Annotated in this window: 52 protein-coding genes and 1 pseudogene (1 of these 53 running past the window's edge); 20 read left to right on the top strand and 33 right to left on the bottom strand. The window is 67.8% G+C overall.

Features of this window, described 5'->3' with window-relative positions:
• Window positions 1-1580: the 3' portion of a molecular chaperone HtpG gene (gene htpG / locus AC1Q5S_RS14340; protein WP_422202729.1), read on the top strand. It extends 394 nt beyond the left edge of the window; the window shows 1580 of its 1974 coding nt (coding positions 395-1974); the start codon falls outside the window, past its left edge; it ends in the stop codon at window positions 1578-1580.
• 65 nt (window positions 1581-1645) lie between these two features.
• Here htpG and AC1Q5S_RS14335 read toward each other — a convergent pair whose 3' ends face one another.
• Both AC1Q5S_RS14335 and AC1Q5S_RS14330 read right to left on the bottom strand, forming a co-directional pair.
• Window positions 1646-1957, bottom strand: a complete 312-nt coding sequence (locus AC1Q5S_RS14335) for a hypothetical protein (RefSeq protein ID WP_303833128.1) — start codon at window positions 1955-1957, stop codon at window positions 1646-1648.
• A gap of 312 nt (window positions 1958-2269) precedes the next feature.
• Entirely contained in the window at window positions 2270-3400 is a 1131-nt protein-coding gene (locus tag AC1Q5S_RS14330) for a PQQ-dependent sugar dehydrogenase (protein WP_422202728.1), read from the bottom strand.
• A 421-nt stretch (window positions 3401-3821) separates the two neighbouring features.
• Between AC1Q5S_RS14330 and AC1Q5S_RS14325 the strand changes: the two genes are divergently transcribed.
• Window positions 3822-4814 carry a Bug family tripartite tricarboxylate transporter substrate binding protein gene (locus AC1Q5S_RS14325; RefSeq protein ID WP_422202727.1) on the top strand — a complete coding sequence of 331 codons (993 nt, stop codon included), beginning with the start codon at window positions 3822-3824 and terminating at the stop codon, window positions 4812-4814.
• A gap of 26 nt (window positions 4815-4840) precedes the next feature.
• On the opposite strand, the gene AC1Q5S_RS14320 is transcribed toward AC1Q5S_RS14325, so the two are convergent.
• From AC1Q5S_RS14320 to AC1Q5S_RS14295, 6 genes are all read right to left on the bottom strand, one after another.
• Complete coding sequence (locus AC1Q5S_RS14320) at window positions 4841-5884, bottom strand: serine/threonine protein kinase (protein ID WP_303833122.1); 1044 nt, start codon at window positions 5882-5884, stop codon at window positions 4841-4843.
• Window positions 5885-6047: 163 nt separating this feature from the next.
• A complete protein-coding gene (locus AC1Q5S_RS14315) occupies window positions 6048-7484 on the bottom strand; it encodes a serine/threonine protein kinase (protein WP_303833120.1) in 1437 nt (478 codons plus the stop codon).
• Window positions 7481-8248, bottom strand: a complete 768-nt coding sequence (locus AC1Q5S_RS14310; RefSeq protein WP_492239015.1) for a metallophosphoesterase family protein — start codon at window positions 8246-8248, stop codon at window positions 7481-7483. Before AC1Q5S_RS14310 ends, AC1Q5S_RS14315 begins: the two co-directional genes overlap by 4 nt.
• Before the next feature lie 108 nt (window positions 8249-8356).
• Complete coding sequence (locus AC1Q5S_RS14305; RefSeq protein WP_303833117.1) at window positions 8357-8773, bottom strand: organic hydroperoxide resistance protein; 417 nt, start codon at window positions 8771-8773, stop codon at window positions 8357-8359.
• 66 nt (window positions 8774-8839) lie between these two features.
• The gene (locus tag AC1Q5S_RS14300) at window positions 8840-9301 is read right to left on the bottom strand and encodes a MarR family winged helix-turn-helix transcriptional regulator (RefSeq protein WP_303833115.1); all 462 of its coding nucleotides are present in this window, start codon (window positions 9299-9301) and stop codon (window positions 8840-8842) included.
• A 143-nt stretch (window positions 9302-9444) separates the two neighbouring features.
• Window positions 9445-10293 (bottom strand): 3-hydroxybutyryl-CoA dehydrogenase, encoded by an 849-nt coding sequence (locus AC1Q5S_RS14295; RefSeq protein ID WP_303833113.1) that lies wholly within the window; start codon window positions 10291-10293, stop codon window positions 9445-9447.
• Between the two features lie 116 nt (window positions 10294-10409).
• Here AC1Q5S_RS14295 and AC1Q5S_RS14290 point away from each other — a divergent pair, with 116 nt between their 5' ends.
• Window positions 10410-12005: a GMC family oxidoreductase gene (locus tag AC1Q5S_RS14290; RefSeq protein WP_303833112.1), complete on the top strand. Its 1596-nt coding sequence runs from the start codon at window positions 10410-10412 to the stop codon at window positions 12003-12005.
• A 67-nt stretch (window positions 12006-12072) separates the two neighbouring features.
• On the opposite strand, the gene AC1Q5S_RS14285 is transcribed toward AC1Q5S_RS14290, so the two are convergent.
• The 4 genes from AC1Q5S_RS14285 to AC1Q5S_RS14270 form a co-directional block, all read right to left on the bottom strand.
• Window positions 12073-12909 (bottom strand): ABC transporter permease, encoded by an 837-nt coding sequence (locus AC1Q5S_RS14285; RefSeq protein ID WP_303833111.1) that lies wholly within the window; start codon window positions 12907-12909, stop codon window positions 12073-12075.
• Window positions 12910-13038: 129 nt separating this feature from the next.
• Complete coding sequence (locus AC1Q5S_RS14280; protein WP_303833110.1) at window positions 13039-13980, bottom strand: ATP-binding cassette domain-containing protein; 942 nt, start codon at window positions 13978-13980, stop codon at window positions 13039-13041.
• 158 nt (window positions 13981-14138) lie between these two features.
• Window positions 14139-15620, bottom strand: a complete 1482-nt coding sequence (locus AC1Q5S_RS14275) for an AMP nucleosidase (protein WP_303833108.1) — start codon at window positions 15618-15620, stop codon at window positions 14139-14141.
• A gap of 4 nt (window positions 15621-15624) precedes the next feature.
• Entirely contained in the window at window positions 15625-17730 is a 2106-nt protein-coding gene (locus AC1Q5S_RS14270; RefSeq protein WP_303833106.1) for a putative bifunctional diguanylate cyclase/phosphodiesterase, read from the bottom strand.
• Between the two features lie 142 nt (window positions 17731-17872).
• Between AC1Q5S_RS14270 and AC1Q5S_RS14265 the strand changes: the two genes are divergently transcribed.
• From AC1Q5S_RS14265 to AC1Q5S_RS14250, 4 genes are all read left to right on the top strand, one after another.
• Window positions 17873-19150: an MgtC/SapB family protein gene (locus AC1Q5S_RS14265; RefSeq protein WP_303833105.1), complete on the top strand. Its 1278-nt coding sequence runs from the start codon at window positions 17873-17875 to the stop codon at window positions 19148-19150.
• Between the two features lie 56 nt (window positions 19151-19206).
• Window positions 19207-20637 (top strand): ATP-dependent RNA helicase DbpA, encoded by a 1431-nt coding sequence (dbpA, locus tag AC1Q5S_RS14260; RefSeq protein ID WP_422202726.1) that lies wholly within the window; start codon window positions 19207-19209, stop codon window positions 20635-20637.
• Entirely contained in the window at window positions 20634-21101 is a 468-nt protein-coding gene (gene dtd, locus AC1Q5S_RS14255) for a D-aminoacyl-tRNA deacylase (RefSeq protein WP_303833102.1), read from the top strand. Before dbpA ends, dtd begins: the two co-directional genes overlap by 4 nt.
• Window positions 21102-21178: 77 nt before the next feature.
• Window positions 21179-21625 (top strand): universal stress protein, encoded by a 447-nt coding sequence (locus tag AC1Q5S_RS14250; protein ID WP_092697517.1) that lies wholly within the window; start codon window positions 21179-21181, stop codon window positions 21623-21625.
• Window positions 21626-21837: 212 nt separating this feature from the next.
• On the opposite strand, the gene AC1Q5S_RS14245 is transcribed toward AC1Q5S_RS14250, so the two are convergent.
• The 3 genes from AC1Q5S_RS14245 to AC1Q5S_RS14235 all read right to left on the bottom strand — a co-directional run bounded on the left by AC1Q5S_RS14245 (window position 21838) and on the right by AC1Q5S_RS14235 (window position 24335).
• Window positions 21838-22578, bottom strand: a complete 741-nt coding sequence (locus tag AC1Q5S_RS14245; RefSeq protein ID WP_303833101.1) for a sulfite exporter TauE/SafE family protein — start codon at window positions 22576-22578, stop codon at window positions 21838-21840.
• Window positions 22579-22862: 284 nt separating this feature from the next.
• The gene (gene ybeY / locus AC1Q5S_RS14240) at window positions 22863-23321 is read right to left on the bottom strand and encodes an rRNA maturation RNase YbeY (RefSeq protein ID WP_303833099.1); all 459 of its coding nucleotides are present in this window, start codon (window positions 23319-23321) and stop codon (window positions 22863-22865) included.
• Window positions 23322-23375: 54 nt separating this feature from the next.
• The gene (locus AC1Q5S_RS14235) at window positions 23376-24335 is read right to left on the bottom strand and encodes a PhoH family protein (RefSeq protein ID WP_303833097.1); all 960 of its coding nucleotides are present in this window, start codon (window positions 24333-24335) and stop codon (window positions 23376-23378) included.
• Between the two features lie 82 nt (window positions 24336-24417).
• Between AC1Q5S_RS14235 and ruvA the strand changes: the two genes are divergently transcribed.
• The 6 genes from ruvA (at window position 24418) to AC1Q5S_RS14205 (ending at window position 30962) form a co-directional block, all read left to right on the top strand.
• Window positions 24418-24993 (top strand): Holliday junction branch migration protein RuvA, encoded by a 576-nt coding sequence (gene ruvA / locus AC1Q5S_RS14230; protein WP_092697522.1) that lies wholly within the window; start codon window positions 24418-24420, stop codon window positions 24991-24993.
• 26 nt (window positions 24994-25019) lie between these two features.
• Entirely contained in the window at window positions 25020-26495 is a 1476-nt protein-coding gene (locus AC1Q5S_RS14225) for a trypsin-like serine peptidase (protein WP_422202725.1), read from the top strand.
• 37 nt (window positions 26496-26532) lie between these two features.
• Window positions 26533-27591, top strand: coding sequence for a Holliday junction branch migration DNA helicase RuvB (ruvB, locus tag AC1Q5S_RS14220; protein ID WP_287878566.1), 1059 nt, complete (start codon window positions 26533-26535; stop codon window positions 27589-27591).
• A gap of 33 nt (window positions 27592-27624) precedes the next feature.
• Window positions 27625-28923: an efflux RND transporter periplasmic adaptor subunit gene (locus AC1Q5S_RS14215; protein ID WP_303833092.1), complete on the top strand. Its 1299-nt coding sequence runs from the start codon at window positions 27625-27627 to the stop codon at window positions 28921-28923.
• A 10-nt stretch (window positions 28924-28933) separates the two neighbouring features.
• The gene (locus AC1Q5S_RS14210) at window positions 28934-30160 is read left to right on the top strand and encodes an ABC transporter permease (RefSeq protein WP_303833090.1); all 1227 of its coding nucleotides are present in this window, start codon (window positions 28934-28936) and stop codon (window positions 30158-30160) included.
• Window positions 30161-30227: 67 nt separating this feature from the next.
• Window positions 30228-30962: an ABC transporter ATP-binding protein gene (locus tag AC1Q5S_RS14205; protein ID WP_303833089.1), complete on the top strand. Its 735-nt coding sequence runs from the start codon at window positions 30228-30230 to the stop codon at window positions 30960-30962.
• 116 nt (window positions 30963-31078) lie between these two features.
• Here AC1Q5S_RS14205 and AC1Q5S_RS14200 read toward each other — a convergent pair whose 3' ends face one another.
• The 7 genes and pseudogenes from AC1Q5S_RS14200 to AC1Q5S_RS14170 all read right to left on the bottom strand — a co-directional run bounded on the left by AC1Q5S_RS14200 (window position 31079) and on the right by AC1Q5S_RS14170 (window position 37567).
• The gene (locus AC1Q5S_RS14200; RefSeq protein ID WP_492239014.1) at window positions 31079-32743 is read right to left on the bottom strand and encodes a cytochrome D1 domain-containing protein; all 1665 of its coding nucleotides are present in this window, start codon (window positions 32741-32743) and stop codon (window positions 31079-31081) included.
• A complete protein-coding gene (gene nirJ, locus AC1Q5S_RS14195; RefSeq protein ID WP_422205528.1) occupies window positions 32736-33995 on the bottom strand; it encodes a heme d1 biosynthesis radical SAM protein NirJ in 1260 nt (419 codons plus the stop codon). The genes AC1Q5S_RS14200 and nirJ overlap by 8 nt, the downstream gene beginning before the upstream one ends.
• 2 nt (window positions 33996-33997) lie before the next feature.
• The gene (gene ahbB, locus AC1Q5S_RS14190; protein ID WP_303833084.1) at window positions 33998-34480 is read right to left on the bottom strand and encodes a siroheme decarboxylase subunit beta; all 483 of its coding nucleotides are present in this window, start codon (window positions 34478-34480) and stop codon (window positions 33998-34000) included.
• Window positions 34467-34940 (bottom strand): Lrp/AsnC family transcriptional regulator, encoded by a 474-nt coding sequence (locus tag AC1Q5S_RS14185; protein WP_422205532.1) that lies wholly within the window; start codon window positions 34938-34940, stop codon window positions 34467-34469. Before AC1Q5S_RS14185 ends, ahbB (AC1Q5S_RS14190) begins: the two co-directional genes overlap by 14 nt.
• Entirely contained in the window at window positions 34924-35940 is a 1017-nt protein-coding gene (ahbB, locus tag AC1Q5S_RS14180; RefSeq protein ID WP_303833080.1) for a siroheme decarboxylase subunit beta, read from the bottom strand. The genes AC1Q5S_RS14185 and ahbB (AC1Q5S_RS14180) overlap by 17 nt, the downstream gene beginning before the upstream one ends.
• Window positions 35941-37148: pseudogene (locus tag AC1Q5S_RS14175) on the bottom strand (cytochrome D1 domain-containing protein).
• The gene (locus AC1Q5S_RS14170; protein WP_303833077.1) at window positions 37145-37567 is read right to left on the bottom strand and encodes a c-type cytochrome; all 423 of its coding nucleotides are present in this window, start codon (window positions 37565-37567) and stop codon (window positions 37145-37147) included. Before AC1Q5S_RS14170 ends, AC1Q5S_RS14175 begins: the two are co-directional and overlap by 4 nt.
• Before the next feature lie 120 nt (window positions 37568-37687).
• Between AC1Q5S_RS14170 and cobA the strand changes: the two genes are divergently transcribed.
• A complete protein-coding gene (gene cobA, locus AC1Q5S_RS14165; protein WP_303833076.1) occupies window positions 37688-38593 on the top strand; it encodes a uroporphyrinogen-III C-methyltransferase in 906 nt (301 codons plus the stop codon).
• Here the strand turns inward: cobA and AC1Q5S_RS14160 are convergent, their stop codons facing one another.
• Genes AC1Q5S_RS14160 through AC1Q5S_RS14130 form a run of 7 tightly spaced genes read right to left on the bottom strand, consistent with a single transcriptional unit; the run spans window position 38594 to window position 45035 of the window.
• Window positions 38594-40438 (bottom strand): lysoplasmalogenase family protein, encoded by a 1845-nt coding sequence (locus AC1Q5S_RS14160; protein ID WP_303833075.1) that lies wholly within the window; start codon window positions 40436-40438, stop codon window positions 38594-38596.
• A gap of 21 nt (window positions 40439-40459) precedes the next feature.
• Window positions 40460-41629 carry a DSD1 family PLP-dependent enzyme gene (locus AC1Q5S_RS14155; protein WP_303833074.1) on the bottom strand — a complete coding sequence of 390 codons (1170 nt, stop codon included), beginning with the start codon at window positions 41627-41629 and terminating at the stop codon, window positions 40460-40462.
• The gene (locus AC1Q5S_RS14150) at window positions 41613-42251 is read right to left on the bottom strand and encodes a histidine phosphatase family protein (RefSeq protein WP_303833073.1); all 639 of its coding nucleotides are present in this window, start codon (window positions 42249-42251) and stop codon (window positions 41613-41615) included. Before AC1Q5S_RS14150 ends, AC1Q5S_RS14155 begins: the two co-directional genes overlap by 17 nt.
• Before the next feature lie 14 nt (window positions 42252-42265).
• A complete protein-coding gene (locus AC1Q5S_RS14145; protein WP_303833071.1) occupies window positions 42266-42844 on the bottom strand; it encodes a DUF4136 domain-containing protein in 579 nt (192 codons plus the stop codon).
• Between the two features lie 43 nt (window positions 42845-42887).
• A complete protein-coding gene (gene ttcA, locus AC1Q5S_RS14140; RefSeq protein WP_303833069.1) occupies window positions 42888-43841 on the bottom strand; it encodes a tRNA 2-thiocytidine(32) synthetase TtcA in 954 nt (317 codons plus the stop codon).
• A 5-nt stretch (window positions 43842-43846) separates the two neighbouring features.
• Entirely contained in the window at window positions 43847-44218 is a 372-nt protein-coding gene (locus AC1Q5S_RS14135; RefSeq protein WP_303833067.1) for a dihydroneopterin aldolase, read from the bottom strand.
• A gap of 22 nt (window positions 44219-44240) precedes the next feature.
• A complete protein-coding gene (locus tag AC1Q5S_RS14130) occupies window positions 44241-45035 on the bottom strand; it encodes an SDR family oxidoreductase (protein WP_422290223.1) in 795 nt (264 codons plus the stop codon).
• Between the two features lie 10 nt (window positions 45036-45045).
• Here AC1Q5S_RS14130 and AC1Q5S_RS14125 point away from each other — a divergent pair, with 10 nt between their 5' ends.
• The 4 genes from AC1Q5S_RS14125 to glk all read left to right on the top strand — a co-directional run bounded on the left by AC1Q5S_RS14125 (window position 45046) and on the right by glk (window position 48061).
• Entirely contained in the window at window positions 45046-46164 is a 1119-nt protein-coding gene (locus AC1Q5S_RS14125; protein ID WP_492239016.1) for a class I SAM-dependent methyltransferase, read from the top strand.
• 13 nt (window positions 46165-46177) lie between these two features.
• A complete protein-coding gene (locus tag AC1Q5S_RS14120; RefSeq protein ID WP_024813073.1) occupies window positions 46178-46372 on the top strand; it encodes a DUF2905 domain-containing protein in 195 nt (64 codons plus the stop codon).
• 102 nt (window positions 46373-46474) lie between these two features.
• Complete coding sequence (gene trxC, locus AC1Q5S_RS14115) at window positions 46475-46912, top strand: thioredoxin TrxC (protein WP_303833060.1); 438 nt, start codon at window positions 46475-46477, stop codon at window positions 46910-46912.
• A 147-nt stretch (window positions 46913-47059) separates the two neighbouring features.
• Window positions 47060-48061: a glucokinase gene (gene glk, locus AC1Q5S_RS14110; protein WP_303833059.1), complete on the top strand. Its 1002-nt coding sequence runs from the start codon at window positions 47060-47062 to the stop codon at window positions 48059-48061.
• A gap of 83 nt (window positions 48062-48144) precedes the next feature.
• Here glk and AC1Q5S_RS14105 read toward each other — a convergent pair whose 3' ends face one another.
• The 4 genes from AC1Q5S_RS14105 to otsB all read right to left on the bottom strand — a co-directional run bounded on the left by AC1Q5S_RS14105 (window position 48145) and on the right by otsB (window position 53047).
• On the bottom strand, window positions 48145-49050 hold the full coding sequence (locus tag AC1Q5S_RS14105; RefSeq protein ID WP_303833058.1) for a mechanosensitive ion channel family protein: 906 nt from the start codon (window positions 49048-49050) through the stop codon (window positions 48145-48147).
• Window positions 49051-49124: 74 nt separating this feature from the next.
• Window positions 49125-50507, bottom strand: coding sequence for an alpha,alpha-trehalose-phosphate synthase (UDP-forming) (gene otsA, locus AC1Q5S_RS14100; protein WP_422290220.1), 1383 nt, complete (start codon window positions 50505-50507; stop codon window positions 49125-49127).
• Window positions 50508-52313 (bottom strand): glycoside hydrolase family 15 protein, encoded by a 1806-nt coding sequence (locus tag AC1Q5S_RS14095; RefSeq protein WP_303833056.1) that lies wholly within the window; start codon window positions 52311-52313, stop codon window positions 50508-50510. It abuts the gene before it with no gap.
• Complete coding sequence (gene otsB, locus AC1Q5S_RS14090) at window positions 52310-53047, bottom strand: trehalose-phosphatase (protein ID WP_303833055.1); 738 nt, start codon at window positions 53045-53047, stop codon at window positions 52310-52312. Before otsB ends, AC1Q5S_RS14095 begins: the two co-directional genes overlap by 4 nt.
• 177 nt (window positions 53048-53224) lie before the next feature.
• Between otsB and trxC (AC1Q5S_RS14085) the strand changes: the two genes are divergently transcribed.
• Together trxC (AC1Q5S_RS14085) and AC1Q5S_RS14080 are read left to right on the top strand one after the other, a co-directional pair.
• Entirely contained in the window at window positions 53225-53662 is a 438-nt protein-coding gene (gene trxC / locus AC1Q5S_RS14085; protein ID WP_303833053.1) for a thioredoxin TrxC, read from the top strand.
• Window positions 53663-53802: 140 nt separating this feature from the next.
• A partial coding sequence (locus AC1Q5S_RS14080; protein WP_492239013.1) for an IS110 family RNA-guided transposase occupies window positions 53803-54500 on the top strand: 698 nt, incomplete at its 3' end.

The raw sequence follows: 54500 nt of genomic DNA, 5'->3' as shown, positions 1-54500 counted from the left end.
TGGCCGACAAGATCACCGTGGAATCGCGCCGCGCGGGCCTGAAGGCCGAAGACGGCGTGCGCTGGACCAGCGGCGGCAGCGGCGACTTCGAGGTGGAAACCATCACCCGCCCGCAACGCGGCACCAGCGTCATCCTGCACCTGCGCGATGACGCCGAGGAATACCTCAACGCCTGGAAGCTCAAGCAGGTCATCGCCAAATACTCCGACCACATCAGCCTGCCCATCCTGATGGAAAAGGAAGAGTGGAAAGACGGCGAGCTCATCAACCCCGGCGACGAGAACGGCGGCCGCCAGCCCGGCGGCATGGTCAAGACCGGCGAGTGGGAAACCATCAACAAGGCCAGCGCCCTGTGGACCCGCCCCAAGAAGGACATCACCGACGAGCAGTACGCCGAGTTCTACAAGGCCATCAGCCACGACCACGAGGCCCCGCTGACCTGGGCGCACAACCGCGTGGAAGGCAACACCGAATACACGCAGCTGCTCTACATCCCCGCCAAGGCGCCGTTCGATCTGTGGAACCGCGACAAGAAGGCCGGCGTGAAGCTGTATGTGAAGCGCGTCTTCATCATGGACGACGCCGAGGCGCTGATGCCCAGCTACCTGCGCTTCGTCAAGGGCGTGATCGACTCGGCCGACCTGCCGCTCAACGTGAGCCGCGAACTGCTGCAGGAAAGCCGCGACGTGCGCGCCATCCGCGAAGGCAGCACCAAGCGCGTGCTGAGCATGCTGGAAGACCTGGCCAAGCACGACAGGCATGACACCACGGTCAACGCCGATGGCGTGACCGATGTGGTCGATGCCGACGACAAGGCCAAGGAAGGCAAGTACACGGCGTTCTACAGCGAGTTCGGCGCCGTGCTCAAGGAAGGCCTGGGCGAAGACTTCGGCAACCGCGAGCGCCTGGCCAAGCTGCTGCGCTTTGCCAGCACCACCAGCGACACCCCCACCGTGGGTTTTGCCGACTACAAGGCGCGCATGAAGGAAGGCCAGGAGGCGATTTACTACATCACCGCCGACACCCTGGCCGCCGCCAAGAACAGCCCGCAGCTCGAAGTCTTCAAGAAGAAGGGCATCGAGGTGCTGCTCATGACCGACCGCGTGGACGAGTGGGCGCTGAATTACCTGCAAGACTTTGACGGCACGCCGCTGCAAAGCGTGGCCAAGGGCGCGGTGGACCTGGGCAAGCTGCAGGACGAAGCCGAGAAGAAAGCTGCAGAAGTTGCCGCAGAAGCCTTCAAGCCCGTGCTGGCCAAGCTGAAAGAAGCCCTGAAAGACAAGGCCGAAGACGTGCGCGTGACTTCGCGCCTGGTGGATTCACCCGCCTGCCTGGTGGTGCAGGACGACGGCATGAGCACCCAGCTCGCCCGCATGCTCAAGCAGGCCGGCCAGCAGGCGCCCGCAACCCTGCCGGTGCTGGAGGTGAACCCCGAGCACGCGCTGGTGAAAAAGCTCGACGGCAGCGTGCATTTCCACGACCTGGCCCACATCCTGTTCGACCAGGCCCTGCTGGCCGAAGGTGGTCTGCCGGAAGACCCGGCGGCTTACGTCAAGCGGGTGAATGCGCTGCTGGCCTGAGCCCGCCATGTGCTGAGCGCCTGGTGCCCTGCGGCCGGGCGCAAGGCGCTATTTTTTGCGCGGCCTCAGGCGCGCGACACACGGGCCCGGGTCAGGATTCGGGCATGCACGGTGTCGCGCTCGGTCGGTGGGGCGCTGATGAGTTCCTGCAGGGCGCCGGCGGGCAGTTCCAGTGTCTTGCGCCGGTCCTTCTTGACCGGAACCGTGCGCCAGTCTGAAAGCACCATCCAGTTCCACAGGTCGTGCGGAATCGGCTGGTTGACCGCCATCCTGATCTCCTTGCGGACGATGAAAGTTCCAAGGGGCGGGATGGGGCCGGCCGCAGGGGTGCGGCGCTGCTGGCGGATGGAAAAAATCGTGCGGATCAGGTCTTTCATGGGGTGATGCGCGCGCGCCGCTGAGGTGTAGATGTGCAGCATATCCGAGGCCGGACAATTGGTGTGGGTGCATTGCGCCCTTTGGCAATGGTTCACCTGAATGTCGAGCATCTGTTTTCCCCAAGCGACCACAGGCTGCGGCAAACCGCAGCCAGCCAGCGCGCGCCGGCCGCAGCCACTCACCCAGGCCCTCTTCTGTGGCGCTGAAGTGCATCGTGGACAGGGTGCGCAGCATGGCAATCCTGGATGTGTGGGTGCAGAGTGTGGGCAGACGGTGTCGCGGCCGCTGCTTCGCTCAACCTCCGGGCTGGATCAGTGCGCGAGGCGCAGCAATTGTCCGTTGGGGCTGTCGGTCAGCAGGTAAATCCAGCCGTCCGGCCCCTGGCGCACGTCGCGAATGCGCGCGCCCAGGCTGTCGAGCAGATATTCATCGCGCACCACCCGGCCGCCTCGCAGCTCCAGCCGGTGCAGGCGCGTGAACTTGAGCGAGCCGACAAACAGGCTGCCGCGCCAATCCGCGCCGTACCGGTCGCTGGTGAGAAAAGCCATGCCCGAAGGCGCGATGGACGGCACCCAGTAGTGCAGCGGCTGCTCCATGCCGGGTTTGGCCGTGCCCACGCCAATCTTGCCGCCGCCGTAGTTCTCGCCGTAGGTGATCACCGGCCAGCCGTAGTTGCGGCCGGGCTCGGGGCGGTTGATCTCATCGCCGCCCTGGGCGCCGTGCTCGTGAATCCACAGTCGGCCGTCCGGCCCCCATGCGGCGCCCTGCGGATTGCGGTGGCCCCAGCTCCAGATTTCGGGCAGCGCGCCGGCGCGGTCGGCCAGCGGGTTGCCGGGTGCAGCGCCCCCGGTGGGCGCCAGGCGCACCACCTTGCCCAGATGGTTGTCCAGACCCTGGGCGTCGTCCTTGCGGCCATAGCGCTCGCCCAGGGTGAGAAACAGGTTGCCGTCCGGAGCCTGCACGATGCGGCAGCCAAAGTGCAGTTGGCTGGCCACCTTGGGCCGCTGGCTGAAGAGCACGGTGACCTCCTGCAGCGCCGTCGCGCCTGGCGCCAGCGTAGCACTGGCCAGGGCGGTGCTGTTGCCGCTGCCGCCGCGTTCGGGCGATGCGGGTTCGGAGTAGCAAAAGAAGATGCGCCGGTTGCGCGCAAAGTCCGCATCGGTGATCACATCCAGCAACCCGCCCTGCCCACCCACGGCGAGCCGCGGTAGCCCGGCCAGGGGCGGGCCCATCCGCCCGTCCGGCGCCACCACGCGCAGACGGCCAGGCCGCTCGGTGATCAAAAAGTGCCCGCCGGGCAAAAAAGCAAGACCCCACGGATGGCGGAGGCCCGAAGCCACCACCTGCACCGACACCTGGCTGCGCGTCGCAACGGGTGGCACTGGGTTCACGGATGGACCGGATGCCGCCCCCTGCGCCAGCGCGGCCCCGTTCGTCTGCATAACAGTGGTGGAAATAGCTATGTGAACAATAGCTGCTAGCACCTGTTTTACTTGGGATTGAGGCGGTTTTGACACATGCTTCATCGGGCGCTTCCTCCGGTCTGTTGGTGGGGGCCATCGGCCTGTGCATTGTGCGCCGCATGGGCGCGGCTGCAAGCCGGTGGCCCAAGGCGGGCCGCCCGAAGACCCGGCGGCTCACGCCGGGCGCGCGAATGCCTTGCTGGTCTGTCCATTTCAAAGCGGCATGTTGGCATTCATGCCCATGGATCTCCGGGATTTGGCAGTCACGGGGTTTTTGAAGATGGCGTGATAACCCATCAACCAGCCAGGCGATCCATGGCACGAGGGCTATTCCCAATGGTGCTGCTGGTTCTATCCGTTGAATATCGGCAAGCAAATTTCATTTCAAGGAAGTTCCATCATGCAAATCAAGACCATCCTGGCCACGGTCGCCGTGTCCTGGGGTGCCGTGGGCGTGGCGCAGGCGCAGGCCGGCAACCCCACGCCGGGCTATCCCAACCGTCCCATCACCATGGTGATTCCCGCAGCGGCCGGTGGCGGCACCGACGTGGTGGGCCGCGTGCTGGCCGAGGAACTGGGCAAGCGCCTGGGCCAGCCGGTGATCGTGGACAACAAGGCCGGTGCCTCGGGCATGCTGGGCGCCAACGCCGTGGCCCGCGCTGCGCCGGACGGCCACACTGTGCTGGTCTCGTATTCCACGCCAGTGTTCTACGCGCACCACATGTTCTCCAAGGTGCCCTACGACATCCGCAAGGACTTTGACTTCATCACCCAGATTGCCGCCACCAGCCTGGTGCTGATGGTCAACGACAAGGTGCCGGCCGAGAACATGAAGGAGTTCATGGCCTGGGCGCAGCAGAACAAGGGCAAGGTCAACTATGGCTCCTACGGCATGGGCTCGCCCGGCCACCTGATGAGCGCCTACCTGAGCGATTCGCGCAAGCTGAACATGACCCACGTGGCCTACAAGAGCGAATCCCCGCACATCCAGGACCTGTCCGCCGGGGTGGTGTCCTGGGGCCTGGGTACACTGGCCGCCGCGCAGGGGCAGATCAAGGCAGGCCGCCTGCGCCCGATCGCCGTGTTCGGCCCCAACCGCCTGGCCGACCTGCCGGGCGTGCCCACCATGGCCGAGGCCGGCTTCCCCGACCCCGAGTTCAAGACGATTGCCTGGTTCACGATGCTTGCCCCTGCCGGCACGCCCAAGCCCATCCTGCAGCGGCTGGAGAAAGAGGCCGTGGAGATCATCCATTCCACCCAGATGAAGGCCCGCCTTCAGGTCTTTGGCCTGGAAGGTGTCAAGGGCGGCGCAGCCCAGTTCCGCAATGACTTTGACGCGTCCAACCCCATCATCGAGAAGCTGGTGAAGATCTCCGGCGCGAAGCAGGATTGATTCCCTGGGCCGCTGCGCGGCGGGGTTCAGGCCACCAGCGGCGCCTCCTGCATCGCCTCGATCTGCTCGTGCAGCATGTCCACCTGGCCCTTCCAGTAGTCGCTGCTGCCAAACCACGGGAAGTTGATCGGGAAGATCGGGTCTTGCCAGCGCCGGGCCAGCCAGGCGCTGTAGTGGATCAGGCGCAGTGTGCGCAGGGGTTCGATCAGGGCCAGCTCGCGCCGGTCGAAGGGGCGGAACTGTTCGTAGCCGTCGAGCAGGGCGCCGAGCTGGTGCGTGCGCTGGCGCCGGTCGCCCGACAGCAGCATCCACAGGTCCTGCACGGCCGGGCCCATGCGGGCGTCGTCCAGGTCCACAAAGTGCGGGCCGCCGCGCCCCCATTCATCCAAGGGTGTCCACAGAATGTTGCCGGGGTGGCAGTCGCCGTGCAGGCGCAGCAGGGTGGCATTTTTCAAACCAAATGGGCCTGACGCGCTTGTATCGTTTGCGCTTGAAGCTATTAAATCAAGAGCTTGCTGGCAGGCGTCGCGCCAGGCCGATTGCACGTCGAGCGGGATCAGGTCGTGCGCCAGCAGCCAGTCGCGCGGCGCGGTGCCGAACTGCTGCAGGTCGAGCGCGGGGCGGTGCGTGAAGGGCTGCGCCGCGCCCACGGTGTGGATGCGCGCCAGAAAGCGGCCAATCCATTCGAGCACCTCGAAATCGTCCAGCTCGGGCTGGCGCCCGCCGCGCCAGGGGCTGACCGAGAACATAAAGCTGCCATGCGGGTGCAGCGTGCGCCCGCCCAGCACCAGCGGGCCCACGGCGGGCACCTCGGCGGCCATGAGGTCGGCGGCGAAGGCGTGTTCTTCGAGGATCTGCGCCTCGCTCCAGCGGCCGGGGCGGTAGAACTTGGCAACCACGCGCTCGCCGTCTTCCAGCGTGACCTGGTAGACGCGGTTTTCGTAGGACGACAGCGCCATCAGCCGACCATCGCCATACAGGCCCACGCTGGCCAGTGCGTCGAGCACGGCGTCGGGGGTCAGGGTGGCAAAGGGGTGCGGGCCAGGCGCTTCTTCGGAGGAAATGTGCATCGGACCATTGTCGCCCGGCTGCAGTGGCCCCACCGGGGGCATGGCAGGGCGCATGGTCTGGCCAGATTGTTGGGGAAAAATGGGCTCCAGCGCACGATGGTATTGCGCTAATAGCTATATTTTTAATAGGAATGGCCGTTGGATGCAGCAGCCCCGTGGGGGTTCACTCGCTGTACTCGCGCGCCAGCTGGGCAAAGGGCAGCGCCTGCTTGACCAGGATGACGGTGCAGGGCGCGTCGCGGGCCACGCGCATGGGCACGGTGGCGATGAAGCGCTGGGTCTGCAGCCCATGCGTGGCGGCGCCCAGGATCATCATGCTGACCTGGTTGCCCTCGGCGTAGCGCACCAGCGCCTGGGCCACGTCGCCCGCTTCGAGGACGTGGTAGCTCACGCTGTGGCCCGCCAGGTCGAGCGGTTCGGCCCATTGCCTGAGCCGGGCGCGGTGCTGGCGGTGCAGCGCGGTTTCGCTGCGTTCGCTGTCGGTGCTGCTGCTGGCCGAGGGCGAGATCACGGTGACGCAGGCCAGCCGCGCACCCGGGCGGATGCCCAGCGAGCGCCCCACGGCCTGGCGCAGCGAGTACATGGTGGCGTCGGTTACGTCGTCGTGCGGCACGGCCACCATGACGATGGGCACCTCTTCGATCTGGCGCGTGGGCAGCGGGCTGGGCTGGTAGTGCATGCCGGCGGCCTTGATCCAGCGCTTGAAGTGCGTTCCTGCCCCGGGGCCGCGCTGGCGCTGGCCGCGCTCGGTGATGGGCACCTGGTCGGGGTGGGCCAGGTCGAAGGCCAGGTGGGCGGCCGACGGGTGGCGTCGGGCGGCCTCGGGTTCCAGGCAGCGCAGGATGGTTTCCTGCAGCCATTCGGGCAGGTCGGGGCGGTGCTGGCGCGGCGGCGCGGGCGACATCCACAGGCGCTGGCGCAGGCCGCCTGGCGTGGTGGGCGCGCCAAAGGGCAGCTCGCCTGTGGCCAGTTCGTACAGCATGACGCCGATGGCAAAGATGTCGCTGCGCGGATCGCCGCGCACGCCCACCACCTGCTCGGGCGCGATCCAGGCGGGCGAGCCCACGGCGCGGCGCAGCTCTTCGGCCAGCAGGTCGGGGTAGTGGGCGTGGCACGACAGGCCAAAGTCGAGCAGCACGGCATGGTCGTCGTGGGTGAACAGCACGTTGCCGGGCTTGAGGTCGAGGTGGCAGACGTTTTGCTGGTGCAGGCTGTGCGCGGCACGCCCCATGGCGGCGCCCAGGCGGGCTATTGTTGCCACGTCGGGCCGCTCGGTTGCATCCAGCCAGTGCTGCAGGGTGCGGCCCGTCAGGTGTTCCATGACCAGGTAGGGCAGGCGTTCCAGGTCGCCCGCGGCGACAAAGCGCGGCACATGGGGGCCGGTGAGCACGGGCAGGATCTGCAGCTCGACTTCGAAGCTGACGATGTTCTCGGCACCGTCGCCCGCCGTCATGCGCGGGATCTTCATGGCCAGGGGAAAGCCCGGGTTGGGGGCGCCCACTGCGTATTCCACGCGGTAGATATGGGCCATGCCGCCCGAATGGATGCATTCGAGCACGGTGAAACCATCGACTTCGGTACCGGGTTCGAGCAACTTCACCGGCCGGCCTCCAGCCGCCGGGCAAAGTAATCGGGCATGGCGTTTGTGGCCCGAACGGCGGCGGCAGCGGCGCCATGGTCGTAGGGCACGCGCTCGAAGCGCAGCAGCCAGGCGTCGGTGTCGAGCAGGGCGTACATGGCGCGCGGGTCACCGTCGCGCGGCTGGCCCACCGAGCCGATGGTGGCCACCCATTGCCGGTGCGGCGCCACCGGAATGGCCACGCCCGGCTGGGGTGCAAAGCGCATGAGCCCCCGCCCGGTGCCACGGTAGTACAGCGTTTGCTGGTGCACATGGCCGCAGAACACATGGCGGATGCCGGGGCGCTGGGTGGCAGCGTCCAGGCACTGGCCCGCCACGGCTTCGTTGTCCACATAGCGCCAGCGCTCGGGGGCGTCGGCGCTGGCATGCACCAGCAGGACGTCGCCCACCTCGGCGACGAGGGGCAGGCCTGCGAGAAAGGCGCGCTCCGGCGGCGTGAGCTGGTTGTGGGTCCAGACGGCCCCAAGTGCGGCCACGGTGCTGGCGGTCCGGTCACCTGGAACCGGGGGGCGCACGGCCAGGGCGTCGTGGTTGCCGTCAATCACGCAGTGGCCCTCTGCCACCAGCGCCATGGCCTGCCGCACCACATAGCCGGGCTCGGCACCATAGCCCACCAGGTCGCCCAGCCAGGCAAAGTGCTGCGCGCCCTGCGCGCGGGCGTGGTCCATGCAGGCGTCGAGCGCCTGGCGGTTGGAATGAATGTCTGACAGCAGCGCCAGCTTCATCGGTGTCTCCTTGGTGGCACCATCCTAGCCGAGGCCTGTTGGCATGCCACCAGAAGGCTGTGCCGGCGGGTCGCCGGAGCACAAGGCCCACCGGCGCTGTCCGGTGCTTCAGACCAGTGTGAGCGTCACGTCGATGTTGCCACGCGTGGCATTGGAGTAAGGGCAGACCTGGTGGGCGGCGTCCACCAGGGCCTGCGCTGCTGCGCGGTCCATGCCGGGCAGCTGGATGGCCATGCGTACGGCAATGCCATAGCCCGCGCCAAGCTTGCCCAGGTCCACGCTGGCGTCAATGGCCAGGTCCTGGGGCAGGGTGATCTTCTGCTGGCCGGCCACGGCCTTCATGGCGCCGATGAAGCAGGCCGAGTAGCCGGCCGCGAACAGTTGCTCGGGGTTGGTGCCCGTGCCGGCGGTGCCAGGGGATGACAGCTTCACATCCAGGCGGCCATCATCGGTGCGCGAGGCACCGTCGCGGCCCCCGGTGGTGTGGGCGTGGGCGGTGTACAAAACTTTTTCAAGCGAGGCCATGGTGTCTTCCTTTGAAGGTAATGCCCGCAGCGCGGGACGGGGAGGGAACGTGAACGGGTGGATGCCTCAAGGCGCACTCAGCCGGGCGCGCAGGGTCTTGAGCTGGCCGGTCAGCGCCGCCAGCTCGGGCAGCGTGCACTGGCTGCGCTGCAGCACGCAAGGCGGGATGCGTTCTGCGGCATCGCGCAGCGACCGCCCCGCGGGCGTCAGGTGGATGCGCACGCGCCGCTCATCCTCGGCGTCGCGCAGGCGGGCAATCAGCCCCGATGTTTCGAGCCGTTTGAGCAGCGGGGTGAGCGTGCCCGAATCCAGGTACAGGCGCTCGCCCAGTGCGCTGACCGTGATGCCGTCGCCCTCCCACAGCACCAGCATCACCAGGTACTGCGGGTAGGTCAGGCCGATACGGTCGAGCAGCGGCTTGTAGAGCTTGGTCATTGCCAGCGAGGCGGAATACAACGCAAAGCAGACCTGGTTGTCCAGTTGCAGCGTGGCGGGGTTCGGTGAAAGGGGCTTGGTCTTGCGTGGCATGGTCTGTATTTTTGTCGGCAATTGAATTGTGTGCAATTTAATTGCAAAAAACTGTTATCCAAAGAGGGACTTCTGGCGACTCGCCGGGCCGAAAAAAAGGCGCCCTCGGGCGCCTTGTGCTGTGCCATGCGTTGCCGCAAGGTTCAGTAGCTGTAAACACCCTGGCCCGTCTTGCGTCCCAGGCGGCCCGCGGCCACCATTTCCTTGAGCAGCGGGCAGGGGCGGTACTTGCTGTCGCCAAACTCGGTGAGGTACACGTCCATCACGGCCAGGCACACATCCAGTCCGATCATGTCCGCCAGGGCCAGCGGGCCGATGGGCTGGTTGCAGCCGAGCTTCATGCCGGCGTCGATGTCCTCGGGCGTGGCCAGGCCTTCGGCCAGCACGAAGAAGGCTTCGTTGATCATGGGCACCAGGATGCGGTTGACCACAAAGCCGGGAGCGTTCTTCACGGTGATGGGGCTCTTGCCCAGCGCCAGGGCCATGGCCTTGACGGCGTCGTGCGTGGCGTCGCTGGTCTGCAGGCCGCGGATGATCTCCACCAGCGCCATCATGGGCACGGGGTTGAAGAAGTGCATACCGATGAACTTGTCGGCGCGGCTGGTGGCGGCGGCCAGCTTGGTGATGGAGATCGACGAGGTGTTGGAGGCAATGATCACATCGGGGCCGACGATGCCGTCGACCTGCTGGAGGATCTTGAGCTTGAGCGCGTAGTTTTCGGTGGCGGCCTCGATCACCAGCTGGGCGGCCTTGAGGTCGTCGTAGCTGGTGGAGACCTTGATGCGCGCCAGGGCGGCGTCCTTGTCGGTGGCGCTGATCTTTTCCTTCTTGATCAGGCGGTCCAGGCTGCCGGCCACCGTGGCCAGGCCTTTTTGCACGGCGGCGTCAGAAATATCCACCATCACCACGTTGATGCCCGACACGGCGCAGGCCTGCGCGATGCCGTTGCCCATGGTGCCGGCACCAATGATGCCAACGGTTTGAATCGTCATAGAAAAAGCCCTCTTCATAAGTGAAACAGACAGCCGAGATGGTAAGGGGAGCGCATGTTTGTTCGGTTATCGTGTCGGCATACTGCTGCAACGCATGGCGGAAGAGACAAGAATCCATGTTCGACTACATCGTGATCGGTGGCGGATCGGCCGGCGCCGTGCTGGCGGGGCGCCTGACCGAAGACCCCGGTGTGCGCGTGTGCCTGCTGGAGGCCGGACCCGCCGACAAAAGCGTTTTCATCCATTGCCCCGCCGGGCTGGCCGTGATGGCGAAGTTCGAACTCAACAGCTGGGGGCAGGACACCACGCCGCAGCCCGCGCTCAACGGGCGCCGGGGCTATCAGCCCCGGGGCAAGGTGCTGGGGGGCTCGAGTTCGATCAATGCCATGGTGTACGTGCGCGGCCAGCATGCCGATTACGACCACTGGGCAGCGCAGGGCAACCCCGGCTGGGGTTGGGCCGATGTCAAGCCCTACTTTTTGCGCGCTGAAAACAACGAACGCGGCGCGAACGCATGGCATGGCCAGGGTGGCCCGCTGAACGTGGCCGATCTGCGCGCGCCCCACCGGTTCAGCCAGTTTTTCACCGAGGCGGGAGTGCAGGCCGGCTACCCGCACAACCCCGATTTCAACGGCGCCACGCAGGAAGGCGTGGGTCTGTACCAGGTCACGCACCAGAACGGCGAGCGCCACAGCGTGGCCAAGGGCTACCTCACTCCGCACCTGGCGCGGCCCAACCTGCAGGTCATCACCCAGGCCCACGCCACGCGGGTGCTGCTGCAGGGCCGCCGCGCCGTGGGCGTGGAGTACCGCCAGGGCGGCCAGCTGCACCAGCTGCGGGCCGCGCGCGAGGTGCTGCTGAGTGCGGGCGCGCTGCTGTCGCCGCAGCTGCTGATGCTGTCGGGCATCGGCCCGGGGGCGCAGTTGCAGCGCCATGGCATCGCGGTGCAGCTCGACCTGCCGGGCGTGGGGCAGCACCTGCACGACCATCCCGACGTGGTGCAGGTCATGGATGCGCCGGGCCTGACCGACCTGTTCGGGCTGTCGCTGCCCGGCATGGTGAACGTGGCGCGCGGCATGCTGCAGTGGCGCCGCAGCCGCACCGGCATGCTCACCACCAATTTCGCCGAGGCCGGGGGCTTCATCAGGAGCGATCCGTCCGAACCTACGCCTGATCTGCAACTGCATTTCGTGGTCGGCAAGCTGCTGGACCATGGCCGCAAGACCGTGCTGGGCCATGGCTACTCGTCCCATGTCTGCCTGCTGCAGCCCAGGAGCCGCGGCACCGTCTCGCTGGCCAGCAAGGACCCGCTGCAGCTGCCGCTGGTGGACCCGCAGTTTCTGCAGGACCTCGACGACATGGTGCGCATGGTGCGCGGTGTGCGGCGGATGCGCAGCATTCTGAACCAGCCGGCGCTGGCACGGTTTGGCGCCAGGGAGCAGGCCGCGTCAGCCGGTGCCCGCACCGATGCGCAGATCGAGCAGTTCATCCGCCAGCATGCCGACACCATCTACCACCCCGTGGGCTCCTGCCGCATGGGACCGGGCCCGCTGGATGTGGTGGATGCCCAGTTGCGCGTGCATGGCATGCAGGGGCTGCGCGTGGTGGACGCGTCCATCATGCCGCGCATCGTGAGCGGCAACACCAACGCGCCGGTCGCCATGATTGCCGAAAAGGCGGTGGACTTGCTGCGCGCCGCAGTGCAGGGCTGAATAAGCGCGTTTTTCGGCTGTAGCGGTTGCCTGGTAAACGCTGATAGCTGTATAAAAACGAGCAAAATCAGGCGCGAAACCGCCGGCGTGTGAGCGCCAGCGCCACCCAGAAGGCCGCCACGGTGGTGGCCACCAGCACTGCGGCGTGGCGCAGCGCGTGGTCGGGCCACTGGTCCATGAACAGCGGCCGCACCAGTTCCACGGCATTGGTCAGCGGCAGCCAGTCGGAGATGCTGCGCACGAGGGGCGGCAACTGTTCGCGCGGAAAGAACACGCCCGACAGGAACATCATGGGCGTGAGCACCAGCGTGAAGTAGTAGGTGAAAAAATCGTAGCCCTTGGCCAGCGCGTTGAAGATGAGTGCAATGCTGGAAAACATGATGCCCACGCCCAGCAGCACCGGCCAGGCCACCAGCAATTTGGGGCTGTGGCTGATGGAGAGCGCCAGCATCACGCCCATGATGGCGGTCACGGTGAACAGCGCCTTGAACGCGGCCCACAGCATCTCGGCCAGCACCACGTCGTCCAGGCGGATGGGCGCGTTCATGATGCCGTCCCAGGTTTTCTGCACATGCATGCGCGAGAACGCCGAATACAGTGCCTCGAAGCTGGCGGCGTTCATGGCGCTCATGCAGATCGAGCCGCTGGCCAGGAACAGGATGTAGGGCACTTTTTGCCCGTCCACGCTCAGCTCGCCCACCAGCGCCCCCATGCCGTAGCCAAAGGCCACCAGCCACATCAGCGGTTCGGCGATGTTGCCCACCAGGCTGGGAATGGCCAGCTTGCGCCACACCAGCAGGTTGCGCAGGAACACCGGCCAGCAGCGGGCGGAAAGGCGGGGTGGGCGCCATACCGACGCCGTGGGCGGAGCGGCGGTGGCGGCGGAAGAAGGGGCAGTGGACATGGGCTGATTGTGCGACGGCCAGGGAATGGGTGCGCAACCGCATGCGCACCTTATTAAGAGCTGAAAATGGCTATGGCGCCCGCACAACAAGCGCCAATAGCTATCAATTTAAAAGCGAATTTCGCGCACTCAACCGTCCTCGCGGATCTGCCGCCCGGTCAGTTTGAGGAACAGATCCTCCAGGTTGGCCGGCCGGTGCAGCGTGCGCAGATGGCCCTGCTGGCCCACTGCCTGCAGCAGCGGCTGGGCGTTCTGGGTGTAGAAGAAAACGGTCTCGCCGCTGACCTCCACGCGCGCGGCCAGCGCGCGCAGGGCATCGTCATGGGCCAGGGCCACGGCACCCACGCCATAGACCTCCACCACGTCGGGCTCCAGGTGCCGGGCGATCAGCTCGCGCGGGCGGCCCTCGGTGATCTTCCTGCCATGGTCCAGCACCAGCAGGCGCGAGCACAGGCGTTCGGCCTCGTCCATGAAATGGGTGGTGAGCAAAATGGACTTGCCTTGTTGCAGCAGCCGTTGCAAGCGCTCCCACATCAGGTGGCGGGCCTGGGGGTCGAGGCCCGTGGTGGGCTCATCGAGCAGCAGCAGGCGCGGGTCGTTCACCAGCGCCCGGGCCAGCGACAGGCGCCGCTTCATGCCGCCCGACAGCTCGCCGGGCTTGGCATGCGCCTTGTGCGTGAGCGCCGCGAATTCGAGCAGGCGCGGCACGCGCTCGTCCATCACCGCGCCCTTGAGCCCGAAGTAGCGGCCGAAGACGCGCAGGTTCTCGGCGCAGGTGAAATCCGGGTCCAGCGTGTCGAACTGGGTCACCACGCCCAGCTGGGCCTTGATGGCCAGGGCATCGCGGGGCATCCGCAGCGGGGGCGCGCCCGTCCCCGGGTCAAACTGCACGGTGCCGCCGTCGGGGGCGGTGTGCCCCAGGCACATGCGGATGGTGGTGGTCTTGCCGGCGCCATTGGGGCCGATCACGCCCAGGCATTCACCCGGGGCAATGGAGAACGAGACACCATCGACCACCCTGGTGTCGCCGTAGCGCTTGCTCAGTTGCGAGGCGGTGAAGAGTTCCGTCATGGGCCGATTGTGGGCGATCTGCCGGGAGCCCGCGCCGGGGCGTCGGAGCAACCAGATTGAATAACAACGGGTCTGTGACGCCTTATGGGTCAGCGCTGGCAGCTATTGAAAACGAAGTGATTGGCGGCCGCTTGGGCACCCGGCGCCGACGCGCGGGCTTACTGGAACGCCACCTCGGCGAAGCTGCGCAGCTTGCGGCTGTGCAGGCGCTGCACGCCGCCCTCGCGCAGGATCTCGACGGCGCGCATGCCGATGCGCAGGTGCTGGTCCACGCGTTCGCGGTAGAAGTGGTTGGCCATGCCGGGCAGCTTGATCTCGCCGTGCAGGGGCTTGTCGCTCACGCACAGCAGGGTGCCGTAGGGCACGCGAAAGCGAAAACCGTTGGCGGCGATGGTGGCGCTTTCCATGTCCAAGGCCACGGCCCGGCTCTGGCTGAAGCGGCGCTGGGGCAGGTTGTCGGGCAGCAGCTCCCAGTTGCGGTTGTCGGTGCTGGCCACGGTGCCGGTGCGCATGATGCGCTTGAGTTCGTCGCGGCCCATGCGCGTGACGTCGGCCACGGCCTGCTCCAGCGCCAGCTGGATCTCCGACAGCGCCGGAATGGGCACCCACAGCGGCAGCTCTTCGTCGAGCACATGGTCCTCGCGCACATAGGCGTGGGCCAGCACGTAGTCGCCCAGCTGCTGGGTGTTGCGCAGGCCGGCGCAGTGGCCCAGCATCATCCAGGCGTGCGGGCGCAGCACGGCGATGTGGTCGGTGATGGTCTTGGCATTGGCCGGGCCCACGCCGATGTTGACCATGGTGATGCCGCTGCGGTCGGCGCGCACCAGGTGGTAGGCCGGCATTTGCGGCAGGCGCGGCGGCGGCGCACCGAGCTCGTCGCCTGGCTCGGCGGCCAGGCCCGCGCGGCGCGTGACCACGTTGCCGGGCTCGATGAAGGCGATGTATTCGCTGTCCGGCTTGGCCATTTCGGCGTGGCCCAGGCGCACGAACTCGTCGATGTAGAACTGGTAGTTCGTGAACAGCACGAAATTCTGGAACCACTCGGGCTGCGTGCCTGTGTAGTGGCGCAGGCGGTGCAGCGAATAGTCCACGCGCGGTGCCGTGAACAGTGACAGCGGTTGCGCCTCGCCGGGGCGGTGCTGGTGCGTGCCGTTGGCGATGCCGTCGTCCATGGCGGCCAGGTCGGGCAGGTCGAACAGGTCGCGCATCAGCATGCGGCGCTCGGGGCTCAGCGTGCCCTCCACATGGTCGTGCTCGGCGAACGAGAAGTGGATGGGGATGGGGTGGGCGCTGGTGCCCACCTCCAGCTCCACGCTGTGGCTGTGGCGCAGCAGGCGGAACTGCTCGGCGTAGTAATCGGCGAACAGATCGGGGCGGGTGAGGGTGGTTTCGTAGCGACCGGGGCCCTCCACGAAGCCGTAGGCCAGCTGGCTGTCGGCCCGCGCCACGGTGGTGGTGTGCACGCGCACGAAGGGGTAGAACGCGCGCACGGCGCCGTCAGGCGTCTCGCCGGCCACGAAGCGCTGCATGGCCGCGCGCAGGTGGCCGATCTGCTGCTGGTAGATGCGCTGCACCTGGGCCAGCGCGTCGGTGGGGTCGGTGTGGCGGGTGGGGGCGATGAAGTCGGGGATCTGCGGCATGCGCCTATTGTCCACACGCGGGCGCAGCCGGTGTGACAGGCGCCTGCATTTGGGTCAGCCAGCGCTGGGTGGCCTGCGCATCCAGAGGGGCCGACACCAGAAAGCCCTGTGCCAGGTCGCACCCCAGGCGGCGCAGCAGGTCCTGCTGTTCTGCCGTTTCCACGCCCTCGGCCACGGTTTGGAGTTGCAGGCTGTGGCCCAACTGGACGATGGCGGTAACGATGGCCACGTCGTCTGCGCTGTGGGGCGTGTCCTTGACGAACGAGCGGTCGATCTTGAGCTTGTCGATGGGGTAACGCTTGAGATAGGCCAGCGAGGAATAGCCCGTGCCGAAGTCGTCAATGGTCACGCCCACGCCCAGCGTCTTGATGGCCTGGAGGGTTTCCCGCACCTGCCCCGTGTGGTGCATCAGCACCGACTCGGTGAGTTCGATTTCCAGGAACCGGGGCGGCAGCCCGGTGGCATGCAGCACGGCGGCGATTTCGCCGGCCACGTCACGCTGGCGAAACTCCAGCGCCGACAGGTTCACGGCCACCGGCACCCTGGCGAGGCCTTCGTCCTGCCAGGCCTTGAGCTGGCGGCAGGCCTCGTGCATGACCCAGCGGCCAATCGGCGTGATGAGCCCGCGCGATTCGGCGAAGGTGATGAATTCGTCCGGGCCCACCAGGCCCCGCTCGGGGTGGCGCCAGCGCACCAGGGCCTCAAAGCCCTGCAGCGAGCCGTCGGCCAGGCAGATCTGCGGCTGGTAATGCAGCACGAAGGCGTTGGTGGCAATGGCTTCGCGCAACAGACGCTCCTGGTGCAGCACGTCGGTGGCGCGCACGTCCATGCCGGGACGGTAGAACTGCCGGTTGCCGCGGCCACTTTCCTTGGCGTGGTACATCGCGTTATCGGCGCAGCGCAGCAGACCCTCGGCGGTGGTGTCGTCGCCCGGAAACACGCTGATGCCGATGGAGGGCGACATCGTGAGCGGCAGCAGGCCTACCGTGAAGGTGCTGCGCATGGCTTCGAGCAGCTTGTCGGCCACCATGGCGGCATCGTTGGGCGTGTGGATGTCGGTCAGCACGGCCACGAACTCGTCGCCACCGAGCCGTGCCACCAGGTCGGTGTCGCGCACGCTCTGGCGCAGGCGTTCGGCCACGTCGCACAGCAACTGGTCGCCCGCGTGGTGGCCCAGCGAATCGTTGACGGTCTTGAAGTGGTCCAGATTGATGAACAACACGGCCACCGGGGATGTGCGCCTGCGCGCCATCGGCAGCAGCTTGCCCAGCTGCTCCATCAGGAAACGGCGGTTGGGCAGCCGGGTCAGGGCATCGTGCAGCGCCAGAAAGGTTTCGCGTTCCTGGGCTTCTTTGCGTGCCGTGATGTCGCGCACCACCACGATGCGGTAGTCGGCATGCAGGTGCGGCATGGTCTTGCCCACCACCTCGACGGGAATGGCGTGCCCATCCTTGTGTCGAATGGTTATTTCGTAGGGGTCTTCACGGCCTGTGCGGGTGTATTCATGGGCGGCGGCGCGCCACTCGTGGCTGATGAAGCTGAAGATCGACAGGCCCAGCACTTCCTGCAGGCTGTAGCCCGTGAGCCGTGTCAGCGCATCGTTGCCGTCGATGATGAAGCCGTCGCGGTGGAACACGATGGCTTCGTCCGTGGCCTCGGTGAACTTGCGCATGCGCTCTTCACTCTGGCGCACGGTGTGCTCGGCCTGCCAGCGGTCGGTGATGTCCGTGATCAGCACAAACGAGCCCAGTTGCTCGTTGTCCGCATTGAAATGGGGGATGAGGTTGACCTCGATCATGCGGGTTTCGCCCTGCGGCAGGGTCTGCTCGCGCGTGTATTTCACGTGCTCTGCGCGGATCGAGCGCTCGACATACGGCTGGATGGCCTGCCAGGCCGTGTCGCCGATGGCCTCCTGTACCGTCAGGCCGATGATGGATTCGGTGGTGTGGCCGTTGTAGGCCGCATACCCCTGGTTGGCGAACTGGCAGCGCATTCCGGGCAGGTCGAAATAGGCCATCAGAGCGGGGATGGAGTCTGCGATGAGTCGCAGCAAGGCATCGCTGGAGCTTCGGGGTTGGGAGAGGGAGGCCGAGGCGCGGGGTTCTTGCATGTTGGATGCGTGTTTTCTTGCTTATAGCCGATTGCCGTGCGATAAGGATTGGGGCCATTGCGCATGGCGCGCGGCGTGGGATGCAGGCCCCCCTTTATGTCACCATGCGGCAGGGTCTGGAAACGAAAGGTGCACAAGCCCCATGCAGGATCTGGCAGGTTTTTCCACGGCGCTGGCCGTGCTGGCGAGCGCGACGGGATGCGGTTTGCTCATGGGTATCGAGCGCGAGCGTCGCAAGGGCGAGGGGCCGGGCCGGGCGCCGGCCGGGGTGCGGTCGTTCACGCTGGCGTCCATCGGTGGGGCGGCGGCCGCGCTGACGGGCATGGAGGCCCTGGTGGTGGTCGGGGCCGCGTTGGTGGCTGCTTTGACCGTGGTGGCTTATGCCCGCGACCGCTCGGGCGACCCGGGGGTCACCACCGAAATCGCGCTGCTGCTGGCCTACCTGATCGGGGTGACCTGCGCGCGCGACCAGTTGCTGGCCGCTGCGCTGGCAGTGGTGGTGACGGGGCTGCTGGCGCTGCGGGATGCGTTGCACCAGTTCTCCAGCCAGTGGCTGCAGCCCGGCGAGGTGCGCAGCGGGCTCATTCTGGCGGCGCTGGCCCTGCTGGTGTATCCGCTGGCTCCCGACACACCCTTGTGGCAGGGGGCGCTGAACCCGCGCCTGGTGGTGCGCCTGGTCATCGTTCTGCTGGTGATCCAGTCCCTGGCGCATGTGGCCAAGCGGCTGATGCAGGCGCGCCATGCGCTGGCCCTGTCGGCGCTGGCGTCGGGGTTTGTGTCGAGCACCGCCACCATTGCCAGCCTGGGCATGGAGGTGCGCGCGGGGCAGGCCACGCCGCGCGTCCATGGGGCGGCTGCCGTGCTGTCGTGTGTGGCCACCATGGTCCAGATCGTGGTGGTGGCCGCCACGGTGCAGCCCCAGTGGCTCGCACGGCTGTGGCTGCCCGCCTTGGCGGGTGGCTGTGTGGCGGCGGCCCTGGGGTGGTGGGGCGGGCGCGGTGTGGCGCACCGGCAGGTGCCCGCGCCCGCAGCCGAGGGAGAGGCGGTTGCCGGCATGTTGCCCGACACGCCCATGTTCAAGCTGCGCGACGCCTTGCTCATTGCCGCCCTGCTCACGGGCATCCAGGTGGGGATGCAGCTGCTGACGGCGTGGCAGGGCGATGCGGGCATGCTGGCCGGTGCCCTGCTGGCGGCCCTGGCGGATGTGCACGCCGCCACGGCCGCGGTGCTGGTGAGGGGCGGCCCGGACAGCGTTGCGGCACCCGCCATTGCGTCTGCGCTGATGGTGGCGCTGCTGGTGCATGCCGGCAGCAAGAGCGCGGTGGCGCTGGCCAGCGGCGGCTGGCGCTATGCGCTGGCCGTGGCGCCGGGCATTCTGGCGCACACGCTGGCCTTTGTGGGGGTGCTGGCCCTGCAATAGCCATCCGCGGGTGCTGGCGTACCCCGGCCAGCAAAGGGGCACCGGATAATCAACCCATGACCTCCAAAGAAAACCAAGCCCGCACTGATTTCAGCGCGCTGGCCCTGAGCCCCGCTACGCTGGCCCTGAGCCCCGCTACGCTGGCCAACTTGCAGCAGCTGGGCTACACCACCATGACGCCCATCCAGGCGGCCAGTCTGCCGCCGGCATTGCTGGGCAAGGACCTGATCGCCCAGGCCAGCACCGGCAGCGGCAAGACCGCCGCGTTTGCGCTGGCCCTGCTGGCCAACCTCAACCCCCGCCGGTTTGCGGTGCAGGCGCTGGTGCTGTGCCCCACGCGCGAGCTGGCCGACCAGGTCACTACCGAAATCCGCCGCCTGGCACGGGCCGAGGAGAACATCAAGGTGGTGACTCTGTGCGGTGGTGTGCCGCTGCGCGGCCAGATGCTGAGCCTGGAGCATGGCGCCCACATCGTGGTGGGCACGCCCGGCCGCGTGATGGACCATCTGGAACGCCAGCACCTCACGCTGGAGGCGCTGAACACCCTGGTGCTCGACGAGGCCGACCGCATGCTCGACATGGGCTTCTTCGACGACATCGCCACCGTGGCCCGCCAGTGCCCCGCACAGCGCCAGACCCTGCTGTTCTCGGCCACCTACCCCGAAGGCATCGCCAAGCTCAGCGCCCAGTTCATGAAGTCGCCCGTGCAGATCACCGTGCAGGCCCAGCACGCCGAGGGCAAGATCGAGCAGCGCTGGTACGAGGTGAAGAACAGCGAGCGCCTGCACGCGGTGTCGCTGCTGCTCAACCATTTCCGGCCCGAATCGTCGATAGCGTTCTGCAATACCAAGCAGCAGTGCCGCGACCTGGTGGCCGTGCTGCAGGCCCAGGGGTTCAGCGCGCTGGCGCTGTTTGGCGAGCTGGAACAGCGCGAGCGCGACCAGGTGCTGGTGCAGTTTGCCAACAGGAGCTGCTCGGTGCTGGTGGCCACCGACGTGGCGGCGCGCGGCCTGGACATCGCCAACCTGGCCGCCGTGATCAACGTGGATGTGACGCCCGACCCCGAGGTGCACATCCACCGCATCGGCCGCACGGGCCGGGGCGACGCTGAAGGCCTGGCACTCAACCTGGCCAGCCTGGACGAGATGGGCAGCGTGGGCAAGATCGAGGTGCTGCAAGGCCGCGAATCGCGCTGGTTCCCGGTGGCGGACCTCGCGCCCACGGGCAACGGCCCGCTGGTGCCGCCCATGGTCACCCTCCAGATCATCGGTGGCCGCAAGGAGAAGATCCGCGCCGGCGACGTGCTGGGCGCGCTGACCGGCGACATGGGCTACACCCGCGCGCAGATCGGCAAGATCAATGTGAACGACTTCTCCACCTACGTGGCCGTGGACCGCGCCATCGGCGCCCAGGCCGTCCAGCGCCTGAACCAGGGCCGCGTGAAGGGCAAGACCGTGAAGGCGCGGCTGGTGACGGGCGAGGAATGATCAGCCTGTTGCAGCGCGTACGGCAGGCGCGCGTGGAGATTGCCGGCGAGGTGGTGGGCGCCATTGGCCCCGGCCTGCTGGTGCTGGTGTGCGCCGAGCGCGGCGACACCGAAGCCGAGGCCGACAGGCTGCTGGCCAAGCTTCTGAAGCTGCGCATCTTCGGTGACGACGCGGGCAAGATGAACCGCAGCGTGCAGGACCTCGATGGCCAGGGCGGGGCGGGCGGCCTGTTGCTGGTCAGCCAGTTCACCCTGGCCGCCGACACCACGGGCGGCAACCGCCCCAGCTTCACGCAGGCGGCGGCGCCAGATGAAGGGCGCAGGCTCTATGACTACCTGGTGGCGCAGGCCCGCGCGGTCCACGCCACGGTGGCCACCGGCCAGTTTGCCGCCGACATGCAGGTGCATCTGGTGAACGACGGGCCGGTAACGATTCCCCTGCGCGTGGCGCCTGCCGCCAGTTAATTGCACCGGCGCCTTCACCGCGGTCGTCCCACCCGGAATGGACAGGGCTACCATGTATTTTTTCGCAGGAGTTTTCCATGTACGAAAAGATTCTGGTTCCCGTGGATGGCAGCGCCACGTCGCTGGCGGGGCTGCAGGAGGCGATTGCCCTGGCGCGGGTGATGGGCTCGACGATCCGGCTTTTGCATGTGGTGGACGAAATCTCGTTCATGACGAGCTTCGAGTCGAGCATGGCGCTGACCGCAGAAGTGTTCGAGTCGCTCAAGAAGGCCGGCCAGGAAGTGCTGCAGGACGCCCAGAACCGGGTGCGTGCCGCCGGGGTGCCGGTGGAGACCGAGCTGTATGAAAGCTACGCCGGGCGTGTGAGCGACCTCGTGATCACCAAGGCCAGGGAATGGGGTGCGCAACTCATCGTGCTGGGCACCCATGGCCGGCGCGGCGTGGGCCGCATGCTGCTGGGCAGCGATGCCGAGCAGGTGCTGCGCCAGTCGCCGGTGCCCGTGCTGCTGGTGCGCGGGGCCTGAACCGGGCCTGTTCCTGAAATAAGCGAACCATGGCGCATGCCCCGCAGGCTGCACCGCCGCAGGCCAGGGCGCTGGCCTGGCCTGCCGCCCCGGATAGACCGTCAGTTGCCTCATTCCGTTGCCAGACCATTCGTGTCCAGGCGCGAAGCCGCAGACAGTGCTGCAGCATGGCAAGGCGAAGCAACAACGACACGGATGGTCTGGAAATGGAATTACTGGCGCCAGAAGAACAGGGCGGCCATCACCAGCCCCGTCGCCACGATGCCCCAGCGCAACATGGGCGCCGGAATGCGCCGCGCCACGCGCGCGCCGCCGTAGCCGCCTGCGGTGGCGGCCACCATCATCATCAGCGCCTGCGGCCACAGCACCAGGCCGCCTGCGGCGTAAATGGCCACCGCGATCGCGGTGAGCAGGGCCGACACCCAGTTCTTCAGGCCGTTCATGGCGTTGAGATTCGTCTGCCCGAGCAGCCCGAACAGCGCCAGCAGCAAGATGCCCAGGCCGCCGTTGAAGTAGCCGCCGTAGGCCGCCACGGCCAGCACGCCCAGGGTGGCCTTGGCGGTCGAAGGCTGACCGCCGGCCAGCACCTTGCGCAACTGCGGTCCGAACGCAAACAGCGCCGTGGCCGCCAGCAGCAGCCAGGGCACGACGCGGCGGAAGGTGGCGTCGGGCGTGACCAGCAGCAGCGCCGCGCCCGCCGCGCCACCGAGGAGCGACAGCACCACCAGCAGGCGCATCGACAGACCGGGCGGCGGGGCCGTGTCTTCGCGAAAGCCCCAGGCGCCCGCCAGGTAGCCCGGCAGCAGGGCCACGGTGCCGGTGGCGTTGGCCACCACGGGCGGCACGCCGGTGAAGACCAGGGCGGGCAAGGTCAGAAAACTGCCGCCTCCGGCAACGGCATTGAGGGCACCGGCCACGAAGGCGGCGGCAAGCAGCAGAGCGGTTTCCAACATGTCTTAGAACCTGTTCAATGTCTTTTTGGAGATCACAGGGGAGTGCGATCGGGATGCGTGGATGCTTCGGATGCGCCGCATGGGCTCATGCCCATGCAAGCAGCCGGGGCGTCCAACCGCCCGATGTCACGCCAACCCTTCGGGCAAGTGCCTTGCCGGGCGGTCTGCGGCGTTGCGGCGTTGCGGCGTTGCGGCGATCTTAGGTGGAGACCCACCCGTATTGGCGGGCAATTGGGTGCAAAAAAGGTGCAATTGCTTTGCCGTGGGCCATCCTGCGCCCGGCGCTATTTCTCGTAAGGGTCGGCAAACCCCAGTTCCTGCAGGATGGCGGTTTCGTAGTCCTCCATCTCCTGCGCATCTGCTTCGCTGGTTTCGTGGTCCCAGCCCTGGGCGTGCAGGGCGCCGTGCACCAGCAGATGGGCGTAGTGCTCCTCCAGGCCCTTGTTCTGTTCGCGCGCCTCGCGCTCGACCACGGGGGCGCAGAGCACCAGGTCTGCCGTCACCACGGGCTCCTGCGTGTAATCGAAGGTGAGCACGTTGGTGGCGTAGTCCTTGTGCCGGTAGTCGCGGTTCAGGGCCTGGCCTTCGTCGGCATCGACGATGCGCACGGTGATTTCCGCATCGCTGGCCAGCGCGTGGCGGATCCAGCGCGTGACCTTGTGGCGTGGCAGCACGGCGCGGTGGGCAGCGGCACCGTCAAAACGGCCAAACTGCAGTGACAGGGAGAGTTGTTTCAAGGTCATTGATGCCTCTAGCGCGGATGTATCAGGCGCTACTTGCTATGAAAAAAGGGGAGGTCAGGCGGCGCGGTTGCGTGTGGCCGGCGCGCGGCGGGACGCGTCATAGGCGTCCACAATGCGCGCTACCAGCGGGTGGCGCACCACGTCGGCACTGGTGAAGCGCGTCACGGCAATGCCTTTCACGCGCTTGAGCACCCGCTCGGCGTCGACCAGGCCACTCATCGCGCCCTTGGGCAAATCGATCTGGCTCACATCGCCCGTGACCACGGCCTTGGCGCCAAAGCCGATGCGGGTGAGGAACATCTTCATCTGCTCGGGCGTGGTGTTCTGGGCTTCGTCCAGAATCACGAAGGCGTTGTTCAGCGTGCGCCCGCGCATGAAGGCCAGCGGGGCGATCTCGATGGCGTTGCGTTCGAAGGCCTTTTGCACCTTGTCGTAGCCCATCAGCTCGTAGAGCGCGTCGTACAGCGGCCGCAGATACGGGTCCACCTTCTGTGCCAGGTCGCCCGGCAGGAAGCCCAGGCGCTCGCCCGCCTCCACGGCGGGGCGGGTCAGCACGATGCGCTGCACGGCGCTGCGTTCCAGTGCATCCACGGCGCAGGCCACGGCCAGATAGGTCTTGCCCGTGCCGGCCGGGCCGATGCCGAAGGTGATGTCGTGCGCGGCGATGTTTTCGAGGTACAGGTTCTGCATGGGCGTGCGCCCGCGCAGGTCGGCCCGGCGGGTGTTGAGCACGATGGCGCCCTCGGGCGCTTCCACCAGCGCAGCATCGCCGGCCAGCATGAGCTGCAGGTAGTCTTCGGTGATGGGGCGCTCGGCCATCTCGTACAGGGCCTGCAGCAGTTCCATGGCCTGCGTGGCCTTGGCCTTGGGGCCATCCACCTTGAACTGCTCGTGCCGGTGCGCAATGTTCACCGACAGCGCAATCTCGATGGTGCGCAGATGCACGTCGGCCGGTCCGCACAGGTGCGTCAGCCGGGTGTTGTTGTGGGGAGTGAAGGTGTGGCGCAGGATCACGCGGATAATTCCAGTCAGACAAAGGAAAACACGGCAAGAAGGACGGCGCAGCAGTGGCTGCATTCGCCGGCAAAGGACATCCATGATAGGCAAATTGACCGGCACCCTGCTGGAGAAGAACCCGCCCGAGGTGCTGCTCGACTGCCACGGCGTGGGCTACGAGGTGCATGTGCCCATGAGCACCTTCTACAACCTGCCCGCTGTGGGCGAGCGCGTGGGCCTGCTCACGCAGTTCATCGTGCGCGAGGATGCGCAGCTGCTGTATGGCTTTGCCACGGTGCCCGAGCGGCAGGCGTTCCGCGAACTCATCAAGATCAGTGGCGTGGGCCCGCGCACTGCGCTGTCCATCCTCTCGGGCATGGGCGTGGGCGATCTGGCGCAGGCCATCACGCTGCAGGAGGCGGGTCGCCTCGTCAAGGTGCCGGGCATCGGCAAGAAGACCGCAGAGCGCCTGCTGCTGGAACTCAAGGGCAAGCTGGGCGCCGACATGGGCACGGCCCACGCGCATGCCACCAGCGAGGCGCAGGCCGATATCCTGCAGGCGCTGCTGGCACTGGGTTACAACGACAAGGAGGCGGCGGCGGCGCTGAAGGCCTTGCCGCCGGATGTGGGTGTCAGTGACGGCATCAAGCTGGCGCTCAAGGCGCTGGCGAAATAACCCCAACCCTCAGATTTCAGGAAGATATGGCAATGAAGCTCCGGTATTCGATGCATTGGGTGTGCGCTGCGGGTGCAGCGCTGCTGGTGGCCGCTTGCGGCGGTGGCGGCGGGGGCGATTCGCCGGCGCCAGAGGTATCGGCGGCCGACCGGATCGAGCCCTTTGACCCGAGCCTGGGCAAGGCGGCGAAGGCAGCGGCATTCCCGTTGCGCACTGCCGGGCGTGCACCGCAGGCCACACCCGTGCGGCTGGGGCCGCTGGCGGCCACAGCGCTGCAGCCCCTGCAGAAAAAGGCCGCGTCCATCCCGGGCAGCGGCATGCGCCAGCAAATTGGCCTGGCCCGGGAGGTGAGCGCCACGGCCACTTCATCGGGCCTGCGGGGCCAGTTGCAATGGTCTCCCACCGACCGGGGCACGCAGCGTGCCGCCATCCGCTTTGCGGCGGAAGGTGCGCAGGGCGTGCGCCTGGGGCTGCTGGTGCGTTCGCTGCCGGCGGGCACCACGCTGCGGTTTTATGCGCAGAGCGGTGACGCGGCGTTCGAGGTGTCGGGCCAGGAGGTGCTGGGCACCCTGGCGCGCAACCTGCAGGCGGGAGACACCGGCGATGCGGCGCGCACTTACTGGAGCCCCGATTTCGGCGGCGCCGAGACCACGCTGGAGCTGGAGCTGCCGGCCAGCGCCGACCTGGACCAGCTCGACATCGCCGTGCCCACGCTGTCGCACTTTTTTGTTTCGCCGGAGCGTGCGGCGCAAAACAGCCTGACCAAGGTGGGCGAGGCGGCCACCTGCAACATCGACGTGTCGTGCCGGCCCGAATACAGCAGCGAAAGCCGTTCGGTGGCGCGCATGATTTTTGTGGACAACGGCAGCACCTTCGTCTGCACGGGCACGCTGCTCAATGATGCACAGTCGAGCGCCACCCCGTATTTTCTGAGCGCCAACCACTGCGTTTCCACGCAGACGGCGGCGTCTTCCGTGACGACCGACTGGTTCTACCGATCGGCCGCTTGCAACACCACCGAGGTCAACGCGGGCGCGCGGCGCCTGAATGGCGGCGCAACCCTGCTGTACGCGCAGGAGGCCACCGACACATCGTTCATGCGGCTCAACGCAGCGCCACCGGACGGTATCGTGTTTGCCGGCTCCTATTTTGGCGCCGTGGCCGTGGGCGCCGGCATGGCCGGCATCCACCACCCCCAGGGCGATCTGCAAAAGCTCAGCGAGGGGGCGGTGAAGCAGTTCAACAATTGCACCTTTGAGACCTGCCAGGTCAGCACACCCCAGGATGGGCGTTTTCTGGCTGTGGGCTGGAATGCCGGTACCACCGAGGGTGGCAGCAGTGGCTCCAGCCTGTTCCTGCCCATTGGCAGCAAGCGCTACGTGGCAGGGCAGCTGCTGGGCGGTGCCGCGAGTTGCCAGAATCCCTCCAGCTACGACTACTACGGCCGTTATGACCTGGCATTCCAGGTGGCCCTCAAGAACTGGCTGAAACCGGCGCCATGAACCGGCACCCCAACCGCCCGCAGGGGCCGCACATGGCATGACCATCCAGACCGACGATTTCGCCCCCGCGCCGCCCAAGCGCGTGATCTCCGCCGCACCCGCATCGCCGCAGGAAGAAGCCATCGAGCGCGCGTTGCGCCCCAAGCTGCTGCAGGAATACGTGGGCCAGGCCAAGGCGCGCGAGCAGCTCGAGATCTTCATCGGCGCAGCCAAAAAGCGCGATGAGGCGCTGGACCATGTGCTGCTGTTCGGCCCGCCCGGCCTGGGCAAGACCACGCTCAGCCATATCATCGCGGCCGAACTGGGCGTGAACCTGCGCCAGACCAGCGGCCCCGTGCTGGAAAAGCCCAAGGACCTGGCCGCGCTGCTGACCAACCTCGAAAAGAACGACGTCCTGTTCATCGACGAGATCCACCGCCTGAGCCCGGTGGTCGAGGAAATCCTCTACCCCGCGCTGGAGGACTACCAGATCGACATCATGATCGGCGAAGGCCCGGCGGCGCGCTCCATCAAGCTCGACCTGCAGCCCTTCACGCTGGTGGGCGCCACCACCCGCGCGGGCATGCTGACCAACCCGCTGCGCGACCGCTTCGGCATCGTCGCGCGCCTGGAGTTCTACACGCCCGAAGAGCTGGCGCGCATCGTCACGCGCAGCGCCGGGCTGCTGGGCACGCCCATGGATGACGAAGGCGGTTTTGAGCTGGCGCGGCGCTCGCGCGGCACGCCGCGCATCGCCAACCGGCTGCTGCGCCGCGTGCGCGACTACGCCGAGGTCAAGGGCTCGGGCCGCATCACGCGCGACATCGCCAACCGGGCGCTGGCCATGCTCGACGTGGACCCGCAGGGCTTTGACGTGATGGACCGCAAGCTGCTGGAGGCGCTGATCCACCGCTTTGACGGCGGCCCCGTGGGCCTGGACAACATCGCCGCCAGCATTGGCGAGGAGGCGGGCACCATCGAGGACGTGATCGAGCCCTATCTCATCCAGCAGGGCTACCTGCAACGTACGCCGCGCGGGCGCATTGCCACGCTGGCCGCCTATCGCCACCTGGGCGTCACGCCCCCGCAGGCGGCGGGCGGACTTTTCTCCGAATGATCGAAGCGCACCCATGGCATTGAGGAATTGGCTGTGAAGCGCCGCTGGCTTGCCGCGGCATTGGGCGCCGCCGTGCTGGTGGTGGCTGCCGGCGTGGCGGCTTGGGCGCTGCGCGGCCCGCAGGTCGATGCGCTGACGGTGCAGTCGGCCCCGCTGGTGCGCACCCTGCAGTTCTCGGCCCGCGTGGCCACGCTGTCGCGCGCGGATGTGGGCAGCACGGTCACCGGCCGGGTGGCGCAGGTGCGCGTGCGCGAAGGCGCGCAGGTGCGCCAGGGCGAGGTGCTGGTGCAGCTCGAATCGGACGAGCTGCGCGCCGCGCTGGCGCAGGCGGTGGCCTCCGAGCGCCAGGCGCAGGCGCGCCTGGCGGGCCTGCGCAGCAGCGGTCGCAGTGCCGCGCAAGCCGCACGGGCCCAGGCCGATGCCACGCTGCAGGCCGCCAGCGCCAGCCTGGCGCGGGTGCAGCAGCTGGTGGCGGACGGTTTTTACAGTCCCGCGCAGCTCGACGAAGCCCGCCGTGCGGTCGATGTGGCCCGGGCGCAGCAGCGCAATGCGCAGGCGCAGATCGAGGCCAACGCCGATGCCGGCACCGACGTGGCGCAGGCGCAGGCACAGCTGGCGCTGTCCCAGGCGGCCACCGTGGCCGCCCAGGCCCGCCTGGCGCAGGCCACGCTGGTGGCGCCCAGCGATGCCCGCGTGCTGGTGCGCGCGGTCGAGCCCGGGCAGATCGTGCAGCCCGGCAAGGCCTTGCTCAGCCTGGCGCTGGCCGGGCCGACCCAGCTGGTGGCCCAGGTGGACGAGCGCTTTCTGGACCAGCTGCAGCCGGGCCAGAAGGCCTCGGTGGTGGCCGATGCGTTTGCTGGCCAGCGCTTTACGGCGCGCGTGCTGTCCATCGCACCGGCGGTGGATGCCCAGCGCGGAGCGGTCGAGGTGAAGTTTGCCCTGGAGCAGCAGGCGCCTGCCTATCTGCGCGAGGACATGACCCTGTCGGTCGAGGTGGAGACCGCCCGGCGCGAAACCGCCCTGGTGCTGCCCCAGTCTGCCTTGCGCGGCGCCGTGGTGGGCGACGCCGGCACCGTGCTGGTGCTGCAGGACGGCCGTGCCCAGGGACGCAGCGTGCGGCTGGGCCTGCGCACGCTCGATGCCGTGGAGGTGCTGGACGGCCTGGCGGAGGGCGACACCGTGCTGCGCGGCGGCACCCTGCAGGCGGGCGAGCGCGTGCGTGCCCGCCCCGTGGAATGGACCGCGGGCGCCGCGGCGCCCGGGGCCGGTGCCCTGGGCAAAGGGCAGGGGGCCGACGCCGGCGCCGCGCTGACCAACGCCATGGGCCGCTGAGCGTGCTGCCATGCTGATCTGGCCCGGCTTCGAGTTGCGTGTGGCGTTGCGCTTTCTGCGCGAGGGGCGCATGCAGACGGTGCTGATCATCGTGGGCGTGGCGGCGGGGGTGGCGGTCATCGCCTACATCTCGGCGCTGATCAACGGCCTGCAATCGAACACCCTGGCCAAGACGCTGGGCGCCCAGGCGCACATCACCTTGCGGGCACCCGATGATCTCGTCACGCCGGCGGCCCTGCCGGTGCCCGGCGCGGCCGTGCTGACCGAAACGCAGCCGCGCGCGCAGCGCCTGCGCGCGGTGGCCAACTGGCAGGCCCTGGTGCCGCTGCTGGAGGGCTTGCCCGAAGTGGCCGGGGTCTCGCCCATGGTGTCGGGCAGCGGCCTGGCGCTGCGCGGCGAGGCATCGCAGGCCATCGCCCTGATGGGCGTGGATCTGGACCGCTATGACCGCGTGGTCGGGCTGCGCTCCAAGGTGGTGAGCGGCAGCGCGCGCCTGTCGCCCGGCGAGGCCATCGTGGGGCGCGAGCTGGCGTCCGACCTGGGTGTGCGCGTGGGCGACCGTTTCACGGTGCAGACTGGGAGCGTGAGCGATTCGGTGCGCGTGACCGCCCTGGTGGACCTGGGGGTGAAGGATTTGAACCGGCGCACCGTGATCGTGCCCCTGCGCGCCGCGCAAAGCCTGCTGGCGCTGCCCGGTGGCGCCAGCCAGCTGGACCTGACCCTCAAGGATGTGTGGGTCGCCCAGGCCCTGGCACGCGGGCTGCAGACCCGGTTCCCCTACAAGATCGAGAGCTGGCAGGAAACCAATGCCCAGCTGGTGTCGGCGCTGAATGCGCAGTCGATCAGCACGGGCATCATCCGGGGCGTGGTGCTGGCTGTCGTCGTGCTGGGCATCGCCAGCGTGCTGGTGGTGTCGGTCGTGCAAAAGGGCCGCGAGATCGGTATCCTGCGCGCCATGGGCGCCACGCGCGGGCAGGTGCTGCGCGTGTTTCTGGTGCAGGGCGCCGTGGTGGGGGCGCTGGGCTCGGTGCTGGGTCTGCTGCTGGCGGTGGCGCTGATCTGGGTGTTCACCCACTTCGTGCGCGGCTCGGACGGCCTGCCGCTGTTTTCCATCACCCTGCCGCCCGCCACGGCGCTGCAGGTGGCGCTGATTGCCTCGGTCTGCGGCGTGCTGGCCGCCGTGGCACCGGCGCGGCGCGCGGCGGCGCTCGACCCGGCGCAAGCCATCCGCATGTAGGGATGAGACACCCCCCTGTGCGGCTGCGCCGCTTCCCCCCGCTCTCGCAGTGCAATGGATTGCAAAAATGTTGATCGAACTACGCGATGTGCGCAAGAGCTACAACGTGGGCCGCGCGAGCGAGGCCGAGGTGCTGCACGGCATCCCCCTGCAGGTGCGCCGCGGCGAGTTCATTGCGCTCATGGGGCCTTCGGGCTCGGGCAAGAGCACGCTGCTCAACATCCTGGGCCTGCTCGAGCGCATGACATCGGGCAGCTACCGGCTGGATGGCGAAGCCGTGCAGGGGCTGGACGACGCCGCGCTCACGCTGCGCCGGCGCCGCACGCTGGGGTTTGTCTTCCAGTTCCACCATCTGCTGCCGGCTTTCTCGGCGCTGGAGAACGTCACGCTCCCGGCCCTCATGGCCGAAGGCCGTATCAGCGCCGTGCAGCGCGAACGCGCACGCAGCCTGCTGGACGCCGTGGGCCTGGCCCAGGCCATCGACAAGCGCCCGGGTGAGCTGTCGGGCGGCATGCAGCAGCGTGTGGCGATTGCGCGCGCGCTGGTCATGGACCCGCCGCTGGTGCTGGCCGACGAGCCCACGGGCAACCTCGATACCGCCTCGTCAGCGGAAGTGTTCGCCCTGCTGCGCCGCATCCATGCCGAGCGCGGCACGAGCTTTGTGGTGGTCACGCACGATCCGCGCCTGGCCGCGCGCTGCGACCGGCTGGTCGAGCTGATCGACGGCCGCATTGCGCGCGATGGGGCGATCACCGCCGGCGTGGAGCCGGTGCCCAGCGCTCTGCCAGCGCTGCGGCCGTGAATGCCGCGGGGTTGAGTCCCACCGCGCGGCAACAGTGATGCTATTTTTTTGATAGCTTCTGGCGTTTGAGAAATAAGCGCCAGAGGCCTGTTGGACCTTGAAAATCGCTGGCGCGTTCAGTGCGAGGTGCCTTCCGAGCGCGTGATCTTGTTCCACACGTTGTATTTGCCCACGGGCTTGCTCATGGGCAGGCGCTTGACCTCCTGGAGCGTCTGCGCGTCGAACACGATGATCGCACCGTCCGTCTCCCACACGCTGACCAGCGCGTAGCGGCCATCCTTGGTGAATTCGGTATGCGCCAGCGTGCGGCCGGGCTCGCGCAGCGTGGCCACGGGCGTGAGCGTGGTTTTGTCGATCAGGGTGAGTGTGTCCTTGGCCGTGGGGCTCATCATCGAGTCGGCCCAGGCGTAGCGGGTGGCTTCATGGCTGCGCATGAAAAAGCCGGGGCCCGGCGTGGCAATGGTTTTGATTTTTTTCCAGTGCTTCATGTCGATCACGTCGATGGCGCCGTCTTTCAGGTTGGGGCTGGCCAGCACGGTGGTGCCGTTCCAGGCAAAGGTGATGCCCGAGCCCAGGTGCGGCATGCCGGCAATGGGCAGCTCGGCAATCTTGCGCCGTACATCGAGGTTGACCACCTGCGCCGTCGGGGCGCCGTCGGCCGCGCCGGTCTTGGGCCGGGTCGCGCCGAGCACATGGCGGTAGTCCTGGTCAAAGAAAAAATCATCCAGCGGCTCATCGAGCGGTGTGCGGCGCACCCCGTGGTAGCCCGGCTTGGCGATAGACTCGCCCATCTTGTAGTCGTGCACCAGGCCGTCATAAATGGGCGGGGCCTTGGGGTCGTAGGAAATCTCCCAGACCTCGGGAATGTCCTTGAGCGCCACCACAAAGCTCTTGCGCGGAGCCGCGTCGTACACCGCCGACACGCGCGAGGCCTCCTTGCCGTCGAGCGTGGTGGCGTCATAGCGCTGGACGAAATGCAGGTCGGCGTCGAACAGCACCACGGTGCGCGGCAGGTAGTTGGCGGCCATGACCCAGCGCCCATCGCCGCTCACGGCCACGTTGCGCATGTTCAGGCCGGCGCGCACCTCGGCCACCACCGTGAGGTTCCACAGGTCGTACTTGGTGATCCAGCCGTCGCGCGAGCCAAAGAACACAAAGCGCCCATCGGGGGTGAACTTGGGGCCGCCATGCAGCGCGTAGCGGCTGGCAAAGCGGTGGATGACCTCGAAGCGGTCGCCATCCACCAGCGAGACATGGTGGTCGCCGCCCTCCACCACCACGAACAGGTTCATGGGGTCGGCCTTCCAGGCGGGGCGGCCCGGCAGGTCCTTGGCGCCCGCGGTTTCGACGCGCGAGGCGCGCACATCGGCGTCGCTCCAGGTCGGCGTGGGGTGGACGGGCTGGTAGATCCAGTCGGTCAGGGCTGCAATGTCGGCGGGTGCCAGCGTGCCGGCGAAACCCGCCATTTGCGTGGCGGCGCGGCCCTCCTGGATGACCTTCAGCGCTTCGGGGCGGCGCAGGCGCGCCAGGCTCTCGGGCAGCAGCGCCGGGCCCATGCCGCCGGTGCGCTGGGCACCGTGGCAGCTGGCGCAGTGCGTGCGGTACAGCGCGGCGGCAGCGGCTGTGGTGGTGGGCGCTGCCGCCCGGGTGGCGGCCGTGCCGGCCGCCGCTGCGGTGCCGTGGGGCTGCGCCTGGGCGAGGCCATGGCCCATCCAGAGCAGGCCCGCGCCCAGGGCCAGGTGCGCGGCACCTGCGGCAAGGCGGCGCAGGGTGTCATGCATGTTCGTTCTCCGGTTGGATGTCGATGATGCGGCGGCCCCTGCTGAACGGGGTGACCGCGACGCGCTGCGCATCGCTGCCCGCCGCGAGGCCGATCTCGTCGTCGCGCAGGTAGCAGCCGGGGTCTTCGGCCCAGGCATCGCCGGTGAGCTGCTGGGCACGCACGCGGGTGTTGCCACCGCACACGGCAAAGTAGTGGCACTGTGCACAGCGCCCGCCCACGGGGCGCGGGTGCGCCTTGAGGCCGGCCATCAGCGGCTCGGAGGTGTCGGACCAGATGGCCGAGAACGGGCGCTGGCGCACGTTGCCCAGGTCGTGGTGCCACCACATGGTGTCGGGATGCACGGTGCCCAGGTTGTCGATGTTGGCCACGTTCACGCCGCTCGAATTGCCGCCCCAGGCCACCAGGCGCTCGCGCAGCGGGGCTTCCCACTGTGGCAGGCGCGCGCGCACCCACTGCAGCAGGTAGGGGCCGTCGGCGTCGTTGTTGCCGGTCACGTAGTCTTCGTCGCGGCCCTCCAGCGCGGACTGCCAGGCGCGCTCGTACAGCCGGTCGAGCGCGTCGCGCGTGGCCTGGAACTGCGCGTCCTTGCCGCGGTGGATGTTGCCGCGCCCGGCGTAGTTGAGGTGCGAGAAGTAGAACTTGTCCACGGCCTCGGTGCGCATCAGCTCCAGCAGTGCCGGCAGGTCGTGCGCGTTCATGGCCGTCATGGTGAAGCGCAGCCCCACCTTGACGCCGCGCGCGTGCAGATGGCGCACGGCGGCCAGGCTGCGCTCGAAGGCACCTTCCAGGCGCCGGAAATGGTCGTGCGTCTCGCGCAGGCCATCGAGGCTGATACCCACATAGTCGAAGCCCGTGGCGGCCACGCGGTCGGCCATGGCCTCATCGATCAGCGTGCCGTTGGTCGAGAGTCCCGTGTAGAACTTCATGGCCTTGGCGCGCTCGGCGATCTCGAAAATGTCGGGCCGCATCAAGGGCTCGCCCCCCGAGAGGATGAGCACCGGCACCCGGCAGGCCTTGAGGTCGTCCATCACGCCAAACACCTCGTTGGTGGACAGCTCGCCCTCGTAGTCGTGGTCGGCCGATAGCGCGTAGCAGTGTTTGCAGGTCAGGTTGCAGCGGCGGATCAGGTTCCAGATGACAACCGGGCCTGGGGCCCCGCCGCTGCCGCGGCGTGCGAGCACGGCTTCGGGATACTGGCCGGTTTTTTCTGCGTGCGCGAGCTCGCGCATGTAGTGGCTGATGCGGAACATGGTTAGTTTTCCTTGAGGCGCAATCCGGTCTTTTTCAGGATGGCGGTGGAGTAAAGAATGTCGTGGCCCGTGCAGGCCGTGCCCAGCAGCTCGCGTACTTGCAGGGCCTGCTGCTTGACTTCGGCACGCGTGCGGCCATGCAGCATGGCGAACAGGTTGTAGGGCCAGGCCGGCAGTCGGCGCGGGCGGCGGTAGCAGTGGCTCACGCCGGGCAGCTGGCCGATGCGCTCGCCTAAAGCGTCCACCAGTGCATCGTCCACGTTCCACACGCTCATGCCGTTGGCGGTGAAGCCCAGGCGGTAGTGGTTGGGCACGGCGCCAATGCGGCGCACGAGCCCGCTCTCCAGCATTTGCGCCAGGCGCTCGCGCACCTGCTGGCCCGACACGCCCAGGCGTTCGCCCACGGCGTCGTAGGGACGTGGCACCAGCGGCAGGCCGCCCTGGGTGGCGGCGATCAGGGCGCGGTCGAAATCATCCAGCGCCATGGGCTTCTCCGCTGGTGAGGGGGAGCTTGAGTTCGACGAAGAACTCGCGCTCCTTGGGGAAGGCCAGCACGGGCAAGCCGGTCTCGGCCTCGATGCGCTCAATGGCGGCCGCGCACTGCGCCGGTGTTTCGGTGCCGAGCACGAACCACATGTTCAGTGCATGGTCGCGCCGGTAGTTGTGCGCGATCTCGGGGTGGGCGTTGACCTGCGCCGTGACGGCATCAAAGCGCTCTTCGGGCACGGCCATGGCGGCGAGCACGAACAGGCCACCGGCGCGCTCGATCTGGAACAGCGGACCGAAGCGCGTGAGCATGCCGCTCTCCAGCAGTGCCGCAAGCCGACCGATCACGTACTCCTCGGTCCAGCCGAACTCGGCGCCCACGTCGGCAAAGGGCCGCTCGGTCAGCGGCAGCTCGCCATGCAGGCGTTCCAGCAGGCGGGCGTCATCCGGCGAGAGCATCGAGCACCTCCGGGGCGGTGGCTGCGGGCAGGGCACGAAAGCGCCGCGGGCCGGTCTGCTTGAAGCGCCGGCACGAGAACAGCACCTCGTGCGGGTACGGCGCCAGGCCTACGTCGGCGATGGCGCGCGCGATCACTTCGTGCACGGCGGCACGGTCGCGGCCATGCACCATGCAGTACAGGTTGTAGGGCCAGCCTTCGGCGCGCTCGCGCCGGTAGGCCAGTGTCACGCCGGGCTCGCGCGCCAGTGCCTCGCCAAAGGCATCGACCTGCGCGTCGGGGATATTGAACACGGTCATGGCGTTGGCGTCGAAACCCAGTTCGTGGTGGCGCACGATGGCGCCAATGCGCCGCAGCGTGCCTTCGTCCAGCCACTGCTGCAGCGTCTGCAGCACGGATTCGGGCGTGCGGCCCAGCGCTTGCGCCCAGGTGTCGTAGGGGCGTGGCGTGAGCGGCAGGCCGTCTTCGAGCAGGGCCGCCAGCGGGCGGTCGGCCTCGGCCACGGGCTGGGCCGCGCGCGCGGCCGCCATGGGGGCCGGGGCGGTGCGTTCGCGCAGATCAAAACCCAGGTCGATGCGGTAGGCGCGCAGCATGCGCAACTGCAGCGCGATCAATCCCGTGGTTTCTTCAAGCGATTGCATGGCCGCGCGCACGGCGGCGTCGTCCTGCCCGGTCATCACGAACCAGAGGTTGTAGTGGTGCTCGCGCTGGTAGTTGTGGTTCACGCCCGGGTGGCTGGAAACCACGGCGGCCACGGCATCGAGCCGCTCGGGCGGCACGGCCATGGCGGCCAGCAGCGCGGCACCACCGGCGTTGCCCGCGAACACGCCGCCAATGCGGCTCAGGGCCCCCTCGTCCTGCAGCCGGGCGTAGCCCGCCAGGACTTCATCGGGGACCATGCCCAGGCTGGTGGCAATGTGCGCGAAGGGCTCGCGCACCAGCGGAAAATCGCGTTGCCAGGGGTTGAGCAGGGCCAGGCGCAGGTCGGAGCGAGGTCCCATTCAGAACCCCAGCCGCGCAGCGCGCGAGGTGAAGAAGATGCCGCTCGGGGAATCGATCGACAGGGTGGCCTGGGTGGCAAAGCTCTGGGTGTCGATCACGCTCACGCGGTGGTCGTCGCGCGAGCTGATCCAGACCGATTCGCCGCGCGGCGTGAATTCCATGTGCAGCACGGCCTTGCCGGGCTCCAGGGTGCGCACGATGGACTGCGTGGTGGTGTCGATGACCTGCACGCGGTGGTAGTCGGGCACCGAGAAGTTGACCCACACCTGGCGGCCGTCGGGCCGCGCCATCACGAACACGGGCTGGCCCGCCACCGGGATGCGGCCCACTTCCTGCCAGGTGTCGGTGTCCACCACCAGCACCTCGTGGCGGCCGATGGCCGGCAGGTAGGCGCGGCGCCCGGCCACGGCCCAGCCGCGCAGGTGCGGCATCTTGTAGACCGGCAGCGGCTCCTGGCCCCGGCCGTAACCGGCCAGGATGCGGCGCGCGCGGGGTTTCTCTTCCCACAGATCGACCATGGCCAGGCCGTCCTCGCCGAACAGGCCGGCGATGTAGTGGCGCCCGTTGGGCGTGACCAGCGCGTCGTAGGGCTGGCGGCCGATGTTCGGCAGCTGGGTCGTGACGGGGCGCGCCGGGTCGGACAGGTCGGTGATCCAGATGGCGTTGGCGTCGAACAGGCTGTAGGCAAAGCGCCGGCCCGGCAGATCGACCAGGCCGACCACGCGCGAGAGCTGGCCGTTCGCGTATGCGGCCGGAATGTCGGCCACCAGCTCCAGCGTGGTGGCGTTGAAGGCCTTGATGCCACCGGGCGTGTAGTTCTGCGCCACCACCAGGCTGCCGTCGGCGCTGATGGCGCCGCCAATCGAGTTCCCGGCCTGCATCACCCGCGCCGTTATGCGCTGCGTCAGCAAGTCGACCTTGGTGAGCGCGCCGTCGCGCCCGAAAACATAGGCGTAGCGGCCGTCGCGCGAGAACACCACCGAGGCGTGCGAGAGGTCGCCCAGGCCGGTCACCTGGGCCAGCAGCGTGCGCTGGCTGGTGTTGACGATGGCCAGGGTGCCGGGGGGGGGGGCCACCACCCACCCAGATCGCCCGTGCCGCGCAATGGCAGGTCGGCGGGGACGCCGGAAGCACTGGCAACGCTGGCGCAGCCGCTCAGCAACAGCGGGGTGGTGCCCAGAAGGCTCAGGCAGTGGCGGCGTTTCATGGACGGTCTTTCACAGATTCGGGGAACCCGGCGAACAGTTGCTGGGCAATCCACAGGGCATCGGCTTCGCTGAGCATGGCTTTCCAGGGCGCCATCGGCGTGCCGGGGCGGCCGTGGTAGATGGTCGCGACGATGGAGTCGAACGGCTTGTCGGCCAGGGCTTCGCGGGTGAGCGCGGGGCCCAGGCCACCGGTCAGGCGCAGGCCGTGGCACGAGCCGCAGTCCTGGCGCACCATGCGCACCAGCGCTTGCTGGCGTGGCGTGGTGGGTGGGGTGGGTTGGGCATGGAGTCCGGCGGTGCCGGCCAGCAAGGCCAGCCAGATGCCGAGCCGGGGCAGGCCCCGCAGGCAGCTGCCGGCCTTGGGTGAGTTGCCCATCTGGGTAAGGCGGGGCGACTGCGGCGCGTTCTTGTCGTGCATGGCCCAATATCGCTGGATTTGCCGCTATCGTCCTTGATGTGCATCAAGGACGACGGGCCCTGGCGTTTTGACAATCGGGCCATTGCCTTCAACCGTGCACCGTTCCACATGGAAACCCCGATGGATACCGCCTGCTCCCCTTCGCTGCCCCCCCACGACAGCACTCCCACCGCCCTTTTGGGTGGTCCTTCCAACCGGCTGGCGTCTTCCGAGTGGGGGCGGGTGACCCTGGTGGGCGCCGGGCCCGGCGATGCCGAACTGCTCACGCTCAAGGCGGCCCGCGTGCTGGCCAGCGCCGACCTGGTGCTGTATGACCACCTTGTGTCCGATGACGTGCTGCAGCATGTGGCCCCCGGCGCCGAGCGGATCTACGTGGGCAAGCAAAGCCGCAACCACACCCTGCCGCAGGAGGGCATCATCGATCTGATGGTGCGGCTGGCGCAAAGCGGCCGGTCGCTCGTGCGGCTCAAGGGGGGTGACCCCTACATCTTCGGGCGCGGCGGCGAGGAAGCCCAGGCGCTGGCCGCTATGGGCATTGCCTGCGAGACCGTGCCCGGCATCAGCGCGGCCCAGGGTGCTGCAGCGGCCACCGGCATCCCCCTCACGCACCGCGACCATGCCGCCATGCTGGTGTTTGCCACGGGCCACCTGCAGGGCGAAGAGGGCGAGCGCACCGTTGCGCTGGACTGGGCTGCACTGGCGCGGCCCCGCCAGACCGTGGTGATCTACATGGGCGTGGGCACCTTGCCCACCATCTGCGCCCAGCTCATCGCCCATGGCTTGCCCGCCAGCACACCGGCGGCGATGGTCGAGCGTGCGACATTGCCCGGGCAGCGCAGCATCGTGGGCACGCTGCAAACCTTGCCCGCGCTGAGCGTGGCCCACGGCGTGCACCCGCCTGCGCTGATCATGATTGGCGAAACGGTGGCGCTGCAGGCGCAAATCGGATCGCCCATCGGGGTGTTCACCGGCTTGCCGGGGTCCCCCGACGCTGCGCCCGCCCCGGCGCGGGCCTGCACCGCCTGATCAGCCTGCGCGGGTCGCCACGGCGCGGGGATGGTCGGGCGCCGCAGGGATTGCCGCTGCGCACTCGGGTGCGCCAGCCCCTGGGGTGGCGTCGGCCTGCAGGGGCGAGGGGTCCCGCAGCCAGCCCCAGACGATCAGCACCTGCGCGGCGTAGTAGGTGGACAGCACCCAGAACTGCGCCATGGGCAAGGCCTGCACAAAGCGGTGGGTGGCCAGCAGTGAATCGCTCAGCATGAAAAAGCAGGCGCCCGCCGCCACCCTGCGCGCCGCGCTGCTGCCCAGCACCTGGGCGCGCCCCAGGGCCTGCGCGGCCATCAGGGCGATGACCAGCACATAGGCCGCCACCGGGCCGCGCAATGCGGCGGGCAGACCACCCGTCCACAAAAAGGCGTACATGGCAGCGCCCACGGCCAGCGTGCCTGCCAGTGCGCCGCGGTGGGCAAACCACGGCACCCCCCGGCGGAACAGGGCGATATAAGCCAGGTGCGCGCCCAGAAAGCTCACCAGGCCGGGAATGAAAAGCCCGTTCCGCATCAGGAACACATCACCGGCCAGCGACAGCACCAGCGCCAGCACCATCGTGGTCCAGGGTTTTGCATCGAATTGGCTTTTGTCGCTTATGGATAAAGCACTAAATGCTATTAATACAATAGCAATAGCCATCGCCAGGGGCTTGAACAGCCAGTGCCACTCGGTCCAGCCCACGGCACTGGTGGCGGTGGCCAGGGCGCCCGCCTCGATCATCAGCGCCAGCAGCATGCCGATGCGCCCCTGCACCACGGCGCCCAGGGCCCACTGCACGGCCAGCAGTGCCGCGAACCAGGCCAGGTTGTGCGCCAGCGGGGCGCTGTCGGCGTGCCACAGAAATACCGAAACACCCGGGAGCAACAGCGCAAACTGCACGCAGGCAAACCAGCGCGTGACCGGCGCCATGGCCGGGTTGAAGCGCGGCATCTGCGCGATGTCGAAGGCCGGCTTGGGAAAGCGCTCGGCCACATCGGCGGGCCGCCAGCCTGGGGGCTTGATCCACACCCTGAGCTTGTCGCCCCAGCGGCGCGCGTGCCAGCTGTCGTGCGCCAGCCCGGCATACACCTGGGCATTGGCCCACAGCGGGTCCCAGCTGTTGAGCTGGCCGCGCGTGCCATACACACATTTTTCCTGCGCGTCCTCGTCCTTGAAGGTGCCAAACAGGCGGTCCCACAGGATGAGGATGCCGCCGTAGTTCTTGTCCAGGTAGGCGTCGTTGACGGCGTGGTGCACGCGGTGGTTGCTGGGGCTGCAGAACCAGCGGTCGAACCACGAGAGGCGCCCCTGGAATCTGGGAATGTGTTCGGTGTGCACCCAGAACTGGTAGAGCAGGTCGATGAGCGCCACCACGCCAAACACCAGCGGCGGCACGCCGGCCAGCGCCATGGGCACGTAAAAGACCCAGCCCAGCAGCGCGCCCGAGCTGGTCTGGCGCAGCGCGGTGCTGAGGTTGTAGTCCTGGCTCTGGTGGTGCACGGCGTGCGCAGCCCACAGCACGGCCGCTTCGTGGCCCATGCGGTGCAACCAGTAATAGCAGAAATCATAGAAAACCAGCGCCAGCAGCCAGCCGGGCAGGCTGGTCCAGAACGCATCGTTGCGCCACAGCGCCACCTGCTCGAACAGCGCGGTGTAGATGCCGATGCGCAGCAGCCGGGTGAACACCGCGCTGGTCTGGCTCAGCATGCCCAGACTGATGCTGCTCACCGCGTCGGCCAGGTGGTAGGTGTTGCGCTGGCGCCGGATGCCGATGGCCAGCTCGATGGCGATCAGTAAAAGGAATACGGGCGTGGCGAGAACGATGATCTGGCTGGGGCTCATGCCGCCGCATTCTTGCCCCAATCAGGTCAAGGCACCTCTGGCATCAACCCTGATGGTGCGTTCCACCACGCCCGTGGCCAGCCCGCCGCGGAGACCGATCAAAAAGTCATGCAGGTTCACCGTGGGGTCGCAGTGCCCCGGCACCAGCCACAGCATCTGACCCAGCGCGGGCAGCCGGGCCTGGGGACCGTCGGCATACAGCAGGCCGTGCTCGTCGCCGCCGTTGGCATAGCGCAGGGCGCGCTCGGGCGGCAGCAGGGCCACGGTGGGCAGACCCGAGTCGATGGCGTGGCTTTTGTGCCCCGCATCGCACACGGCATGGCTGTCGCACGCCGAGATGACCTGTGTTTTCACGAAAAGCGCCTGCTCGAACGCGGGCTGGGCCGGCTCGCGCTCGTTGCGTGCGTAGTCGGCGTCCATGAACAAGAACGAGCCCGCCTGCAATTCGCCATACACCCCACTGGCCGCTTCGTGCACCAGCGTGCCGGTACCCGAGCCGGTGACCAGCGGTACCGGCAGCCCGGCGGCGGTGAGGAGGTCGCGCGTGTGGCGCGCGGCCTGCACGGCCGCCGCGATGGCGTCGCACCGCTCGGCCGCGCTGTGCAGGTGCTGGGCGCGGCCATGGTAGGCATGCAGGCCGGCAAGGCGCAGCTGCGCGAGCCGTGCCACGGCCTGGGCCAGCGCCAGCGCCGGCTCTCCCGGTGGTACGCCGCAGCGGCCCTGGCCGACGTCGATCTCGACCAGCACGTCGATGCGCGCCTGTGGTGCTGCCTGGGCCATGGCGTCGGCCAGCCGCTGGATGCCCTCGGCACTGTCCACCGCCAGCGCCAGACGCCCGCCCTGGGCCTGCAGGCGGGCAGCCAGCCGGGCCACGCGCAGCAGCTTGGGGTGGGCGATCACCTGGTTGGTGATGGTGATGTCGCGCACGCCGCCCGCGGCCAGCGCCTCGGCCTCGGCGGTCTTTTGCACGCAGGCGCCTACGGCACCGGCGCGCTGCAGCAGCAGGGCGATCTCGGCGCTCTTGTGCATCTTGGCGTGCGGGCGCCACAGCATGCCGTGCTTACGGGCAAAGTCGGCCATGCGCGCAATGTTGCGCTCCATGGCGTCCAGGTCCACCACCAGCGCAGGCGTGTCGAGCTGGTCCACGCGCAGGCCGATGCGGGCCTCCAGCGTCTCAGGCAGTGGTTTCATCGCGGGCGGCGTTGTCGAGGTGCTGGGTATCGGCCCAGCCGACCAGGCTCAGGCCCTGGGGTGTCCACAGCAGGCGGTTGATGGCGGCGTTGGCCAGCTGCCAAGTGCGGGGCGCCTGGATTTCCTGGCCGGTGGACAGGCGGTACAGCACGTCGAGCACGCCGCCGTGGGCCACCAGCACGACCTGCTCGCCGGGGTGGCGCGCGGCCAGGCGGTGAACGGTGTCGTTGATGCGCTCGCGCAGCGCGGTCAGCGATTCGCCGCCTTCGGGTGCAAAGTGCGGGTCGCGCTTGCGCCAGCGCAAGGCCTGCTCGGGCAGCGCGGTCTCGATCTCGGCAAAGGTGCGCCCCTGCAGCGCGCCAAAGCTGCGTTCGCGCAGGGCGGGCTCGGGCGTGAGTGGCGCGCCCGTGGCATCTGCCACGGCCTGGGCCGTGGCCTGCGCACGCTGCAGATCGCTGGTGTAGATGGCGGCCAGGGGCTCGTCGGCCAGGGCACGCGCCAGCTGCCGCGCCTGCCACAGGCCGGTGTCGTTGAGGGGGATGTCCAGATGCCCCTGGATGCGGGTGTCCACGTTCCAGGCGGTTTCGCCGTGGCGAACAGCAATGATGCGGGTGGCGTTCATGGGTGCAGAGCGCCTCAGCGCGGTATTTCCAGGACGATGCGGCGCGGCCCGGCGGGCGGGGTGGGAAAGCCGTTCAGGGCCGCGTCGAACATGGCGGCAAACACGGCCGGGTTGTCGCTCCATACGCCCTCGTGCACGGCACGGGTTTCATACACCACGGTGCCGCTGGCCGCTTCGCGCAGGACCAGGCCGACTTCGCGCCGGTACAGCGTGGGAGGTGGAAAGCGCATCGACAGGCCACCATAAAAACCGCGGCCACCGCCCCAGCCGCCCCAGCCCCATCCCGGGCCATCCCAGTAGTCCGGATAGGCCTGGAAGCTGGTGCGGGCATGCACCTGCACGCGCAGGAACGGAGCGGCGCTGTCCTGGCGCAGGCCCACCTTGGCCAGCGCCAGCCGGGCCTGTTCTTCCACGGCGTCCTGCTGGGCGCCCTGGACCTGCTGCGACGGCAGGCGCTCGAACTGGTAGGTGGGCCGCACGGGCGCGCGGGCGAGCTGCGAGAACGACTGCACATCGCTGTCCACCAGGCGGGTGCTGGCGCAGCCGGTCAGCCACAGCGCCGCGCACAGCAGGGGCAAAGTGATCCATTTCATGGCAGCTCCTTGAAAAAAAGCGCCGGCAGCGATGCCCCGGCCTTTACGGGATGCGCACCACCTGTACACCGGGCAGGGCCGATGGCGCGGGGAATTCCTCGGTGTCAAACGCCTTGTCGCCATTCTCGTCGGCCACGCCCGTGGCGCGTGCTCCCTTGAAATCGTACAGCGCGCCGTCCAGCAGGTGGCTGGGCACCACGTTCTGCAGGGCGTTGAACATGTTTTCCACGCGGCCGGGGAATTTTTTCTCCCAGTCGCGCAGCATCTCGCCCACCTGCTTGCGCTGCAGGTTTTCCTGGCTGCCGCACAGGTTGCACGGAATGATGGGGAAGTTGCGGTGCTGCGCCCAGCGTGCCGTGTCCTTCTCGGCCACGAAGGCCAGCGGGCGGATCACCACATGGCGGCCGTCGTCGCTGACCAGCTTCGGCGGCATGCTCTTCAACTTGCCGCCGAAGAACATGTTGAGCAGCAGCGTCTGCAAAATGTCGTCGCGGTGGTGGCCCAGGGCGATCTTGGTGCAGCCCAGCTCGTCGGCCACGCGGTACAGAATGCCCCGGCGCAGGCGGCTGCACAGGCTGCAGGTGGTCTTGCCCTCGGGGATCAGGCGCTTGACGATGCTGTAGGTGTCCTCGTTCTCGATGTGGAAGGGCACGCCGGTGCTCTTCAGATAATCGGGCAGCACATGCTCGGGAAAGCCGGGCTGCTTCTGGTCGAGGTTCACCGCCACCAGGTCGAAGTGGATGGGCGCGCGGGCCTTGAGCTTGAGCAGGATGTCGAGCAGTGCATAGCTGTCCTTGCCGCCCGACATGCAGACCATGACCTTGTCGCCCTCTTCGATCATGTTGTAGTGCACGATGGCCTTGCCGACTTCGCGGCACAGGCGTTTTTCGAGCTTGTGCGTTTCGCGCTCGATCTTGAAGTCGGCCGGCGCGCGGGCCGGTTCCGCCACTGCTGCTGCGTCGTTGTCCGCCCAGGCGTTGCTGTCGATGGCATTCATTGCGTTCACCACTGTCCTGTTTCCATGCGGATCGCCACTTCGCAGTCGTCAAAAATTTCGAGCTTGGCGATTTTCACGCGCACACCGCGCACACCGGGCAGCTGCATGAGCCGCTGGGCCAGCTTGCCGATCAGGCTCTCCAGCAGGTTCACGTGCTCGGCCGTGCACTCGTCGATGATGATCTGGCGCACCTTGCGGTAGTCGAGCACATGCGCGATGTCGTCGTCGTGCGGCGCCAGCGGCTGCGCACCCAGGCTCAGCTCGGCATCGACCTGGATGGGCTGGGGCGCGTTCTTTTCGTGCGCGAGGATGCCCAGGTTGGCATCGAAGCGCAGCCCGGTGAGGGTCAGGGTCTGGAGACCAGTGGCTTGGTTCATGGTGTCGGGGCTGAGCATGTGCTCACATCAGGGAAAAGTCGCGCTCGAATTTCATCAGGTGCTGGCCACCATCGACGAGCAGCGTGGTACCGGTGATCGACCGGTTTTCCAGCGCAAACCGTACGGTGGCGGCCACATCGTCGGCGGTGGACGAGCGGCCCAGCGGGCTCAGCGCGTGCAGCCGGGCAAACTTCTCGTCGCTGAGCATGTGGCTGGTGAGCGTGAGGCCGGGCGCCACGCCCACCACGCGTACGCGCGGCGCCAGCGCCAGCGCCAGCATGGTGCCGGCGGCTTCGAGCGCGGCCTTGGAGAGCGTGTAGCTCAGGAAATCGGGGTTCTGGTTCCAGAGCTTCTGGTCCAGCAGGTTGACCACGGCGCCGTGCGCATCGGCATCGCCCGCTGCGGCGCGGTCTCGCAGATGCTGGTGCAGGGCCTGGGCCAGCACGATGGGCGCGCCGGTGTTGCTGCGCAGGTGCTGCTCCAGCGCGGCAAAGCCGAAGGTCTGGGCATCGTCGTGCTCGAACAGCGAGGCGCTGTTGACCACTGCATCCACGCTGCCAAAGTGGTCGATCACCCGGGGCAGCAGGGCGCGCACCGCGGCCTCGTCAGAGAAATCCGCCTCAAACTGGGCGCTGGTACCTGCCAGTTCTGCGCAAGCAGCTGCGGTATCGATAGCGTCCTGGGCCGACGCGCGGTAGTGCACCGCCACCTGCCAGCCGCCTGCCGCCAGCGCCAGCGCAATGCAGCGGCCCAGGCGCCGGGCGGCGCCCGTCACCAGAACCGTGCGCGGTCGGGGAGAAAGAAAAGGGGTGGACATGTGGGGGACAATGCGGGCCGTGACCCAAAGACCCGACAGTTTAACGACCGCCCTGCAAACCCACATCGTCCAGGCCATTGCCGCCGCGGGCGGCTGGATCGGGTTTGACCGCTTCATGGCGCTGGCCCTCTACACCCCGGGCCTGGGCTATTACGCCAACGATTCCACCAAATTCGGCGCCATGCCGCAGTCGGGCAGCGACTTTGTGACCGCGCCCGAGATGACGCCGCTGTTCGGCCAGACGCTGGCCGCGCAGGTGGGCGAGGCGCTGGCGCAGACCGGCACCCACGAGGTCTGGGAGTTCGGCGCGGGCTCGGGCGCACTGGCGCTGCAGCTGCTCGACACGCTGGGCGACCAGGTGCAGCGCTACACCATCGTCGACCTGTCGGGCAGCCTGCGTGCGCGCCAGCAGGCCAGGCTGGTGGCCCACGCGCACAAGCTGCGCTGGGTGGACGCACTGCCCGAACAATTCAGCGGCGTGGTGGTGGGCAACGAGGTGCTCGACGCCATGCCCGTGCAGCTGCTGGCCCGCCACGGCGGACAAGACACCGGACGGTGGCACGAGCGCGGCGTGGTGGCGGCCGAGGACGGTGGTTTGGCCTGGGCCGACCGCCCCACCGAACTGCGCCCGCCCATCGACATCGACGGCCCGCAGGATTACCTGACCGAGCTCCACGCTCAGGGCGAAGCCTTCATCCGCACCCTGGCCGACCGGCTGGAGCGCGGCGCCATCTTCTTGCTGGACTATGGTTTTGGCGAGGGCGAGTACTACCACCCCCAGCGCCACATGGGCACCGTGATGTGCCACCAGGGCCATCTGGCCGACAGCGACCCGCTGGTGGCCGTGGGCCTCAAGGACATCACTGCCCATGTCAACTTCACCGCCATGGCGCTGGCGGCGCAGGAGGCCGGGCTCAACGTGCTCGGCTACACCACGCAGGCACACTTTCTGATCAACTGCGGATTGCTATCGAAAATGGAGCTGCTACCGCAATCAGATCGTGCGCTGGCGACCAAATTGATCATGGAACATGAAATGGGCGAGCTGTTCAAGGTGCTGGCGCTGGGCGTGGGCGAGGCGTGGGAGCCCTTGGGGTTTGCGCACGGCGACCGCTCGCACCGGCTGTGACAAAGGCCTTGCCATGATTCGCTGGCTTATCGTCGTCTTCCTGGCGCTGGTGCTCATCAACGGCCTGTCGCCCTGGCTGCAGCGCATGGGGCTGGGACGGCTGCCGGGGGATTTCCGCTTTCGGCTGTTCGGGCGCGAATGGTTCATTCCGCTGGCCAGCACGGTGCTGCTGAGTTTTGTGCTGAGCCTGGCGGTGAAGTGGCTGTGACGCGCAATCTCGCCGCGCCTTGCATCCCCTCCCGCAAAGGCCACTGCGCGACCTCTGGGAGATCGTAAACAGGCTCTAGGACACCGCCCTGAAAGCCCCGCCATGACCGAATCCCTGCACATCGTCTGCCCCCACTGCCACACCACCAACCGCATCGCCCGCGACGATCTGGCGGCCGCGCCCGGTTGCGGCAAATGCCACAAGCCCCTGTTCACCGGCCACCCGGTGGCGCTGGACGAAGCGGCGTTCGAGAAACACATCGCGCGCTCGCAGGTGCCGGTGCTGGTGGATTTTTGGGCACCCTGGTGCGGCCCGTGCCGCGCGATGGCACCGGCGTTTGAGCAGGCTGCGCAACAGCTGGAGCCCGGCATGCGGCTGGCCAAGGTGAACACCGAAGAAGCGCAGAGCCTCGCCGCACGCTTCAACATCCGCAGCATCCCCACGCTGGCGCTGTTCGTGAACGGCCGCGAGGTGGCGCGACAGCCCGGCGCTATGGGCGCGGCCGACATCGTGCGCTGGGCGCGTTCGCAGCGCGCCTGACCGCTGGGGCGACGGCCGCGGTGGCAAAGCCGTCCCACGCACGCTGACATTTGCGTAACTGAATTACATGTCCGGTATGATCCGCCCCACATCGCACCGGGGCCGTCATGGGGTGCTGTTGCGGATCGACTTTGTGGACCTGATCAGATGCCGAACACGACCAACGGACTCCTCCGCGCCCGACTGCTCGCTGACGTGGGCGGCACCAACGCCCGCTTCGCCTGGCAGGCCGGGCCGGGCGAGCCCATCACCGATATGCGCGTGCTGCCCAGTGCCGAACACGCCCGCCTGCAGGACGCGATCCACGTCTACCTGAACGACCTGGGCCGCGGCACACCGCACGCGGTGGCGATCGCCATTGCCAACCCGATCACCGGCGACCAGATCCGCATGACCAACCACCACTGGTCGTTTTCGCAGTCGGCGGTGAAGGCCGAGTTCGGCTTCAACACGCTGCGCCTGCTCAACGATTTCACCGCACTGGCGCTGGCGCTGCACGACCTGCCGGCGGCGGAGCTGCGACCGGTGGGCGGTGGCGTGGCCCTGCCGGGTGTGGCGATCGGCCTGGTCGGCGCCGGCACCGGGCTGGGCGTGTCGGGCCTGCTGCCGAACGGATTCGGCGGCTGGGTGCCGCTGGAAGGCGAGGGCGGCCACGTCACGCTGCCGGCGGTGACCGCGCGCGAACGCCTGGTGATGGACGGCCTGGCCCGACGCTACGGCCGTTGTTCGGCCGAGCGCGTGTGTTGCGGTCAAGGCCTGCTCGACACCTATGGTCTGCTCTGCGAGGCAGACGGCGTGGCGCCGGGCGGCGTGGCCAGCGCGGCCGACGTGAGCGAGGCGGCCCTGAACGCCGGCCACCCGCAGGCGCTGGAAGCGCTGCACATCTTCTGCGCCATGCTGGGCTCGGTGGCCGGCAACCTGGCGCTCACGCTGGGTGCGCGCGGCGGGGTCTACATCGGTGGCGGCATCGTGCCGCGGCTGGGCGCCTGGTTCGAGGGCTCGCCGTTTCGCGCGCGTTTCGAGGCCAAGGGCCGGTTCCGCGGCCTGCTGGCCGACATTCCCGTGTGGGTGATCACTTCCCGACAGTCTCCGGCGCTCATGGGCGCTGCGCGCGCGCTGGACGGCTTGAACCTGAAAAACGGCGCTTGACCGATCTTTGGCCCCCTCGGCCGGCGCGGGCCCGAATCACAGGCGTGGCAGCTGTGCCCGCGCCCAGCATGGCGCGAGGCTGTTCAGGCCGTTTCGAGTGGACGCACCTGGAACGCGGGTGCCTTGCCGGCGTGGTCCTGACCGGCGTACACGGTGAGGTGCGGGTAGGGGATCTCGATGCCGGCGGCATCGAAGGCGGCCTTCAGGCGGCGCAGATATTCGCGTTTCACGTTCCACTGCTCCAGAGGCAGGCAACGAAAGCGGCAGCGGATCACCACCGCCGAGTCGGCCCAGCGTTCGACGCCGGCGATCTCCAGGTCGTTCGTGATGCTGGCGCCAAAGGCCGGCTCTTCGCGCATCGTCCGGGCCACCTCGGCCATGACCCGCATCACCTTGTCAACGTTCTCGCGGTAGGCCACGCCGATGTCCATCACCGCGTTGCTGAAGCCGCGCGTCATGTTGATCACGGTGCTGATGTGGCCGTTGGGCACGTAGTGCACGTTGCCGTCGTAGTCGCGCAGCTGCACGTAGCGCAGCGTGATCACCTCCACCATGCCGGCGTGTTCTCCCAGCTTGACCACATCACCCTGACGGATCTGGTTTTCCAGCAGGATGAAGAAGCCGGTGAAAAAATCCTTCACCAGACTCTGGGCACCAAAACCCACCGCAAGACCGACCACGCCAGCCGCCCCCAGGATGGGCGCCACCGACACCCCCAGCTCGGAGAGCACCAGCATGCCGGCGATCACGCTCACCACCACCCCGACCAAGTAGCGGAACACACGCCCCAGGGTTTCGGCGCGCTTGGTCGACTCGCGGTCGTCCATGCGGCTGGCGATGCGTATGCGCAGCGTGCGTATGCCGCGTTGCAGGATGGTGACCAGCAGCCAGGCGGCGATGAGGATGAGGGTCACCCGCATCAGCGTGGTGGCGGCGCTGCCCAGGCCGATCCACCAGCCGGTAGCGAGGTCCAGGATGTTGCCGTTCATGGTTTTTCTCCAGAAGGGGTGTGAAAAAAAGCAGGGCGGTGCCCGCCGCCTGGTGGGCACCGCCCTGAGTCGGTTCAGGCTGCCGAAACGGCGTTGAGTGCGTTCAGGAAGCGCTGGCGCCACCAGTGCACGTCCTGTTCGCGGACGTTTTGCAGCAGCGCCTGGTGGCGCTGCTGGCGTTCTTCCAGCGGCATCTGCAGCGCGCGTTGCATGGTTTCGGCCGTGCGCGTGGTGTCGTAGGGATTCACCAGCAGGGCTTCCCGCATCTGCTCTGCGGCCCCGGCAAAGCGCGACAGCACCAGCACGCCGGGGTCTTCGGGGTCCTGCGCGACGATGAACTCCTTGGCCACCAGGTTCATGCCGTCGCGCAACGGCGTCACCAGCGCCACGCTGGCCGCACGGTACAGGCCGGGAAGACGCTTGCGCGCCACGCTGCGGTGGATGTAACGCACGGGCATCCAGTCGAGTTCGCCGAAGTCGCCATTGACCGACCCGCAGAGACTTTCCAGCTCCTGGCGCAGTGTGGCGTACGCGTTGACCGCCTCGCGGCTGGGCGCGGCGATCTGGATCAGCGTCGCGCTACCCAGGTTTTCCGGGTAGTTCTGCAGCAACTGGCGAAAGGCCTTGATGCGCTGCGGCAGGCCTTTGGAATAATCCATGCGCTCCACCCCCAGCAACAGGCGGCGGCGCGAATATTCGTTGCGCATCTGCTCGTACATGTCGACCGCCTCATGGCTCTGTCCGAGGGCCGTGAATTCGTCCACGTCGATGCCGATCGGGAAGGCTTGCGCCTGCAGGGTCTTGCCGAAGGCCCGGAATTCGTGTTCACCCAGGATGTCGGCCGAGGTTTCGGTGCCCACGTAGCGCGAGAAATGGGACACGTCGGCCTCGCTCTGGAAGCCCACCAGGTCGTAGGCGAACAGCGAGCGCATCAGCCACTCGTGTTCCGGAACGGCGGCCAGCAGCAGGGGCGGGGGCAGGGGGATGTGCAGGAAGAAACCCATGCGCTGCTGGCAGCCCATGTTGCGCAGCTCGGCGGCCAGCGGGATCAGGTGGTAGTCGTGCACCCAGATCACGTCGTCGGGCCGCAGCATCGCCGCCAGCTTGTGCGCGAACATCTGGTTGACGCGCCGGTAGCCGCCGATGAAGCCGGCGTCGAAATCGGCCAGGTCGAGCCGGTAATGGAACACCGGCCAGAGCACGCCGTTGCTGTAGCCCAGGTAGTAGCTGTCGTGGTCCTCACGGCTCAGGTCCACGGTGGCGAGTTGCACCGGGCCGGCGGTCTGCAGATGGACGTCGCCCTCGCCGGGCGTTCCGTCTTCCACGATCTTGCCGCTCCAGCCAAACCAGAGACCGCCCGAGGCCTGCAGTGCCTGGCCGAGCGCCACGGCCAACCCGCCCGAAGCGGTCTTGCGCGGATCGGCGACACGATTGGAGACAACGACGAGACGGCCCATCTAGATCACCGTGTCCCAGGCGGCCGAGAGGCGAACGGCCGCGTTGATGATGCCCACCATGGAATAGGTCTGTGGGAAGTTGCCCCACATCTCGCGCGTTTCGGGATGGGTATCTTCGGACAGCAGGCCCAGCGGGTTGCGGGCGGCCAGCATGGTCTCGAAGATGGCGCGCGCCTCGGCCTTGCGACCAATGCGCGCCAGGGCATCGATGCGCCAGAAGGTGCAGATGTTGAACGCCGTCTCGGGCCTGCCGAAGTCGTCGGCCGCCTCGTAGCGGCGCATGTAGGGGCCGTCGCACAGGCTTTTTTCCATGGCTTCCACCGTGCTCACAAAGCGCGGGTCCTTGGGGTCGATGAGGCCCACCTCGGCCATCAGCAGCACGCTGGCGTCGAGCTCGTGCCCGCCAAAACTCTCGGCAAAGGCCTGGCGTGCTTCGCACCACGACTTGTCGAGAATTTCGGCACGCATGCGGTCTGCATGCTGCTGCCAGTGGCTGGTACGGTCGGCCAACTGCAGGGTTGCGGCGATCTTGGCCAGCCGGTCGCAGGCTGCCCAGCTCATCAGGGCGGACGAGGTGTGTACCCGGGCGCGCGTGCGCAGCTCCCACATGCCTGCATCGGGCTGGCCATACACACGTACCGCGTTCTCACCCACTTGTTCCAGCCGCGTGAACTCGGCCAGGCCCGCACGGTGCAACAGGCGGTGATCGTGGAAGGCCTGGGCCGCGCCCAGCACGATGTTGCCGTACACATCGTGCTGAAAATGCTCGGCCGCCTGGTTGCCCACACGCACCGGGCCCATGCCCCGGTAGCCTGCCAAATGGGGCATAAAACGCTCGGGCAGGTCTTTCTCCAGCCCGATGCCATACAGCGGCTGGATGTGGCCGTCGCCCCCTTCCACCACCACGTTGCTCAGCCAGCGCAGGTAGTCTTCCATGGTGCCCACCTCGGAGATGCTGTTGAGGGCGCGCACCACAAAAAATGCGTCGCGCAGCCAGCAGTAGCGGTAGTCCCAGTTGCGGCCGCTGTGGGCGGACTCGGGGATGCTGGTGGTCATGGCGGCCACGATGGCGCCGGTGTCTTCGTACAGCGACAGCTTGAGCGTGATGGCCGCACGGATCACGGCTTCTTGCCACTCCAGTGGTATGGCCAGGGCGCGGGTCCAGCTGCGCCAGTAGGAGGTAGTCTCCTGCTCGAACAGGCGCGCGGTGTCGGCAATGCCGTCCACCAGTGTTTCGTCGGCCCCCAGCAGAAAGTTGTGCTCCCGCGTGAGCACAAACGCCTGGCCCGACAACACGTGCGAGACCGGTGCATCGGTGGACAGGCGCAGCGTCATGCTTTCGCCCACGTAGCGGATGTGGTTGCTGCCGCGCGTGATCTCGGGTGCGGTCTGGCCCCAGTCGTAGCGCACCTTGAGTGCCACACGAATGCGCGGCGCGCCCTGGATGGGGCGCACCCGGCGCACCAGCGTCATGGGGCGAAAGTAGCGCGAGCGGCTGTAAAAGCGCGGTGCAAAGTCGGTGATCTCGATGCCGTGTCCGGCCTTGTCGAACAGCTGCGTGCGCAGGATCGCGGTGTTGGGCTCGTACCACTGGTCGGCCGAGGCCAGGTCTTCCAGTTCGATGGCGAAGTGGCTGCCTTCGTCACCGGGCTGCAGCAGGGCGTTGAACACCGGGTCGCCATCAAAACGCGGCAGGCAGCACCACACCATGCGGGCGTGGTTGTCGATCAATGCGCTGATGGCGCAGTTGCCGATCATCCCGAGGTTGAGCGAGCCCGCTTGGGGGGCGTTGGCTGCGGTGTTCATCGTTCGCGCTCCAGGGTCGTGCGTGCAGAAGACAGCCAGCCGCGCAGGGCGGCAGATGTCATGCAGCGGTGTTGTGCCATGGTCGGCCCTTCGCCCACCTTGATGCCCCAGCCGCCCAGCGCCTGCACGGCGGCAAAGCCGGCCTCGTCGGTGACGTCATCGCCGATGAAGACGGGTGTGCGCCCCGCAAAAGGGGCCTGGGTCATGAAGTCGGCAATCGCCTGGCCTTTGTGAACGCCACGGGGCTTCACTTCAAAGACGCATTTGCCGCGCAGCAGTTCCACGCCCTCCACATGGCGCATGGCGTGCGTCAGCGTTTCGTGGCACAAGGACTCCAGCTGGGGGGCGAGGCGGTAGTGCAGGGCCAGGCTGGCGCGCTTGGTCTCCACCAGCAGGCCGGGGTGGCGGGCTGCAAGGTCCTGTGCGGCCTGCAAGACGGGCTCCAGGGCGGGGCGTGACGTGGCGGGAACGGAGGTGTCGCCCAGGCGGTAGTGGGCCCCATGCTCGCTGGCCAGCGGCAGGCGCAGCGGTGCCAGAAATCCGTCGATGTCGACCTCGGGCCTCCCGGACACGATGGCCAGCGCGCCACCCAGCTGGGTGTGCAGCGATGACAGCGTAGGGACCAGTCCCGAGGCAACGCGCACCGCCTCGGGGCGCGGCGCCAGTTCGGTGAGCGTACCGTCGAAATCCAGAAAAAGCGCATGGGCAGTTGTCAGTGTGGGGAGCAGCTGCATCCGCGAAACCATAGCAGACGCTGCAAAGCAGACCTGGACACAAGGGTGATACAAGGCTGGTAAATGCGCGCAAGGCCTGCGATCTGTTGCAACTTTGGCAACCGGAGCGTGCCAGGTGCGCCCTTGAAACGTGGGGCCTGCGCCGCCATGTGTTCAGCAACCTGTATGCCCCCCGCCATGACCGAAGCCCTGCACATCGTCTGCCCCCATTGCCATACCACCAACCGCGTGCAGAGCGCCGACCTGGGCAGCGCGCCCGATTGCGGCAAGTGCCATCAGCCCCTTTTTGCGGGGGCGCCGCTGGAACTGGATGCCGCCAGCTTTGACAAGCATGTGGCGCGCAGCCACCTCCCGGTGCTGGTGGACTTCTGGGCCCCCTGGTGCGGACCGTGCCGCCAGATGGCCCCCGCCTTTGCACAGGCCGCCCGCGAACTCGAGCCGCGCGTGCGACTGGCCAAGCTCAACACCGAAGACCACCAGGCCATCGCCGCGCGGTATGCGATCCGCAGCATCCCGACCATGATCCTTTTCCAGCAGGGGCGCGAGGTGGCGCGCATTTCGGGCGCGCTGGGGGCTGCGGATATCGTGCGCTGGGTGCGCACGGCGGCAGCATAAAAAGCCAAATCGCTAGGGCCTGTTCACGATCCCCTGCGAGATCGTCAACCAATGGGATGGACGCCCCCGCCCTAAACGGCATCGAAAGTGCCACAGTGGAGACGTTAGTTCTTCCACTCGAACCAGCAGGAGCGTCCACCATGAAGATTACAACCATTGGCATCGACCTGGCAAAGAATGTGTTTCAGGTCCACGGCGTGGATGAGCATGGCCGGGCCGTGTTCCACAAACCGCTCAAGCGCGAGCAGATGGCGGCCTTCTTCGTCAACTTGCCCGCCTGCCTGATTGGCATGGAAGCCTGTGGCAGTGCTCACCACTGGGCGCGCAAGCTGCAGGGTATGGGTCATACCGTGCGCCTGATGGCCCCCCAATTCGTCAAGCCCTACGTCAAGACCAACAAGAACGATGCGGCCGATGCCCAGGCCATCTGCGAAGCCGTCACGCGTCCGAGCATGCGCTTCGTACCCATCAAGAACGTGGAGCAGCAAGGCGTGCTGGCCCTGCACCGGGTGCGCCAGGGCTTTGTCAAGGCCCGCACCGCGCAGGCCAACCAGATCCGGGGCCTGCTGGCCGAGTTCGGGCTGATCGTCCCCCAGGGTATAGGGCACATCAGCGAGCGGGTGCCTGAGCTTATCGAGGATGCCTGCAACGAGCTGCCCGGCGCGTTTCGGCGCTTGGTGCAGCGTCTGCTCGAACACCTCAAAGAACTCGATCGCCAGGTGCAGGAACTGGAGGCACAAATTGTGGCTTGGCACCGCCAAAGCGACTTGAGCCGCAAGCTTGAACAAATCCCTGGTATTGGTCCCATCACGGCCTGTGCGCTGGTGGCCTCGCTGGG

This window comes from Acidovorax sp. GW835-FHT14B10 (genome assembly GCF_058793725.1).
This window is presented reverse-complemented; position numbering and strand designations above follow the sequence as displayed.

Excerpts from the sequence above, each read along its gene's own strand:
- AC1Q5S_RS14335 (WP_303833128.1), bottom strand. The coding sequence starts at position 1,957 with ATGAAAGACCTGATCCGCACGATTTTTTCCATCCGCCAGCAGCGCCGC.
- AC1Q5S_RS14330 (WP_422202728.1), bottom strand. The coding sequence starts at position 3,400 with ATGCAGACGAACGGGGCCGCGCTGGCGCAGGGGGCGGCATCCGGTCCA.
- AC1Q5S_RS14325 (WP_422202727.1), top strand. The coding sequence starts at position 3,822 with ATGCAAATCAAGACCATCCTGGCCACGGTCGCCGTGTCCTGGGGTGCC.
- AC1Q5S_RS14320 (WP_303833122.1), bottom strand. The coding sequence starts at position 5,884 with ATGCACATTTCCTCCGAAGAAGCGCCTGGCCCGCACCCCTTTGCCACC.
- AC1Q5S_RS14310 (WP_492239015.1), bottom strand. The coding sequence starts at position 8,248 with ATGAAGCTGGCGCTGCTGTCAGACATTCATTCCAACCGCCAGGCGCTC.
- AC1Q5S_RS14305 (WP_303833117.1), bottom strand. The coding sequence starts at position 8,773 with ATGGCCTCGCTTGAAAAAGTTTTGTACACCGCCCACGCCCACACCACC.
- AC1Q5S_RS14300 (WP_303833115.1), bottom strand. The coding sequence starts at position 9,301 with ATGCCACGCAAGACCAAGCCCCTTTCACCGAACCCCGCCACGCTGCAA.
- AC1Q5S_RS14295 (WP_303833113.1), bottom strand. The coding sequence starts at position 10,293 with ATGACGATTCAAACCGTTGGCATCATTGGTGCCGGCACCATGGGCAAC.
- AC1Q5S_RS14290 (WP_303833112.1), top strand. The coding sequence starts at position 10,410 with ATGTTCGACTACATCGTGATCGGTGGCGGATCGGCCGGCGCCGTGCTG.
- AC1Q5S_RS14285 (WP_303833111.1), bottom strand. The coding sequence starts at position 12,909 with ATGTCCACTGCCCCTTCTTCCGCCGCCACCGCCGCTCCGCCCACGGCG.
- AC1Q5S_RS14280 (WP_303833110.1), bottom strand. The coding sequence starts at position 13,980 with ATGACGGAACTCTTCACCGCCTCGCAACTGAGCAAGCGCTACGGCGAC.
- AC1Q5S_RS14275 (WP_303833108.1), bottom strand. The coding sequence starts at position 15,620 with ATGCCGCAGATCCCCGACTTCATCGCCCCCACCCGCCACACCGACCCC.
- AC1Q5S_RS14270 (WP_303833106.1), bottom strand. The coding sequence starts at position 17,730 with ATGCAAGAACCCCGCGCCTCGGCCTCCCTCTCCCAACCCCGAAGCTCC.
- AC1Q5S_RS14265 (WP_303833105.1), top strand. The coding sequence starts at position 17,873 with ATGCAGGATCTGGCAGGTTTTTCCACGGCGCTGGCCGTGCTGGCGAGC.
- dbpA (WP_422202726.1), top strand. The coding sequence starts at position 19,207 with ATGACCTCCAAAGAAAACCAAGCCCGCACTGATTTCAGCGCGCTGGCC.
- dtd (WP_303833102.1), top strand. The coding sequence starts at position 20,634 with ATGATCAGCCTGTTGCAGCGCGTACGGCAGGCGCGCGTGGAGATTGCC.
- AC1Q5S_RS14250 (WP_092697517.1), top strand. The coding sequence starts at position 21,179 with ATGTACGAAAAGATTCTGGTTCCCGTGGATGGCAGCGCCACGTCGCTG.
- AC1Q5S_RS14245 (WP_303833101.1), bottom strand. The coding sequence starts at position 22,578 with ATGTTGGAAACCGCTCTGCTGCTTGCCGCCGCCTTCGTGGCCGGTGCC.
- ybeY (WP_303833099.1), bottom strand. The coding sequence starts at position 23,321 with ATGACCTTGAAACAACTCTCCCTGTCACTGCAGTTTGGCCGTTTTGAC.
- ruvA (WP_092697522.1), top strand. The coding sequence starts at position 24,418 with ATGATAGGCAAATTGACCGGCACCCTGCTGGAGAAGAACCCGCCCGAG.
- AC1Q5S_RS14225 (WP_422202725.1), top strand. The coding sequence starts at position 25,020 with ATGGCAATGAAGCTCCGGTATTCGATGCATTGGGTGTGCGCTGCGGGT.
- ruvB (WP_287878566.1), top strand. The coding sequence starts at position 26,533 with ATGACCATCCAGACCGACGATTTCGCCCCCGCGCCGCCCAAGCGCGTG.
- AC1Q5S_RS14210 (WP_303833090.1), top strand. The coding sequence starts at position 28,934 with ATGCTGATCTGGCCCGGCTTCGAGTTGCGTGTGGCGTTGCGCTTTCTG.
- AC1Q5S_RS14205 (WP_303833089.1), top strand. The coding sequence starts at position 30,228 with ATGTTGATCGAACTACGCGATGTGCGCAAGAGCTACAACGTGGGCCGC.
- AC1Q5S_RS14200 (WP_492239014.1), bottom strand. The coding sequence starts at position 32,743 with ATGCATGACACCCTGCGCCGCCTTGCCGCAGGTGCCGCGCACCTGGCC.
- nirJ (WP_422205528.1), bottom strand. The coding sequence starts at position 33,995 with ATGTTCCGCATCAGCCACTACATGCGCGAGCTCGCGCACGCAGAAAAA.
- ahbB (WP_303833084.1), bottom strand. The coding sequence starts at position 34,480 with ATGGCGCTGGATGATTTCGACCGCGCCCTGATCGCCGCCACCCAGGGC.
- AC1Q5S_RS14185 (WP_422205532.1), bottom strand. The coding sequence starts at position 34,940 with ATGCTCTCGCCGGATGACGCCCGCCTGCTGGAACGCCTGCATGGCGAG.
- ahbB (WP_303833080.1), bottom strand. The coding sequence starts at position 35,940 with ATGGGACCTCGCTCCGACCTGCGCCTGGCCCTGCTCAACCCCTGGCAA.
- AC1Q5S_RS14170 (WP_303833077.1), bottom strand. The coding sequence starts at position 37,567 with ATGCACGACAAGAACGCGCCGCAGTCGCCCCGCCTTACCCAGATGGGC.
- cobA (WP_303833076.1), top strand. The coding sequence starts at position 37,688 with ATGGATACCGCCTGCTCCCCTTCGCTGCCCCCCCACGACAGCACTCCC.
- AC1Q5S_RS14160 (WP_303833075.1), bottom strand. The coding sequence starts at position 40,438 with ATGAGCCCCAGCCAGATCATCGTTCTCGCCACGCCCGTATTCCTTTTA.
- AC1Q5S_RS14155 (WP_303833074.1), bottom strand. The coding sequence starts at position 41,629 with ATGAAACCACTGCCTGAGACGCTGGAGGCCCGCATCGGCCTGCGCGTG.
- AC1Q5S_RS14150 (WP_303833073.1), bottom strand. The coding sequence starts at position 42,251 with ATGAACGCCACCCGCATCATTGCTGTTCGCCACGGCGAAACCGCCTGG.
- AC1Q5S_RS14145 (WP_303833071.1), bottom strand. The coding sequence starts at position 42,844 with ATGAAATGGATCACTTTGCCCCTGCTGTGCGCGGCGCTGTGGCTGACC.
- ttcA (WP_303833069.1), bottom strand. The coding sequence starts at position 43,841 with ATGAATGCCATCGACAGCAACGCCTGGGCGGACAACGACGCAGCAGCA.
- AC1Q5S_RS14135 (WP_303833067.1), bottom strand. The coding sequence starts at position 44,218 with ATGAACCAAGCCACTGGTCTCCAGACCCTGACCCTCACCGGGCTGCGC.
- AC1Q5S_RS14130 (WP_422290223.1), bottom strand. The coding sequence starts at position 45,035 with ATGTCCACCCCTTTTCTTTCTCCCCGACCGCGCACGGTTCTGGTGACG.
- AC1Q5S_RS14125 (WP_492239016.1), top strand. The coding sequence starts at position 45,046 with ATGCGGGCCGTGACCCAAAGACCCGACAGTTTAACGACCGCCCTGCAA.
- AC1Q5S_RS14120 (WP_024813073.1), top strand. The coding sequence starts at position 46,178 with ATGATTCGCTGGCTTATCGTCGTCTTCCTGGCGCTGGTGCTCATCAAC.
- trxC (WP_303833060.1), top strand. The coding sequence starts at position 46,475 with ATGACCGAATCCCTGCACATCGTCTGCCCCCACTGCCACACCACCAAC.
- glk (WP_303833059.1), top strand. The coding sequence starts at position 47,060 with ATGCCGAACACGACCAACGGACTCCTCCGCGCCCGACTGCTCGCTGAC.
- AC1Q5S_RS14105 (WP_303833058.1), bottom strand. The coding sequence starts at position 49,050 with ATGAACGGCAACATCCTGGACCTCGCTACCGGCTGGTGGATCGGCCTG.
- otsA (WP_422290220.1), bottom strand. The coding sequence starts at position 50,507 with ATGGGCCGTCTCGTCGTTGTCTCCAATCGTGTCGCCGATCCGCGCAAG.
- AC1Q5S_RS14095 (WP_303833056.1), bottom strand. The coding sequence starts at position 52,313 with ATGAACACCGCAGCCAACGCCCCCCAAGCGGGCTCGCTCAACCTCGGG.
- otsB (WP_303833055.1), bottom strand. The coding sequence starts at position 53,047 with ATGCAGCTGCTCCCCACACTGACAACTGCCCATGCGCTTTTTCTGGAT.
- trxC (WP_303833053.1), top strand. The coding sequence starts at position 53,225 with ATGACCGAAGCCCTGCACATCGTCTGCCCCCATTGCCATACCACCAAC.